Raw genomic sequence first — 57,311 nt, 5'->3', positions numbered from 1 at the left:
GCTGCTCGCGAAGGAGGGTCTGGTCGGGCTGTTGAACGGCAGCGCCTTCTTCGTCATCGCCGTGGCGACCGCCTTTTTGTGGTTCTGGCAGGGCGAGCTCGCCCTGGTGTTCGGCATCGCCATGTTCCTGAACCTGGTGGTGGCGGGCGTGGTCGGTGCCGCCATCCCGATCGGCCTGAACCGGCTGAAGCTGGACCCGGCCATCGCCTCCACCGCCTTCGTCACCACCACCACCGACGTGGTAGGCTTCCTGACCTTTCTCGGCCTTGCCACCATCCTGCTCCTCTGAAGGAGTTCACCCGGAGGTCGCCGATGCTCGATCATGCCCTGCCCGAGGAGATCCAGGCGCTGCGCGACCTGGTCCGGCGCTTCGCGAAGGAACGGATCGAGCCGCTGGCAGCATCCATCGACCGCGACGACCGCTTCCCGCGGGAACTCTGGCCGGAGCTGGGCAGGCTGGGCCTGCTCGGGATGACCGTGCCGGAAACCGAAGGCGGTACCGGTCTCGGCTATCTCGCCCATGTCGTCGCCATGGAGGAGATTTCCCATGCCAGCGCGTCGCTGGGCCTGTCCTACGGCGCCCATGCCAATCTCTGCGTGAACCAGCTTCGCCTGAACGGCACGCCCAAGCAGAAGGCAAGGTTCCTGCCGGGCCTGATCGACGGCAGCCAAGTGGGTGCGCTCGCCATGTCCGAGCCGGATGCGGGCTCCGACGTGGTGGCGATGCGCACGCGCGCCGAGCGGGTGGAGGGCGGCTTCCGCCTGACCGGGCAGAAGATGTGGATCACCAACGCGCCCGAGGCCGACGTGCTGATCGTCTATGCCCGGACGTCGCCCGGGCCCGGTCCCAAGGGCATCACCGCCTTCATCGTCACTCGCGACACGGACCGCTTCAGCGTCGGCGCCAAGCTGGACAAGCTCGGCATGCGCGGCTCGCCCACCGCACCTTTGCATTTCGAGGATGCCTTCGTCCCGGACGAACAGGTGCTGGGCGAGGTCGACCGCGGCGTGCGCGTGCTGATGTCCGGCCTGGACTATGAGCGGATCGTGCTGGCGGGCGGGCCGCTCGGCATCCATCAGGCGGCCTATGACCTGGCGCTGGACTATGCCCGCAGCCGCAAGCAGTTCGGCCAGCCGATCGGCGCCTTCCAGCTGATCCAGGGCAAGCTCGCCGACCTCTACACCCGGCTGCAGGCATCCCGCGCCCTGGTCTATGCGGTGGCCCGCGCTGCCGATGCCGGAAGGACCAGCCGCGAGGATGCCGCCGGCTGCCTGATGTTCGCTGCGGAAGCGGCCACCGCTGCGGCACTGGACGGCATCCAGATCCTGGGCGGAAACGGCTATACACGTGACTACCCGGCCGAGCGCCTGCTGCGGGATGCCAAGCTCTACGAGATTGGCGCCGGCACCTCGGAGATCCGCCGCTGGCTGATCGGCCGCTGCCTGACCGGGCTGGATGGCTGATGAAAGCACCGATCGACTTCTTCTTCGAGTTCGCGAGCCCGTACGGCTATCTGGCCTCCTTGCGGATCGACTCCATCGCCGCCGCCTATGAGCGTGAGGTCGTGTGGCGGCCGATCATGCTGGGTGCGGCGTTCAAGGCGTCCGGCTCGGTGCCCAATGCCCAGGCACCCTTGCGCGGCCCCTATTTCTTCCACGACGTGCCGCGCAGCGCCCGGCTGATGGACGCGCCACTGGTCATGCCGCCCACCGTGCCGATGAACTCGCTGGCGGCCTCCAGGACCTATTGGTGGCTGTTCGACTCCGATCAGGACATCGCCCGCGGCTTCGCCCAGGCTCTGTTCCAGGCGCACTGGGGCGAGGGCCGCGATATGTCGACCGTCGACCAGGTGCTGGAGGTCGCCGGCACGTTCGGGATCAGCGCCGACGAGCTTCGCGCGACCCTGGCCGATCCCGGCGTCAAGCAGCGCCTCAAGGACGAGACCGACCGGGCGATCGGTGCCGGCGTGTTCGGCTCGCCCTTCGTCATCGTCGACGGCGAACCCTTCTGGGGCGCCGACCGCCTGGACCAGGTCGAGCGCTGGCTGGCCACCGGCGGCTGGTAGCCCCTGGCCCATCGCTTCGTATAAGGGAGAGGCACGGGGAGACGGGCGATGCAGGTCACGATCGATCAGCTGGAGCCGGAGGTGGTGGCGGCGCTGCAGCGACGTGCGCAGGCGGCGGGCCGCTCCCTCGAGCAGGAGCTGCGAGAGATCCTTCTAAGCGCCGCCAGGGACGCACCCGCCGACGAGCCCGGCCGCGAGAAGGTCGATGCCGAAAAGGCGGAAGCCTGGGTCGAGCGGCTGCGTGCCGTGCGCCGGGAGTTGTGGGGCGAGCGGGTCTTGCCGGACAGCGCAGAGCTCATTCGCCAGATGAGGGATGAGCGCACGGCATGGCTTGCGGGCGGCTATCGTGATTGACCGCCTGGTCGTCAAAACGAGTATCGCGTTCAACTCGGTCCATCCGGAAGAGGATAGCGAAGCAGCGCAAGGGCTCGGGCATCACTGTCGGCTGCATGCTGATCCACGCTTCAGCCGAATGTTCGCCACTTCGCATCATGCCGGCCAGGTCGAGGCGCTGGCGGAACTGGCCCCGTGACCATCCTCCGCTCCACCCTCGACCCGCACTCCCCCACCTTCCAGGCCCGCACCCGGCACAACCAGGTCCTGGGCGCTACCCTGCGCGCCCGTGCGGCCGAGGCGGCAGCAGGCGGTGGCCGAGCCGCCCGTGCCCGCCACGAATCCCGCGGCAAGCTGTTCGTCCGCGAGCGGATCGACCGGCTGCTCGACCCGGGCTCGGCCTTCCTGGAGATCGGCCAGCTCGCAGCGCGGGACGTCTACGACGATCCCGTCCCGTCGGCCGGGCTGGTCGCCGGGATCGGCCGGATCGAGGGCCGCATCTGCATGGTGGTGGCCAACGACGCCACGGTGAAGGGCGGCACCTACTACCCGCTCACCGTGAAGAAGCACCTGCGTGCCCAGCGGATCGCACGGGAGAACCGGCTGCCCTGCGTCTATCTGGTCGACAGCGGCGGCGCGTTCCTGCCCGCCCAGGACGAGGTCTTTCCCGACCGCGAGCATTTCGGCCGGATCTTCTACCACCAGGCCCGCATGTCCGCGGAAAACATCCCGCAGATCGCGGTGGTGATGGGCTCCTGCACCGCGGGCGGCGCCTATGTCCCGGCCATGGCCGACCTCGCCGTGATCGTCCGCAACCAGGGCACCATCTTCCTGGGCGGCCCGCCTTTGGTGAAGGCCGCCACCGGCGAGGTGGTGAGTGCTGAGGAACTGGGCGGGGCCGAGATGCACACCCGTGTTTCCGGCGTGGCCGACCAGCTGGCCGACAACGACCTCCATGCGCTGGACCTCGCCCGCGCCGCGGTGGCGGCCCTGGCCCCGCCACCACCGCCGTCACCCGCGGCCGTGCCGGAGCCGCCGCTCTACCCGGCGGACGAGCTGTACGGCCTGATCCCGGAGGACGTGCGCGAGCCCTGGCCGGTCCGGGAGCTGCTGGCGCGCATCCTGGACGGCTCGCGGCTGGACGAGTTCAAGCCGCGCTTCGGCCCGACCCTGGTGACGGGCTTCGCCCATCTGTGGGGCATGCCGGTCGGCATCCTCGCCAATGACGGCATCCTGTTCGCGGAGAGTGCCGCCAAGGGCGCCCATTTCATCGAGCTGTGCTGCCGGCGCCGCCTCCCGCTCCTGTTCGTCCAGAACATCTCCGGCTTCATGGTCGGGCGCAGCTACGAGGAGGGCGGCATTGCGAAGGAGGGGGCGAAGCTGGTGCATGCCGTGGCCTGCGCCGAGGTGCCGAAGATCACCCTCATGGTCGGCGGCAGCTTCGGCGCCGGCAACTACGCCATGGCCGGCCGGGCCTACGACCCGCGCTTCCTCTGGGCCTGGCCGAACGCGCGAATCTCGGTGATGGGCGGCGAGCAGGCGGCCACCGTGCTGTCCACCGTGCGCCGCGACGCCATCGAGGCCAAGGGCGGCAGCTGGACCGCGGAGGAGCAGGCCGAATTCGAGGCGCCGATCCGCGCCCAGTACACCCGGCAGGGCGACCCCTACCATGCCACCGCGAGGCTCTGGGACGACGGCATCATCGACCCCGCCGACACCCGCCTTGTCCTGGCCCTGTCCCTCGCCGCCACCCTGGCCGCACCGGTCCCCGAGACCAGGTTCGGCGTGTTCCGGATGTAGGCCCATGACGCTGCGCTGCGAACGTGACGGCCCGGTCGTCACCCTGACCCTCGACCGAACGGAGCGGCGCAACGCCCTGGACGAGGCGCTGATCGCGGCACTGCACGAGCGCTTCGCCGAGCTGGCCTTCGACGATTCCGCCAGGGTGGTGGTGCTGCAAGGCGAAGGCCCGGCTTTTTGCAGCGGCGCCGACCTCGACTGGATGCGCCGTGCCGCCGCCTTCTCGCCCGAGGAGAACCAGGCCGACGCCACCCGGCTGTGCGAGATGCTGGTGGCCTTCGACCAGCTGCCCCAGGCGACGATCTGCCTGGCCCATGGCGCCGCCATGGCCGGGGCGCTGGGCCTGGTCTGCGCCGCCGACATCGCCCTTGCCGCCGAGGGCACGAGGTTCGGCCTGACCGAGGTGCGCCTGGGCCTGGTGCCGGCGATCGTGGCGCCGTTCGTCCTGCGGGCCATGGGCCCCCGCCAGGCCCGGCGCTGGTTCCTCACCGCCGAGCGGTTCGATGCGGCTGCAGCACGCGAGCTCGGCATCGTCCACGAGGTCGTCCCGCCCGACCGGCTACAGGCCCGTGCCGCCGAGCTTGTCGCCGAACTCCTCCAGGGTGCTCCCGGTGCGATCGCCGAGGCCAAGCGGGTGGTGGGCCTGGTCGCGGCCAGCCCCCAGGGCGGCAGCCTGCTGGCCGGCGCCACCGTCCAGGCAATCGCCGCCCGCCGCGCCACCGCCGAGGCGCGCCAGGGCATCGAGGCCTTCTTCGCCAAGCGCCCCCCCTCCTGGACACCCGGCGGATGAGGAAGCTGCTGGTCGCCAACCGGGGCGAGATCGCCTGCCGGATCTTCCGGACGGCCACCGCCATGGGGATTCGCACGGTGGCGGTGTTCGGCACGCCCGACCGCGACGCCCGCCACGTGGCCCTGGCCGACGAGGCGATCGACCTCGGCGGCGAGAGTGCTGCCGACACCTATCTCTCGATCGACCGGCTGCTCGCCGCCGCCCGCCGCAGCGGCGCCGACGCGATCCACCCCGGCTACGGCTTCCTGTCCGAGAGCCCGGCCTTCGCCGAAGCCGTCGCCACGGCTGGCCTGACCTTCGTCGGCCCCTCGGCCGTTGCCATGGCGAAACTCGGCTCCAAGGCCGCCGCCCGCAGCCTCGCCGCCTCCCTGGGCATCCCGGTCGTGCCGGGTGACGACGGCGCCGACCAGACCCGCCTGGCCGAGGCGGCAGAGCGGGTCGGCTTCCCCCTGCTGGTCAAGGCCGCGGCCGGCGGCGGCGGGCGCGGGATGCGGGTGGTGCGGGAGGCCGGTGAGCTGACGGAGCTGCTGGCTTCTGCCCGGGCCGAAGCCGCGGCCGCATTCGGCGATGGCACGCTGATCCTGGAGCGGCTGGTCGAGCGGCCGCGCCATGTCGAGGTCCAGGTCCTGGCCGACCGGCACGGAAGCGTGGTCTCCCTGGGCGAGCGCGACTGCACCCTGCAGCGCCGGCACCAGAAGGTGATCGAGGAAGCCCCGGCCAGCTTCCTGGACGAGGCGACGCGCACGGCCCTGGGCGAGGCCGCCGTCCGCCTGGTCGCGGCCACCGACTATGCCGGTGCTGCCACCGTCGAGTTCCTCCTGGACCCCACGGGCTCCTGGCATCTGATCGAGGTCAACACCCGCCTGCAGGTGGAGCACCCGGTCACCGAGCTGGTCACCGGCCTGGACCTGGTCGCCTGGCAGCTGCGCATCGCCAGCGGCGAACCGCTCCCCGCCGACTGGCCCCCGCCGGCTGTCGGCCATGCCGTGGAGCTGCGCATCTGCGCCGAGGACCCCGCCCACGATCTGCGCCCGACCACCGGCCGGGTCAGCCGGCTGGAGCTGCCGGCCGATGCGCGGGTCGACCATGGCCTCGCCCTGGGCATGACGGTCGGCGCCGAGTTCGACAGCCTGCTCGCCAAGCTGGTCGTGCACGGCCGGGACCGCACCGATGCGCTGGCCAGGGCCACCGCCGCGCTCGGCTCGGTGGGCATCGGCGGCATCGTCACCAACATCCCGCTGCTGGACGCCATCCTGCGCCACCCCGACTTCCAGGCGCAGCGGATCGACACACGCTGGCTGGAGCGGGTCCTGCCGGATCTGGAGCGCGACCCGGAGCCCACGGCGGAGGAACTGGCCATCGCCGCGGCAGCCCGGGTAACCGCCAGGCAGCACGGTGCTGCCGACCCCTGGTTCCAAGGCGCGCCCTGGCGCCTGAACCTCGTGGCCGAGGAAACGGTGCGCTTCCGGGCCGGCACGGTCCGGGTCCGGCACCTGCGGGACGACGTCGAGGTGCAGACCGGTGACACGATCCGGCGGTTCCGGCTATCCTGGACGGATCTGCCCGGCGAGGTCGCGATCGAGGCGGACGGTTATCGCCGCCGCATGAAAATACGAAACGAACCCGAGAGCGTGGTGCTGGTGGAACGAGGCGTGCGGCTGCGCCTTGAGGACAATGCCGGCGCGACGTCGGAAACGATCGACGAGTCGGTGGTCCGTGCCCCCCTGCCGGGCCGGGTGGTGCAGGTGCGAGCCGAGGTCGGGATGGAAGTCGAGAAGGGCCAGCTGCTGGCGGTGCTGGACGCCATGAAGATGGAGCACCGGCTCCTGGCCCCCTGCGCCGGCCGGGTGGCCCAGGTGGCGGTCGCCGAGGGCGACCGGGTGGTGTCCGGGCAGATCCTGGTGGAGCTGGCGCCGTGAGCCTCGACCCGCTGGCAGGCGTGCCGCCGGAGGTCCGGATCGTCGAGGTCGGCCCGCGCGACGGGCTGCAGAACGAAACTCGCCTGCTGGGCGTCGAGCAGCGCATCGCCATGATCCGCGGCCTGGCCGGTGCGGGCCTCTCCACGATCGAGGCCGGCGCCTTCGTCCGCTTCGACCTGGTCCCCGCCATGGCCGGCAGCGATGCGGTGCTGGAAGGGCTGCGCGACCTGGAGGACGTGCGGCTGCCGGTCCTGGTGCCGAACCGGCGCGGCCTGCGCACCGCGATCGATGCCGGTGCCCGCGAGGTGGCAGTGTTCGCCGCGGCCAGCGAGACCTTCTCGCAGCGCAATGGCGGGGCGGGGATCGAGGCGACGCTCGCCCGGATCGACGAGGTCGCCGCCAAGGCCAAGGGTGCGGGCCTGGGCCTGCGCGGCTACCTGTCCTGCGTGGCCGGCTGCCCGTTCGAGGGCGAGGTGCCGGTCGCCCGCGTGGTCGAGATCGCCGAGGCGCTGGCCGGCATGGGCTGCGGGGAGATCTCGCTGGGCGACACGATCGGCATCGGCACGCCCGCCCGGATCGCCGAGGTGGTCCGGGCCTGTGCTGCCAGTGTCGGGATCGACCGCCTCGCGATCCACGCCCACGACACGATGGGCCAGGCCCTCGCCAACGTGCTGATCGCCCTGGAACTCGGCGTGCGGACGGTGGACAGCAGCGTAGCGGGCCTGGGCGGCTGCCCGTTCGCCCCGGGTGCCGCCGGCAACCTCGCGACCGAGGACCTGGTCTATCTGCTGGAAGGGCTGGGCGTGCGCCACGGCGTCGAGTTCGACCGGCTGGTGGCGGTAGGGGAAACGGTCACGGCCCTGCTCGGCCGCGAGGGCAGCAGCCGCGCGGCCGCCGGCCATCGTCGCCGCAACGCCAGGGCCGCCTGACACCGGGCCGCCATTGTGCACAGGCCCCGACTGGCGTCCAATCGCTGCGGAACCTGCCTGCGGAGATGCCGTGATGGCGCTGACGCCGATCCTGACCGAGCTGCCGCCGATCGACCCGTCGCTGCTGCGCGAGGCGATCCGGGCCAGCTATCACGAGGACGAGGACGCGGCCGCCGCCCGCCTCCTTTCCCGGGTCTCGTTCACGCCCGAGCGCCGCCAGCGCATCACCGCCCAGGCCCGCGCCATGGCCGAGAAGCTGCGCAAGGATGCGGTGGCGGCCGGCGGGGTCGAGGCGTTCATGCACGCCTATGCGCTGGACACCGAGGAGGGCGTGGCCCTGATGTGCCTGGCCGAGGCGCTGCTGCGCGTCCCCGACGTCGAGACCGCCGACCTTTTGATCCGCGACAAGATCGGCGACACTGACTGGCAGAAGAAGGTCGCCGCGTCGGACAGCTTCCTGATCAATGCCTCGACCTATGGCCTGATGCTGACCGGCCGGCTGCTCAGCCTGGAGGACAGCGGCCAGGGCTTCGTCCACCGGATCTCCCGCATGGTCGGGCGGCTGGGCGAGCCGGTGATCCGCGAGGCGCTGAAGCAGGCCATGAAGGTGCTGGGTCACCAGTTCGTGCTGGGCCAGACCATCGACCAGGCGGTCGGCCGGGCGAAGTCCGCCGAGCGCCAGGGCTATCTCTATTCCTACGACATGCTGGGCGAGGCCGCGCGCACCGACGAGGACGCCCAACGCTACCTCGCCAGCTATCTCCACGCGCTGGAGCGCGTGGCCGCGGGTGCCGCACCCCAGCCCGACCTGTTCCGCCGCCCCTCCCTCTCGATCAAGCTCTCCGCCCTCCATCCGCGCTACGAGTACGCCCAGCACGGAAGGATCATGGCCGAGCTCCTGCCGCGCCTGGCCCGCCTCCTCCAGCGCGCCCGCGAGCTCGACGTGGCCGTCACCATCGATGCCGAGGAAAGCGACCGGCTGGAACCCTCCCTCGACCTGCTGGAGCAGCTCGCCGCCTCGGAGCCCATGCGCGGCTGGAACGGGCTGGGCCTGGCGGTGCAGGCCTACCAGAAGCGCGCCATCCACGTGATCCCGTGGCTGGCCGACCTCGCCAGCCGCACCTCGCGGCGGATCCCGGTACGCCTGGTCAAGGGCGCCTACTGGGACGGCGAGGTGAAGAAGGCCCAGACCATGGGCTATGCCGACTATCCGGTGTTCACCCGCAAGGTTACGACCGACGTCTCCTATCTCGCCTGCGCGAAGGAGCTGTTCGCCGGCGGCGATGCCTTCTACCCGATGTTCGCCACCCACAACGCGCAGACACTCGCCGCCATCCTGGATCTCGCCGGCAACAATCGCGGCTTCGAGTTCCAGAAACTGCACGGCATGGGCGACACGCTCTATGGTGATCTGGTGAAGGCCGAGCGCCTGCCGGTACCTTGCCGGGTCTATGCCCCGGTCGGTAGCCACAAGGACCTCTTGCCCTACCTGGTCCGCCGCCTCCTGGAGAACGGCGCCAATTCCAGCTTCGTCCATCAGGTCGTCGACCGCCGGGCATCGCTGGAGGCGCTGATCGCCGACCCGGTCGAGCGGCTGCGCGGCTTCGCCAGCAAGCGCCACCCGGCCATCCCGCGCCCCGCCGACATCTATGGGCATGAGCGGCGCAACAGCGAGGGCATCGACCTCTCCGACCCGAAGGCGCTGGCCGAGCTGGCACGCCGGCTGGCGAGCCTGCCGGCCGGCCGTGCAGCCCCGGGCGTCGAGAGCCGCGAGCCGCCCCGCCCGGTCTGCGACCCGGCCGACCGGCGCCGCGAGGTCGGCAGCGTGGTGTTCGCTGATGCTGAGGCCGCCGAACGCGCCATGGCGCTGGCCCATCGCGGCCAGCCTGCCTGGGAGCGCCGCCCGGTCGAGGAGCGCGCCGCCCTGCTGGACCGCGGCGCCGACCTGTTCGAGCGGCACCTGGCTGAACTCGTGGCTTTATGCGTCCGCGAAGCCGGCAAGACCGTGCTGGACGCGATCGCTGACGTGCGCGAGGCGGTGGACTTCCTGCGCTACTACGCGGCCGAGGCCCGCCGCCTGCTGGGCCGGCCGACGGAGCTGCCGGGCCCCACCGGCGAGCGCAACCTTCTGTCCCTGCACCCCCGCGGCGTGTTCGTGACCATCGCCCCCTGGAACTTCCCGGTCGCGATCTTCGTGGGCCAGCTCGCTGCCGCCCTGGCCGCCGGCAACAGCGTGGTCGCCAAGCCCGCCGAGGCGACCTCGCTCACCGGCCAGCTCTGCTGCGACCTCCTGCACCGGGCCGGCATCCCGGCCGATGCACTGGTGTTCCTGCCGGGCGAGGGCGGGGTGGTCGGCAAGGTACTGGTGACCGACCCGCGCTGTGCCGGCGTGGCGTTCACCGGCTCCACCGCCACCGCGTTTGCGATCAACCGCGCCATGGCCGCGACCGACCAGCCGCTGCGCCCGCTGATCGCCGAGACCGGCGGGATGAACGCCGTGGTGGTGGACAGTTCCGCCCTGCTGGAGGCGGTGGTCCAGGACACGCTGGACGGCGCCTTCCGCTCGGCCGGCCAGCGCTGCTCCGCGCAGCGCGTCCTGTTCGTCCAGGACGAGATCGCCGATCGCGCCATCGAGATGCTGACGGGGGCCATGGCCGAGCTCACCGTGGGCGACCCCGGCCAGCTCGCCACCGATGTCGGCCCGGTGATCAACGGCAAGGCGCAGGACAAGCTCATGACCCACGCCCGGCGCATGGAACAGGAAGGCCGGCTCTTGTACCGCGCCAGGCTGGACGAAGCCTGCGCCCACGGCACCTTCGTCCCGCCCATGGCCTTCGAGATCGACCGGATGTCGCGGCTGACCGAGGAGGTGTTCGGCCCGATCCTCCATGTGGTGCGCTGGCAGGCCGGCCACCTCGACCGCGTGGTCGATGCCGTGGCCGCCACCGGCTACGGCCTGACCTTCGGCGTTCATTCCCGGATCGACGAGACCGTCGAGACCCTGACCTCGCGGGTCAAGGCCGGCAACATCTACGTCAACCGCAACATCATCGGTGCCGTGGTCGGCACCCAGCCCTTCGGCGGCGAGGGCCTGTCCGGCACCGGCTTCAAGGCCGGCGGCCCCCACTACCTCCTGCGCTTCCTCACCGAGCGGACGCTCACGGTGAACACCGCCGCAGTCGGTGGTAATCTCCAGCTCATGGGCGCCCTGAAGGACGAAGCCTGATCCGATGTCGCATCCGACCCTGCTCCCGCCGATCCGCATGACCCGCCAGGAATTCGACGCCTGGGCGCCGAACCAGGCGATCCCCTACGAGCTGATCGACGGCCGCGTGGAGCCGAAATACCTGAGCGACGACGGCCTGGAGGCGATGGCTGGTGGCAAGGTCGTGCACCACTTGGTCATTGGCAACGTGAGTGCTGCGCTACGGGCGCGGGCGCCGCAAGCCTGTCATGTCTTGCCCGATGCCAGGGTCCGCGTCGGTGACAGCATGATCTTCCTTCCCGACGTCACCCTGACCTGCGAGCCAATACGCGACGACAGCCTGGACCTGCTGGCGCCCCGTCTCATCGTGGAAGTTCTGTCGCCCTCGACCCAGCGGCAGGACCGGACGGCCAAGCTGGACACGTACCGGCTGATCCCGTCTCTGGAGGAGATCTGGCTCGTCCGGACCAGGCCCCGCCACGTGGAAGTCTGGCAGCGCCGTCCCGACGGGTGGCACGTGGCCGACGTGATCGGCACCGGCACCATCCAGTCCCGCGTCCTCCAGTCGCCCGTCCCGCTCGACGAGCTCTACGAGGGCCTGCCCGCCTAGCCGATCTCCGCCCGGAACGGGTGCGCCGGATAGACGCCCAGGATCTCGACCGAATGGCTGAAGAAGCGCAGCTCCTCCAGCGCCAGCCGGACGCCCTCGTGCCGCGGATGGCCCATCACGTCGGCATAGAACTGCGCCTGGGTGAACGAGCCGTCGATATAGCTCTCCAGCTTCACCATGTTCACCCCGCAGGTCGCGAACCCGCCGAGCGCCTTGTAGAGGGCGGCCGGCCGGTTGCGAACGGTGAAGGTGAGGGTGGTCATCACGCCCGGCGCGGCCTCGCCCGGATCCTCGGGCGTGCGCGAGAGCACCAGGAAGCGGGTGGTGTTGTGCTCGGCGTCCTCGATGTTCTGCGCCAGCGAGACCAGGCCGTAGAGCTTGCCCGCCAGCTTCGAGGCGATCGCGGCGCGCGTGGGGTCGCCGGCCTCGGCCACGTCCTGCGCGGCGCCGGCCGTATCCGCCACCACCACTGCCTGGAGCCCGTGGCGGCGCAGGAACTGGCGGCACTGGCCGACCGCGTGGACATGGCTCTCGACCGAGCGCAAGGCCTCGATCGAAGCACCCGGCAGGCCCAGCAGGTGATGGTTCACCCGCACGAAATGCTCGCCCACGATGTGCAGCCCGCCGCGCGGCAGGAGGTGGTGCACGTCGGCGACGCGCCCGGCCACGGTATTGTCGACCGGGATCATCGCCAGGCGTGCCGCACCCTCGCGCACCGCGCCGAACGCGTCCTCGAACGAGTGGCAGGGCAGGGCCACCAGCTCGGGAAAGGCCTCGCGGCAGGCCAGGTGCGAATAGGCGCCGGGGCGCCCCTGGAACGCGATGGTGCGCTCGGGGCTGACGCCGGTAGGATCGTGCGGCTCGGTCATCGGTCTTCGGTTCAGGGTCTGGCGAGGCTCAGGATCTGCCGCGCGCGGTCGAGGTCATAGGGCGTGTCCACGCCGAACGGAACCGTGTCCACGAGGCGCACGCCGATGGCCATGCCGTTCTCCAGCGCGCGCAGCTGCTCCAGCCTCTCCCTTCGCTCCAGGGGCGAGGGCGGCAGGTCGGCAAAGCGCTCCAGCGCAGTGCGCTCGAACGCATAGATGCCGATATGGTGCAGGATCGGCCCGTCGCCGGACGGGCAGGTGGCGCGGGTGAAGTAGAGGGCCCGGCCGACCGTGGGCTCCGCCGGGTCGACCGACACCACCGCCTTGACCACGTTCGGGTCGACCTTCTCGCGCGGGTCGTCGGTGGCACAGGCCAGCGTCGCCATGGGCACGCCCAGCCGGTCCAGCGGCTCCAGCACCTGGGCCAGCACGCGCGGATCCAGGGTCGGCAGGTCGCCCTGCAGGTTGACGATGCGCTCGGCGCGCCGCTCCGGGTCGATGTCGGCTAAGGCCTGGCGGATCCGGTCGGTGCCGGACGGCAGGTCCGGATCGGTCAGCACCGCCTCGCCGCCGGCAGCCCGCACCACCTCCGCGATCACCGGCTCGGCGCAGGCGACCACCACCCGGCCGATCACCGCCTCGGTGGCGCGGCGCAGCACATGGACGATCATCGGCGTACCCGCGATGTCGGCGAGCGGCTTGTCCGGCAGGCGCGACGCCTTCATCCGCGCCGGGATCAGGACGAGGGTCTGGCTCAAGGACGGCTCCATCGATGGATTTGGGCGATCGGCCCGGGCGGCTGGCGGGAACGACACTGGATCGATCCGAAACTTGCCGGCAACGGCTTGCGACCAAGCGGCGCGCCCGCTGGCCAACTTGACGGACGCCCGCCATGGTCGCTAGAGCCGCACGCGATCGGCGCGGCAGTTCGCATCGCCGACGGCCGTCGTCAGGACGGCGACCGATCGGAACGGAAAGGCTGGCTTCCTGATGGCATCCTCGCTCGAAAGCAACAAGCTCATGGCGGGCATTCTCACCGCCGGGATCATCGCCATGGGCGCGGGAGTCGTCTCGCGGATGATCTACAGTCCCGAGATGCCCGAAGAGAATGCCTATCACGTGGCGGTGGAGGAGACGGGCGCCACGGCCGCGACCGAGACCGCCGAGGAGCCGATCGAGGTCCGCCTCGCCTCGGCCAGCGTGGAAGCGGGTGAGGCGGCGGCCAAGAAGTGCGCGGCCTGCCACACCTTCGATCCCGGCAACGAGAACAAGATCGGCCCCGGCCTCTATGACGTGTATGGCCGTCCCGGCGGGACCCATGCCGGATTCTCCTATTCGCAGGCGGCGCTTGAGCACAACGCGCCCTGGGATGCCGCCGAACTGGACAAGTTCCTGACCTCGCCGCGCACCTACATGCCCGGCACCAAGATGGCGTTCGCCGGCATCTCCAAGCCGGACGAGCGCGCCGACGTGATCGCCTATCTCCACTCGCTCAACCCGGACGCCCCGGCCCTGCCGGTCGCCGAGGCGGCACCCACGGCCGACGCACCGGCCACCCCGGACGAGGCTCCGCCGGACCCGGACGCGGCCATCGAGCAGGCCCCGGAGCAGACGCCCGAGCAGGGCGGCTGACCCCTTACCTCATGACGTGAGGGCAGCCCCTTTGAGGGGCCGCCCGGCCATCCTGCCTTTCCCTTGGAGATCCGCGTGACCGGCGCGTCCACCAACGAGCTTCTGGATTTCGCCCACCAGCTCGCGGACGCCGCCGCCGAGGTCCAGCGCCGCTGGTTCCGCGCGGAGCTGAAGATCGAGAGCAAGCTCGACGAGAGCCCGGTCACCATCGCCGACCGGGAAACCGAGCTCCTGATGCGCGAGATGATCCAGGCCCGGTTCCCGGACCATGGCATCTTCGGCGAGGAATACGGCAAGCAGGCGGTCGATGCCGAATATGTCTGGGTGCTGGACCCGATCGACGGCACCAAGTCCTTCATCTGCGGCCGCCCGCAGTTCGGTACGCTGATCGGCCTGGTCCGCAACGGCCAGCCGCTGCTCGGCATCATCGATCAGTCGATCCTGCGCGAGCGCTGGGTGGGCGTGCAGGGCGAGCCCGCCACCTTCAACGGCAAGCCGATCCGCACTCGCGCCTGCGCCGACCTGTCCGAGGCGGTGCTGGCCTCCTATTCCCGCCGGATGTTCCCCAAGGGCCCGCAACGCGACGCGTTCGACGCGCTGGAGGAGCGGGTCTATCTCTCCCAGTTCAACACCGATTGCTACGGCTACGGCCTGCTGGCGGCGGGCTTCGTCGACCTGGTGGTGGAGCAGGACCTGTTCCCCTACGACTACCTGCCGATCCTGCCGATCCTCCAGGGGGCGGGTGCGGTCGTCACCGACTGGAAGGGCCGCCCCGTCGGCATGGGCTCGCTTGGCCGGGTGATCGTCGCAGGCGACGCCCGGGTGCATGGGCAGGCCCTGGCCATGTTCGAGTCCCTGCCGGACTGACGGCCCCGGCGCTGGTCCTTCGCCGGCAGCCGCACTAACCTTCCTCCCGTGGCCGCTACGGCAGCTTGCCAAGAGGGAGAATGGACGGATGATGGATCGGCGGGGCTTCTCGAAGGCCGGCCTTGGCTTCCTGGGCGCATCGCTGGTTCCGCCGTTCAGGTTCGCCCGTGCCGCGGACGCGGTGCCCGCCCACGGCCTCTCCATGTATGGCGAGCTGCACTACCCGCCGGGCTTCACCCATTTCGACTACGTCAACCCCGACGCCCCCAAGGGCGGCAACCTGGTCCTGTCCGCGGTCGGGACGACCTTCGACACGCTGAACCCGTTCGTGCTGCGCGGCGTGCCGGCATCCGGGGTGGGCCTCGTCTACCAGACCCTGGCCGAGAACTCGCAGGACGAGCCGTTCGCCGAGTACGGCCTGATCGCCGAGACCATCGCCACGCCCGAGGACCGCAGCTTCGTCGAGTACCGCCTGCGTGAGAACGCGCGCTGGCATGACGGCCGGCCGGTCACCGTCGACGACGTGGTGTTCAGCTTCGACATCCTGCGCAGCAAGGGTGCGCCGCTCTACCGGGTCTATTATGCGGATGTGGAGCGCACCGAGAAGATCGACGAGCGGCATGTCCGCTTCCTGTTCAAGGGCAGCTTCAACCGCGAGCTGCCGCTGATCATGGGCCAGCTCCCGGTCCTGCCGGCGCATTGGTGGCAGGAGCGCGACTTCGAGGCGCCGTCGCTCGAGCCGCCGCTGGGCAGCGGCCCCTATCGGGTCGACCGCGTCGAGTCCGGCCGCTCGGTGAGCTACGCCCTGGTCGAGGACTGGTGGGCCAAGGACGTCCCGGTGATGAAGGGCCGCTTCAATTACGGCCGGATCCGCTACGACTATTACCGCGACGCCAACATCGCGTTCGAGGCCTTCAAGGCCGGCGCGTTCGACTGGCAGATCGAGAGCTCGGCCCAGCGCTGGGTCACCGGCTACGACATCCCGGCCGTGCGCCAGGGCCTCCTGATCAAGGAGGAGATCAAGCGCGAGAGCGGCGGGGTCATCCAGGGCTTCTGGCTCAATCAGCGCCGCGACCAGTTCAAGGACCGGCGGGTGCGCGAGGCGCTGGGCTATGCCTTCGACTTCGAGTGGTCGAACCGGACACTGTTCTACGACCAGTACACCCGCTGCAACAGCTACTTCTCCGGCTCCTCGGTGTTCGCCGCCACTGGCCTGCCCGAAGGCGCCGAACTCGCTTTGCTCGAGCCCTACCGCGATCAGCTCCCGCCGGAACTGTTCTCGCAGGAATTCACCCTGCCGGTCACCGACGGCAGCGGCAACAACCGGCCGCAATTGCGCCGGGCGCTGGAGCTCCTGAAGGAGGCCGGCTGGGAGGTCCAGAACCGGCGCATGGTCGAGGTGGCGACCGGCAGGCCGATGCAGTTCGAGATCCTGCTGGACAGCCCGCTGTTCGAGCGGATCGCCGGGCCGTTCGTGAAGAACCTGGAGCGGCTGGGCATCGCGGCCACCGTGCGCACCGTCGATTCGGCGCAGTACCAGAACCGGGTCACGGCGTTCGACTATGACGTGATCGCCCAGATCATCGGCCAGAGCCTGTCGCCCGGCAACGAGCAACGCGAGTACTGGGGCAGCCAGGCGGCCACCCAGGAAGGCAGCCGCAACTATGCCGGCATCAGCGACCCGGTCGTGGACGCGATGATCGAGAAGGTGATCTACGCGAACAGCCGCGAGGAGCTGGAGACCGCCTGCCGGGCGATGGATCGCGTGCTGCTCTGGGGCTACCACCTGATCCCGCACTGGTACGCGATGTACGATCGCCTGGCCCGCTGGGACAAGTTCGGCCGGCCGGAGCAGATGCCCCGCTACAGCATCGACCTGTTCTCCTGGTGGATCGAGAACCAGCGCGCGACAAAAGTAGAGCAGGCCAAGTCCGAGCTGCCGGCGGACTGATCGCCCGGTGCTCGGCTACATCCTGCGGCGGCTCCTGCTGATCATCCCGACCCTGCTCGGGATCATGCTGATCAACTTCGCCATCATCCAGGCGGCACCCGGCGGGCCGATCGACCTGATCGTCGCCCAGCTCCAGGGCCAGAACGTCGACCCCACCGCCCGCTTCTCCGGGGGCGGGCAGGGCGAGACCAGCTCGCAGCAAGCCGGCAACGACCAGTCGCGCTCCGCGCGCGGCATCGACCCAGCCCTGCTGGCCGACCTCAACCGCCAGTTCGGCTTCGATCGGCCGGCGCACGAGCGCTTCCTCAAGATGCTGGGCGACTATCTGCGCTTCGACTTCGGCAACAGCTTCTTCCGCGGCCGCCCGGTCACCGAGCTGATCATCGAGAAGATGCCGGTCTCGATCTCGCTGGGCGTGTGGACCACGCTGATCACCTATCTGGTCTCGATCCCCTTGGGCATCCGCAAGGCGGTGAAGGACGGGACACCCTTCGACGTCTGGTCGAGCACCCTGGTCTCGATCGGCTACGCAATCCCGAGCTTTCTGTTCGCGGTGCTGCTGATCGTCCTGTTCGCCGGCGGCAGCTATTTCCAGTGGTTCCCACTGCGCGGCCTGACCTCCGACGACTTCTACCGCATGACCTGGTGGCAGCAGATCCTGGATTATCTGTGGCATCTGGTCCTGCCGGTGACCGCCATGGTGATCGGCAGCTTCGCCTCGCTCACCCTGCTCACCAAGAACGGCTTCGTCGAGGAACTGGGCAAGCAGTACGTGCTCACCGCCAGGGCCAAGGGCCTGGCGGAACGCCGCGTCCTCTACGGCCACGTGTTCCGCAACGCCATGCTGATCGTGATCGCGGGCTTTCCGGCAGCCCTGCTCTCGATGCTGTTCACCGGCGCCTTGCTGATCGAGATCATCTTCTCGCTCGATGGGCTGGGCCTGCTCAGCTACGAGGCGGCGATCAACCGCGACTACCCGATCATCTTCGCGACCCTCTACATCTTCACCCTGGTGGGCCTGCTGCTGCGCCTGTTCTCCGATCTGACCTATGTCATGGTCGACCCGCGCATCGACTTCGCCAAGGTGCGGGTGTGACCGCCCCACCCGAACGCCGCTGGCTGTCGCCCCTGAACCGGCGCCGGCTCGCCCAGTTCCGGGCGAACCGGCGCGGCTATATTTCCTTCTGGCTGTTCCTCGTGGTGTTCGCGATCTCGCTGGGCGCTGACCTGATCGCCAACGACCGCCCGCTCCTGGTCCGCTATGACGGCCGGTTCTACTTCCCGACCGTGGTGTCCTACCCCGAGACCGAGTTCGGCGGCCTGTTCGAGACCGAGGCCGACTACAACGACCCGGTCGTGATCGAGCTGATCGAGGAGAAGGGCTGGATCCTGCAGGCCCCGGTCCCCTATCGCTACGACACCACCGTGCTGGGCGTGGAGCGCGCACCCTCGCCGCCGTCCCGGCAGAACTGGCTGGGCACCGACGACCAGTCCCGCGACGTGTTCGCCCGCGTGCTCTACGGCCTGCGCCTGTCGATCCTGTTCGGCCTGACGCTCACCTTGTTCTCCTCCGTGATCGGCATCGCGGCCGGTGCACTCCAGGGCTATTACGGCGGTGCCGTCGACCTGATCGGCCAGCGCCTGATCGAGATCTGGAGTGGGCTGCCGCTGCTCTACCTGCTGATCATCCTGGCGAGCTTCATCGTCCCGGGCTTCTGGACGCTCCTGATCATCATGCTGATGTTCTCCTGGATGACGCTGGTCGACATCGTCCGCGCCGAGTTCTACCGCGCCCGCACCCTCGACTATGTCCGCGCCGCCCGGGCACTCGGCGCCACCGACCTCACCGTGATGCGCCGGCACATCCTGCCCAACGCCATGGTCAGCTCGCTGGCGCTCCTGCCCTTCGTCCTGTCCGGCGCGCTGACCACGCTCACCGCCCTGGACTTCCTGGGCTTCGGCCTGCCGCCCGGCTCGCCGTCGCTGGGCGAGCTCCTGGCGCAGGGCAAGAACAACCTCCAGGCGCCCTGGCTCGGCATCACCGGCTTCCTGGTCACCGCGGTGATCCTCACCCTGCTGATCTTCACCGGCGAGGCGGTGCGCGACGCCTTCGACCCGCGCAAGACGCTGGGGGACGGTGCCTGATGCCGCTTTTGGAGGTGCAGGACTTAGGGGTGCGCTTTCGCGGCAGCGAGGGCGAGGTGATCGCCGTGGACGGGGTCTCGTTCACCCTGGACCGGGGCGAGACCCTGGCGCTGGTCGGCGAGAGCGGCTCGGGCAAGTCGGTGACCGCCCTCTCGATCCCGCAGCTCCTGCCCTATCCCAAGGCGTTCCACCCGGCGGGCTCGATCGTCCTGGACGGCCGGCAGATGGTGGGGGCACCCGAGCCCGTGCTGCGCGAGCTGCGCGGCAAGCGGATCGGCATGATCTTCCAGGAACCGCTGACCTCGCTCAATCCCCTGCACACGGTCGAGCGGCAGATCGGCGAGGTCCTCCAGCTCCACGAGGGCCTGCGCGGCGACACCCTGCGCCAACGCATCCTGGAGCTGCTCCACCAGGTGCGCATCCGCGACCCGGAATCCCGCCTGGGCAGCTACCCCCACCAGCTCTCCGGCGGTCAGCGCCAGCGCGTGATGATCGCGATCGCGATCGCCTGCCGGCCGGACCTGCTGATCGCCGACGAGCCCACCACCGCGCTCGACGTCACCGTCCAGGCCGCCATCCTGAAGCTGCTGCGCGAGCTGCAGGCCGAGATGGGCATGGCGATCCTGCTGGTCAGCCACGACCTCGCTGTGGTGCGCAAGGTGGCGCAGCGGGTGGCCGTGATGCGCCATGGCCGGATCGTGGAGCAGGGGGCGCTGGAGCAGGTCATGGAGCGGCCGCAGCATCCCTACACCCAGGAACTGATGGCAGCCGAGCCCAAGGGCCCACCGGCCAGCCGCGACCCCGCCGCCCCGATCCTGATCGAGACGCCCGGCCTGAACGTGGACTTCCCGCTGGGCGGCGGCTGGCTGCGCAAGCCGCGCGAGGTCATCCACGCCGTGCGAGACGTCACCCTGCGCATCCAGGCAGGCTCGACGCTGGGCGTGGTCGGCGAGAGCGGCTCGGGCAAGTCGACGCTGGGCCTGGCCCTGCTCCGGCTGGTCGGCTCCACCGGCCGGATCGTGGTGCAGGGGGAGGCGATCGACCGCCTGCCGCGCGACGAGGTGCGCCGGCTGCGCCAGAAGCTCCAGATCGTGTTCCAGGACCCGTTCGGCTCGCTCAGCCCCAGGCTCAGCGTGGGCGAGATCGTGGGCGAGGGGCTGGACATCCACAAGCTCTGCCCGTCTGGCGACGCAAGGCGCGCCCGGGTCGCCCAGGCCCTGGAGGAAGTCGGCTTGGACCCCGCCACCATGGACCGCTACCCGCACGAATTCTCCGGCGGCCAGCGCCAGCGCATCGGCATCGCCCGCGCCCTCGTGCTGGATCCGGCCTTCATCGTCCTGGACGAGCCGACCTCGGCCCTCGACGTGTCGATTCAGGTCCAGATCATCCAGCTCCTGAAAGGCCTCCAGGAGCGCCGCGGCCTGACCTTCATGTTCATCAGCCACGACCTGCGCGTGGTCCGCGCCATCGCACACGAGGTCGTGGTGATGAAGGACGGGCGGATCGTGGAGGCCGGCCCCACCGAGCAGGTCATGACCCGGCCGACGCAGCCCTACACCCAGGCCCTGCTGCGGGCCGCGGTCGACCTGGAGCCGGTCGACTAGCAGCCCGTCCGGGGCGTCCCACAGAACGGCCAGGACAACGGCTCAGGACGCGCTGCCGACTGGCCATGTGACCAGCGCCTGCTCGGCGACAGTCTCCAGCTTGTCGCGGCTGAAGCCGGCCTTGGCCTGCACCGCCATGCCATGCAGGACCGCCATCACGAACGCTGCAAGGGCGTCGGGTCTGGCCGTCGCCGGCAGGTCGCCCTCAGCCCTGGCCCGTTCGAACCGTTCCCGAAGCTGCGCCTCGCCGGCTGCACGGGCATCGATCAGCGCCTGGCGCACCGGCTCGGCGTCCTCCGAGCCGGCCAGGACCCCGTTGATGCCGAGGCACCCCGTATGGGCGGGATAGCGGGTGTTGAGGTCGATCGCGCTGTACAGGATGTGCGCGGCGACCTCCCGCGCCGTCGGCAGCTGCAGCGCCTCCGGAATGTAGCTCAGGTATCGCTCATAATAGCGGGCGAGGGCCCGGCGGAAGAGCGCTTCCTTGTTGCCGAACGCGGCATAAAGGGCCGGCCGTTCGACGCCCGCCGCCTCGGTCAGGTCGGTGTAGGAAGCACCCTCGTATCCCTTGCGCCAGAACACGCACAGCACCGCGTCCAGCGCCTTCTCCACGTCGAACTCGCGACGGCGGCCCATCAGTCCAGCTCACCCTTTTTCATAACGACCATTACTAATCCGCTTGACGGCACACGTCCATCTTCCATACCAATCGTTATCGTAATGATTGGTACGATATCGGCCCGGCGACCTGCCGCAGCCGGAAACGGCGCCCCGCGCGCCCATGGAAGGGGATCCCCATGTCGAACGCGCTGAAGGGCAAGGTTGCCCTGGTGACCGGGGGCTCCCGGGGCCTCGGCGCTGCCATCGCTGCGGCGCTGGCCGCCGAGGGCGCCGATGTCGCGATCAGCTATGTCGCGTCCGCGGAGAAGGCGGGGGCGGTCGTCCAGGAGCTGCAGAAGGCCGGCGTGCGCGCGGTCGCGATCCGGAGCGACCAAGCGGAGCCGTCGTCCGCCCGGTCCCTGGTCGATGCCGTCGTCTCGGAGTTCGGCAGGCTCGACATCCTCGTGAACAACGCGGCCATCGCCGTCCAGGGCACCAGTGTCGGCGACCCCGACGCCGATACGGACCAGCTCGACCGCCAGTGGCAGGTCAACGTGCTGGGGGTGGTGGCGACCACGCGCGCCGCTGCCGCGAAGCTTTCCGACGGCGGCCGGATCATCTTCATCGGTTCCGCGATCGCCACCCGGACCGCGTTCCCGGGTGCTGCGGACTATACGGGCACCAAGGCGGCCATCGCCGGCTACGCCAAGGGCGTCGGCCGTGACCTCGGCCCCCGCAACATCACCGTGAACGTCGTGCAGCCAGGCATCATGCCGACCGACATGGCGGCGGCCGCGGCCCACAACGTGCCGGAAACGGTGATGGACCTCCACGCGATCCGCCGGATCGCGACGGTGGAGGAGGTGGCGGCGACGGTCTGTTTCCTCGCCGGCCCGAACGCCGGCTACATCAGCGGTGCCGTCCTGGACGTCGCCGGCGGCTACCAGATCTGAGCGCCGAAGACCGAAGTTCTGCCTGAGCAGCGAGAGGACATGAGATGACTGGCAAGTTCGGTGCAAAGTCGACCGCCGACCAGGTGCTTTCCGGCGTCGACCTCACGGGGAAGCGAGTTCTCGTCACCGGCGCATCGGCGGGCATCGGACGGGAAACCGCCCGCTCCCTGGTGGCGCATGGTGCCAGCGTCGTCGGTGCGGTCAGGAACCTCGCCAAGGCCGAGCCGGCCACCGCAGCGGTCCGTGAGGCCGCGTCGCAGGGCGGCGGCAGCCTGGAGCTGATCGAGCTCGATCTGGCATCCCTGCAGAGCACTCGCGCCGGTGCGGATCGGCTGCTGGCCGATGGCCGGAGGTTCGACGCCGTCATCGCCAATGCCGGCGTCATGGCGACGCCCTTCGGCCGGACGGTGGACGGTTTCGAAGTCCAGTTCGGGACCAACCATCTCGGCCATTTTGCCCTGGTCGACCGGATGGGACCGCTCTTCGCCCCCAACGGCCGCCTGGTCGTGCTGTCGTCCCAGGCCCATGGCGTCGCCGATGTGGACCTGGACGATCCGAACTTCCAGGGGCAGGCCTATGACCCATGGGTCGCCTATGGCCGGTCCAAGACAGCCAACATTCTCTTCGCCGTCGAGTTCGACCGGCGGCATCGCGAGCGCGGCATCCGGGCTGCCGCGGTGATGCCCGGAAACAGCTTCACCGATCTCCCGCGCCATCTCTCGCAGGACGAACTGCAGGGCCTGCTGGAGACCGTCGGCAAGGCACGCGCCGAAGCGGGCCTTCCGCCGGCGGAGCTGAAGGAAGTCCCGCAGGCCGCGGCGACCTCGGTCTGGGCCGCGGTCGTGACCGACCGGGACGAGATCGGCGGGCGCTATCTCGAGGATTGCGCGGTGGCGCCGATCGACGACACGCCCAATCCGTTCGCCGACGGCGTCAGGTCGTATGCGCTCGATCCCGCCAGGGCCGGGCGGCTTTGGGCGAAGAGCGACGAACTGATCCGCGCCAGGTCGTGAACGAGGTCCGGACGCAGAGGCGGCAGGGCAGCGCCGAATGGCGTCGCTGCCGACTCCGCCTCGTGCTATCCTGCCTGATCGTTCCCGGCTCCCGGCCTGGTGCAGCCGGGGGAATCGTGTTTTGCACGAACGAACCCGAGAGCCAGGAAAAACCCTGGAACATCAACTACGTGAAGTAGCGCAAGGCTTGCGGATCAGCGTGGATCTGCAAGCCTTGGCTCCATCAGTGGTTGCGGCGCGGCGTGCCGTAGGTCTCGATGACCTTGAGGTAGAGGGTCGCCGGCTCCATGCAGGCACCGGTCGAGAGCTGGCCGACCGTCTGCCGGTACAGCTCCTGCCAGGGCGTCTGCGACGGCGGCTGCTTGGGCGGGTTCGCCTCCCACGCCTTGCGCCGCTCGGCCATCTCCTCAGGCGAGATCAGGACGTCGAGGCGGCTCTTGTTCATGTCCAGCCGCACCTTGTCGTTGGTCCGGATGAGCGCGAGATTGCCGCCCACCGCCGCTTCCGGCGAGGCGTTCAGGATGGAGGGGCTGTCCGCGGTGCCGGACTGCCGGCCGTCGCCGATGGTCGGCAGGGCGCGGATGCCCTTCTTCATCAGCTTGGTCGGCGGCCGCATGTTCACCACCTCGGCGGCACCCGGGTAGCCCACCGGGCCGCAGTTGCGGATGAACAGGAAGCAGTCCTCGTCGATGTCGAGGCTCTCGTCGTCGATCCGGTCGTGATAGTCCTCCGGCCCTTCGAACACGATCGCCCGGCCCTCGAACACGCCGGGGCTGGCCGGGTTCTCCAGGTACTTGGCGCGGAACTCGGGGCTGACCACCGAGGTCTTCATCACCGCCGAATCGAAGATGTTGCCCGACATGATGACGAAGCCCGCCTCCGGCATCAGCGGCTCCTCATACGCCCTGATCACCCGGCGGTCCTGCGAGAACGGCACCTTCTCGTGGTTCTCGCCCATGGTCTTGCCGGTGACGGTGATGACGTCGGTGTGGAAGCGGCCGACCTTGATCAGCTCCTTGATCACTGCCGGCACGCCGCCCGCCCGGAAGAACTCCTCGCCCAGGAATTCGCCGGCCGGCTGCATGTTGACCAGCAGCGGCACGTCCTTGGACAGTTCCCAGTCCTTGATGTCGAGCTCGACCCCCATGTGCCGCGCCACCGCGATCACATGCGGCGGGCAGTTGGTCGAGCAGCCGGCGGCGGCCGCCACCATCACGGCATTCTCGAAGGCCTTGCGGGTCAGCACCTTGGAGGGCTTCAGGTCCTCGTGGACCATGCCCACGATCCGGTAGCCGGTCTCGTAGGCCATCTGGCCGCGCTCGCGGTAGGGGCCCGGGATCGCGGAGCAGCCGGTGAGCGACATGCCGAGTGCCTCGGCCATGGCGTTCATCGAGGACGCGGTGCCCATGGTGTTGCAGTGGCCGACCGAGGGCGCGGACGCGCAGGTCATGTCCATGAACTCGTCGACGCCGATCTCGCCCTTGGCCAGCATCTGCCGGGCGTGCCAGACGACCATGCCCGACCCGGCGAGCTTGCCATCGTACCAGCCGTTCAGCATCGGCCCGCCGGAGAGCACGATCGCCGGCAGGTCCACCGTGGCGGCACCCATCAGCATGGAACCCACGGTCTTGTCGCAACCCGTGGTCAGCACCACGCCGTCCAGCGGGTAGCCGTAGAGCACCTCGACCAGGGTCAGGTACTGGAGGTTGCGGTCGAGCATCGCGGTCGGCCGCTTGCCGGTCTCCTGGACCGGATGGACCGGGAACTCGAGCGGGATGCCGCCGGCATCGCGGATGCCGTCGCGCACCCGCGAGGCAAGCTCGACATGGTGGCGGTTGCAGGGTGCTATGTCGGAGCCGGTCTGGGCGATGCCGATGATCGGCTTGCCGGACTGCAGCTCGCGGCGGGTCAGGCCGAAGTTCAGATAGCGCTCCAGGTAGAGCGCGGTCATGTCCGGCTCTTTGTAGTCGTCCCACCAGTCCTGGCTGCGCAGTCGCCGCTTGGGACCACTCATTTCGACCATCTCCCGGCTCGAAGTGTACCGGCCGGGGTTTTGGCCGATGGGCGGCGGGTGTGCAACGGAAAGTACGATCATTCCAGACTGCGGGGTCCCGATCCGGGACCGGCTGTGTAGGAAGTGCTGCCATGCACGCGCTGCATTCCTTCGCCGGTCCTTTGCCGCTGTTCGCGATCGGCCGGACCCGTTATATCGCCGCAACTTCAGATCACGGCCGGAGAATGGGCATGTCCAGCGGCACCTCGCTGCGCCTGCGCGAAGCGCTCACCTTCGACGACGTGCTGCTGGAGCCGGGCCTGTCCGAGGTCCTGCCGAACATGGTCGACGTGCGCACCAAGATCGCCCCGGACATCGAGCTGGGCATCCCGCTGCTTTCGGCAGCGATGGACACGGTGACCGAGGCGCCCATGGCGATCACCATGGCGCAGCTGGGCGGGCTCGGCATCATCCACAAGAACCTCGAGATCGAGGACCAGGCCAACCAGGTCCGCCAGGTCAAGAAGTTCGAGGCCGGCATGGTGGTCAACCCGATGACGGTGACACCGCAGACCATGCTGTCCGAGGCGCTGGCCATCATGGAGCGTCACGGCATCTCCGGCCTGCCGGTGGTGGACGGCCCGGCCGGGCGGCTGGTCGGCATCCTGACCAACCGCGACGTCCGCTTCGCCAAGATGACCGACAAGCCGGTCTCCGAGCTGATGACGGCGAAGGACCTGGTGACCGTGCACGAGGGCTTCGAGCGCGCCGAGGCGCTGGAGCTCCTGCACCGCTTCCGGATCGAGAAGCTGCTCGTGGTCGACGAGGCCTACCGGCTGAAGGGCCTGATCACCGTCAAGGACATCGAGAAGGCGCAGAAATACCCGAACGCCACCAAGGATGCGCAGGGCCGGCTGCGGGTCGGCGCCGCTACCGGGGTGGGCGAGGCCGGGCTCGCCCGGGCCGAGGCGCTGATCGAGGCCGGCGTCGACGTGCTGGTGGTGGACACGGCACACGGCCATTCCCGCGGCGTACTCGACGGGGTGAGCGCCATCCGCAAGCTGTCCAACGCCGTCCGCGTGATCGCCGGCAACATCGCCACGGCCGACGGCGCCAAGGCGCTGATGGACGCCGGCGCGGATGCGGTGAAGGTCGGCATCGGGCCGGGCTCGATCTGCACGACCCGGGTGGTGGCCGGGGTGGGCGTGCCGCAGCTCACCGCGGTGCTGGATGCCGCCGAGGCCTGCGCCGCCAGGGGCGTGCCGGTGATCGCCGATGGCGGCATCCGCGCCTCGGGCGATCTGGCCAAGGCGGTGGCGGCCGGTGCCGACGCCGCGATGATCGGGTCGATGTTCGCCGGCACCGACGAGAGCCCGGGCGAGGTCCTGCTCTACCAGGGCCGCTCCTACAAGGCTTATCGCGGTATGGGCTCGCTGGGTGCGATGGCGCGCGGCTCGGCCGACCGCTACTTCCAGGCCGAGGTCCGCGAAACGCTGAAGCTGGTGCCTGAAGGCATCGAGGGCCGGGTGCCGTACCGGGGCCCGGTCGGCAACGTGATCCACCAGCTGGTGGGCGGCCTGCGCGCCGCGATGGGCTATACCGGCCAGGCGGATCTGCCGTCGCTGCGCCGCAATGCCCGGTTCGTGCGCATCACCAATGCGGGCCTGCGCGAAAGCCACGTGCACGACGTGTCGATCACCCGGGAGGCGCCGAACTACCGGCAGGAGTGGTGACGCTGCCGGGTATGCCCGGCGCAACCTTTTCTTTACGGATGAGCGGCTAGGGTTCCTCCCGAGGCCGCGATGCATGGGCGGCCGCCGGGATGATCCGTGTGCCGCTCGATACTGCGATCTCGCTCATGCTGCTGGCAGCCTTCGTCGCCGTGATCGGCGGCAGCTGCCTGCTCGCCGCCCTGATCGTCAGGGTGCCACCCGAGGTGCCGGCCACGGCGACAGGTGTGGTTCTGGCATCGCTCGAGCCGCAGCAGTCCCCGCAGCTCCCCTCCGTGGTGCCGGACGATGCGGACAGCGGCCGGGCAGCCGGGCTGGTGGCGACCGATGCGGATGGGCGGATCATTGACACCGACCAGATGGCTAGGCGCATGCTGGGCTGCTCCGCCCATGGCGAGCTTCTGGCGAGCTTCCTGCCGGACCTTGTCGATGCCGACGGCACGTTGCGCGCCCATGCCCACGAGGGCCAGCTCCTGAGTGCGGACGGCGGAGCCTGCCATGTCGACCTGATGGTGGTGCCCAGGCCAGACTCGGGCTGGCTGGTCGCGATCCGCGACGGCGGCCCGCGCCGCCAGCGCCTGAACCGCCTGGAGCAGATGGCACTGCACGACCCGCTGACCGGCCTGCCCAACCGCGTGCTGTTCGCCGACCGGGCGGAGCAGGCAATGGCGCTGGCCGAGCGCCGCGACGAAGCCTGCGCGATCCTCATGCTCGACCTCGACCGGTTCAAGCAGGTCAACGACACGCTCGGCCACGACATCGGCGACCTCCTGCTGCGCGCGGTGGCGCCCAGGCTCACCGAGGCGCTGCGCCGCACCGACACGCTGGCGCGCCTGGGCGGTGATGAGTTCGCCGTGCTGCTGCCGCCGCCCACCAGTGCGGACGAGGCGGTCGAGGTGGCACGCCGGCTGGTGCAGGCGATGCGCCCCCAGTTCCTGATCGAGGGCTTCTCCCTGGGCCTGGGGGTGAGCATCGGCATCGCGCTCCGGCCGCGCCACGGCAACGAGCTCGATGCGCTGCTGCGCTCGGCGGACGAGGCCATGTACGCGGCCAAGCGCGACGTGCTGGGCTATGTGCTGGCCGGCCAGCCCCAGGACCTGGGCGTGATCCGGCGCCCGGCGCTGCGCACCGACCTGGAGCGCGCGATCGAGGCGGAGGGGCTCACCATCCATTTCCAACCGAAGATCGAGGCCGCGACCCGCAGCGTGGCCGGGTTCGAGGGGCTCTTGCGCTGGGATCACCCGGTCTATGGCCGGCTGCAGCCGGACATGTTCCTGCCCGTGGCGGAGCGGGCCCGGCTCATGGGGCCGCTCACCCGGTTCGTGCTGGACGAATGCCTGAAGCGTCAGCGCGAATGGCGCGCGCATGGCTACCGGCTGGAGGTGGCGGTCAACCTCGCCAATTTCTGGCTGCGCGACGAGCAGTTGATCGACCATGTCCGCCAGGCCCTGGCGAGCTGGGGCACCGCACCGGCCGAGCTCACGCTCGACGTCACCGAGGGCTCGATCATGGCCGACCCGGAGCGCAGCCGGCAGCAGTTGCAGCGGCTGCGCGAGCTGGGCTGCCGCGTGGCGATGGACGATTTCGGCACGGGCTATTCCTCGCTCACCCATCTGCAGCGCCTGCCGCTCGACGAGATCAAGGTCCACCGCAGCTTCGTCGCGCCGCTCGAGGAGGCCGACGGGCCGGCCCGGGTGGTCCTGCGTTCGATCGTCGGCATCGCGCACGGGCTGGGCCTGGTGACCACGGCGGAAGGCGTGGAGAGCGAGCAGGTCGCCCGCTCGGTGGCGGAGCTCGGCTGCGAGCGGCTCCAGGGCTTCCTGATCGCGGCACCCATGGGCGCAGACGAGGCGCTGGCCTGGCTGCATCGCTGGGCGCCTGGGGTGAGCCGGGCGGCAGCGTGAGGGGAGACCGGTGTGGAGCCGATGCGCCTGGTCAGGCCGCCAGCGCCGGATGGTTCGCCAGCGCCTCGCGGACGAACGGGTCGGCGCTGTCGGGCTCCGGGCAGCCGGTCATCCATTCCGGGCACTGGGCCAGGCAGGAAGCCTTATGATCGCGGCGCCAGGTGAGCGGGCACCAGTCGCTGCTGCCGGCCGGCAGGATCGAATCGAACGCGCTGAAGTAGCTGGCCGGCACGTTCCGGCCATCCAGGAGCTGGATCCTGGCCGTGGCGGCGCCGTACTCGCCTTCCTCGAACCAGTGCAGGCGCACGAGATCGCGCGGCGAAGGCCGGTGCAGCGCCAGGCCCGCCGCGAGATGGCCCGGCGCGTCGACCAGGCGCGGATAGGTGAAGCCCGGGACGGCGACCCGGCGGACGCCATGGAGGATCGCCGGGAACAGCTCGTCGTCGGCGACCTCGCGGTCGACCACATGAGCGAGCACGTCGCGGTCCATCAGCGTGCCGTAGAAGAAGAACCAGTCCGGCAATATCCCAACCCTCGTCTGCCGACGGCAACCGACCCCTGGCACAACGTGCCGGCCCCAGGAGCTAGGGATGCCGGTCCCGCATGTCCAGACCCGCGCCGGTGCTGGTGCCGCAAGGCCGTCATGACCAGCAGGTAGCCAACCGGCTTTCTAAGGGACCATGCGCTTCTGGCAGCAGCTTTTGGCTTCATCCGCTCCTCATGCCCGTTCGAGCCGCACGGCTATCCGGTTGGCGGGTGAAAGCACCAGGCTTCACTGCAGCTCCGGTACCTGGGCGGCGGATCGCTATGGCCATCGATCAATCCGCTCGACCACCTCGGCGAGGTGCAGCCGATGGAACCGCCAGTTGGTGCCGGCTGGGACGTGGAGCAGTTCGGGCAAGAGGCGGGTCACGATGGCAGTGGCGACCTGTAGGTGCACTGCGTGCTCCGGACCGCCGACGAAGTGACCGATGTGCGGATGCTGCTTCAACCGGTGGAGAACAGTTCAATCCGCCAGCCGATGCAGCAGGTGCCGGCTCCATTTCTGCAAGGGCAGCCGTCAGGAGATGGCTTGGGGCGGCGTTGCCGCAGGGGCGGAAGGGTCGGATCGAGCAGTCCCAACTCTTCTTTGGTCATGCGCACCTGAGACGGCGAGAGGTTGTCCAACAAGGCCGGGACCAACGCCTGACCGGAGCCGATGAGCGCAGGGCATTGGCATCGGCCAAAGTGGAACGTCGCGCCGGCATGCAACTAGGTCATCCGGGCGCCTCGGCATGAGCGACAGTAAGCGCCTCGACGTCACGCCAGCCACGCGCCGGCGGGAGGCGTGTCAGAAGCAGCGCCAGAAGCGTGCGCTCAAGGTGCGGTGGCTCTTGGCCCTCCGGCCGCACGAGCGAAGACGCCCCCCTGAAACCCGCTGCGACAGGATCGCGGACAACGTAGCCCGTACCCGCAGGACATCAATCCACGCGCGACCAGAACGCCTGATCCTGCGTGGAATCGATGCCATACACTCTGGCAGGCTTCCGCGGACCAGATGGCCGTGGTCGAGCCTCGGCCATGACGCGAGAAGCAAGAACGGCCGGTCGGCCGATCGCCTTCAGCCTCTGGCAGCCTGGCCCGCCGGCCGCCCTGGACAGGGGCGGCCTCCCGCCCGTGTCAGTCCAGTGCCAGCAGGGTAGCGACTCGGTCGGCTATGGCTGGGCTGGCGGTGAGGCCCGGGCTCTCGATCCCCAGCAGGTTGACCAAGCCCGGGATGCCGTGATCGTCCGGCCCCTGGATCAGGAAGTCCTCGGCCACCGAGCCGGCCGGCGATAGCTTGGGCCGGATGCCGGCATAGCCCGGCTCCAGGGCGCCTGCGGGCAGGCCCGGCCAGTAGCGGCGGATCGCGTCGTAGAACACGTCGGCACGGCGCGGGTCGACCGTATAGTCGATCGACTCGACCCATTCCGTGTCCGGCCCGAACCGGGCCCGGCCGCCCAGGTCGAGCGTGACATGGACGCCCAGCCCGGCCCTTTCCGGCATCGGGTAGATCAGCGTAGAAAAGGGCGAACGGCCGGTCAGGACGTAGTAGCTGCCCTTGCACAGATAGCCCTGGCGCTGGCTGTTGGCGGGCAGGCCCGCCGTCTGGCGGGTCAGGCCCGGGGCGTCCAGTCCGGCGCTGTTCACCACGATCTTGGCCTGCAGCGCCATCGGCTCCTGCCCGCCGGTCTCGACCACGATCCCGTCTGGCGTCGCCTCCAGCCGGGTCACCGGGGTCTCGAAGCACAGGACCGCGCCGTGGTTCTCGGCGTCGCCCTGATAGGCCAGCATCAGGCCGTGGCTGTCGATGATCCCGGTGGTGGGCGACCAGAGGGCGGCGGTGGCCTTGAGCTGCGGCTCCTGGTCCACCGCCTGGCGGCCGGTCCGCCATTCCAGCGCCACGCCGTTGGCGGCCGCCTTGGCGTGGAGCTCGTGCAGCTTGGCTTCTTCCGCGGCGTTGGTCGCCACGATCAGCTTGCCGCAGCGGCGATGGGGTACACCGCGCTCCTCGCAGTAGCGGTACAGAAACTGGTTGCCCGCCACACAGGTGGCGGCCTTCAGGCTGCCGGTCGGATAGTAGATGCCGGCATGGATGACCTCGCTGTTGCGCGAGCTGGTCTCGGTGCCGATCGCATCGGCCTTCTCCAGCACCAAGACCTCGCGGCCGGCCATGGCGAGCCTGCGGGCGACCGCGAGGCCGACCACGCCGGCACCGATGACGACGGCATCCACCTGTTCCATGGCGTTCAGTCCTCGACGATCCGGCGCAGCTCCGCCGGATCCAGCCCGAGCGAGGCGCCCGCGGCCAGGATGTCACCCAGCGACTTCGGGTCGATCGGCACGCCCTCGGCCGCCCGCTTCGTGCGGGCCAGGTTCTCCGGGTCGCCCGGCATCAGCACCGCCTCGAAGCCCGGCGCTGCCGGCGAAGCCTTGACCCAGTCGATCACCGCCTGCACCTCGGCGCGCATCGATTCGAGGTCGCCGAACACGGCCGGGTCGACCAGCAGCGAGAGCATCGAGTTGACGATGCCGTCCAGCCGCTCGTGATGCGGGGCGATGGTCTGCCCGCCGATCAGTGCGGCCCCTAGGATCTCGCAGAAGATCGCGAGGCCCGAGCCCTTGTGCAGACCGAAGGAGAGCAAGGCGCCCTTGCGGGTGTCGACATAGGTGGTGGGATCAGTGGTCGGGCGGCCCTCGGCGTCGATCAGCACGCCGTCCGGCACCGGCACGCCCTTGTTGCGGGCGACCCGCGCCTTGCCGAACGCGATGGCCGAGGTGGCCATGTCCAGCAGCAGCATGGGCTTGCCGTCGGCACCGGGTACGGCCACGCAGAACGGGTTGGTGCCGAGCCTGGCATCCGAGCAGCCGAACGGCGCCTGGAGCGGGTCGTGATCGGCGACGTTGACGAAATGGAGCGAGACCAGCCCTTCGGCAGCACACTGCTCGGCCCAGAAGCCGATCCGGCCGACATGGCTGGCATTGCGCAGGCCGACCACGGCGCAGCCCAGCTTCTTCGCCCGCTCGGCACCCAGCCGCATCGCGTCACGGGCCATGGTCTGGCCGAAGCCGCGCCCGCCATCGACCAGCAGCACCGCGCCCACGTCACGCAGCACCTTGAGCGACTGGTTGGGGACCAGGAGGCCGGCGCGGCAGTTCTTCACATAGTCCGGCAGCATGCCCACGCCGTGGCTGTCGTGGCCGGTCAGGTTGGACATGACCAGATGGTCGGCCACGGCCTTGGCCTCGTCCGGGCTGGAGCCGGTGGCCGCGACGATGGTGGAAGCTAGCCGGTGCAGCCGCTCGGCCGCGATGTTGGGCAAGGTCGGACACTCCTGGATCCGTCCGGTCTGGGCGGTGCCGGCCTGCGGCCAGCACGCCTTCCGGGCGCGGGGCCTGTGCCTAGCACGGCTGTCACCGGACGGGAAACGCCGCAGCGAGCCGGTCCAGCAGGATCCGCTGCAGGCCCGCCGGGGCGGCGACCAAGCCCTTGTGGGTGGGCTGCTCCCCGTCGTAGCGGACCGGTGTCCCGTCGGGCTCGGCCAAGCGGACCCCGACCTCGCGCAGGATCACGTCGGCTGCGGCGATGTCCCAGTCATTGGTGCGCCGGAGCGTGACATAGGCGTCGAACCGGCCGGCCGCGACGAAGGCCAGCTTCAGCGCCAGCGAGCCCAGCATGGTCCAGACGGCATCCGGCGCCAGCCAGGCGAGCGGCCGCTTGCGCACCTCGGTCCGGCTGGCGGCGATGCGCGGCTGCGCGATCGGCCCGTCGGGCAGGCGGGGCAGGGGCTGGCCGTTGAGGGTGGCGCCCTGGCCCGCCACCGCCTCGAACGTCTCGCCGGTCGCGGGGTTGGCGACGATGCCGACCACCGGCTGTCCGTCGACCAGATAGCCGATGCAGATCGAGAACTCCGGCTTGCCCTCGGCGAACGAGCGGGTGCCGTCGATCGGGTCCACCACCCAGCAGCCCCGCCCGGTCAGCCGCGAGCGGTCGTCCGCGGTCTCCTCCGAAAGCCAAGCCTCGCCCGGCCGGCGCAGCCGCTCGTGCAGGAGCCGGTCGATGGCGACATCGGCCTCGGTCACGATCTGGCCGGGCCCCTTCTCCCAGCTCCCGACCGCTGCCCGGAAGTTGCGCATCGCGATGGCGCTGGCCTCGGGCAGGACGGCACGCGCACGACCCAGGATCTCCGTGAGGTCGATCTCGGTGGTCATCCGCATTCCTTCCGCGCACGAGGTCCTGCCCAGCAGAACCCGCGAGCACGGCGCCGGCTCCGCGCCCGGGCGGCCAGCCTCACTTCCAGATCGGCTTGCCGCTGCCGGGCAGGCCGTAGCTGGCCCATTTGCGCGAGACTTCCTCGATCACGTCCTGGTCCATCCGGATCTCCTCGCCCCACTCGCGCTTGGTTTCCGGCGGCCACTTGTCGGTTGCGTCGATCCCGAGCTTGCCCCCTAAGCCCGATTCCGGCGAGGCGAAGTCCAGATAGTCGATCGGGGTATGCTCCAGGATGGTGAGGTCGCGGGACGGGTCGGACTTGGTCGAGATCGCCCAGATCACGTCCTTCCAGTCGCGCGCGTTGATGTCGTCGCCGACCACGATCACGTATTTGGTGTACATGAACTGGCGCAGATAGGACCAGACGCCCAGCATGATCCGCTTGGCATGGCCGGGATAGGCCTTGCGGATCGACACGACCGCCACGCGGTAGGAGCAGCCCTCCGGCGGCAGCCAGAAGTCGACGATCTCGGGGAACTGGAGCTGCAGGAGCGGCAGGAACACGTCGTTCAGTGCCTCGCCCAGCACGGACGGCTCGTCCGGTGGCCGGCCAGTGAAGGTCGAAAGATAGATCGGGTCGCGCCGCATGGTGATGGCGCTGACATGGAAGACCGGGAAGCGCTCCACCGAGTTGTAGTAGCCGGTATGGTCGCCGTACGGCCCCTCGTCGGCCAGCTCGTCCAGCGAGACATGGCCCTCGATCACGATCTCCGCGCTGGCCGGCACCTTCAGCGGCACGCTCACGCAGTCGACCAGCTCGACCCGCCGGCCGCGCAGGAGGCCGGCGAACTGGTATTCGGACACAGTGTCGGGGACCGGGGTGACGGCGGCGAGCGTGGTGCCGGGATCGGCGCCGATCACCGCTGCGGCGGGCAGGGGCTCGCGCCTGGCCTGCTTCCAGCGCTGGTGGTGCTGGGCACCGCCCCGGTGCTTCAGCCAGCGCATGATCGTGCTGTTCCGCCCCGTCACCTGCATCCGGTAGATGCCGAGGTTGAAGCTGTCCTCCCGCGCGTCGGAGGGGCCCTTGGTGACCACGAGCGGCCAGGTGATCAGGGGGGCGGGCTCGCCCGGCCAGCAGGTCTGGATCGGCAGCCGGCCGAGATCGATGCGCTCGCCTTGGAGCACCACCTCCTGGCAGGGCGCATGGCGGACCGTCTTGGGCCGCATTGCCAGCGCCGCCTTGGCCAGCGGCATCAGCTCCATCGCCTCGCGCAGGCCTTTGGGCGGCTCCGGCTGCTTGAAGAAGGCGAGGGTCTTGCCGAGCTCGGTCAGCTCGTGCGGCTCCTTGCCCATGCCCCAGGCGACCCGCTCGACCGTGCCGAACAGGTTGACCAGCACCGGCATCGAGGAATCGACCACGTTCTCGAACAGGACGGCCGGGCCGCCCTCGGCGAGCAGGCGGGTCTGGATCTCGGTCATCTCCAGGACCGGCGAGACCGGCGTCTTGACCCGGACCAGGCGCCCGCGCGCTTCCAGATGCGCGATGAAGTCGCGCAGGCTGTCGAAGGCCAAGGGGCTCAGGCCTCCTTCCACTTGATCGAGCAGCCCATGGACGGGACCTGCTCGGCCGGAGCCTGGCCCGTCTCCGCCACCTGCTGCATGGCGAGGAACAGTTCGCGCTTGGCATCGGGCGCACCCGCCTGGCGGCCGGAACTGTCCAGGCGGCCGCGGTAGCGGAGCTTCAGCTCCTTGTCGAAGCCGAAGAAGTCTGGCGTGCAGACGGCGCCATAGGCCCGGGCGACGTCCTGGCTCTCGTCATGGAGGTAGGGAAAGCCCAGGCGGTGCTGCTCGGCGAAGCGCTGCATGCTGGGAAAGTCGTCGTCCGGATAATGCACGGCGTCGTTGCTGCAGATCGCGACCGTGTTCACGCCCAGCCCCTTCAGCTCGGCGGCGTCCCGGACCAGCCGGTCGATGATCGCCTTCACATAGGGGCAGTGGTTGCAGATGAAGGCCACCAGCGTCCCGTTCGGACCGGCGAGGTCCGCCAGGCTCTTCATGCCGCCATCGACGTCCTTCAGGGTGAAGGACGGGGCGATAAAGCCGAGCTCGCCCGGTGGGGTGGTCAGGGATGGCATGCCGGTTCCTCCACTGCATCGTCGGCGCGACCCTGATATGGATGCCGCACACCGGACAGGGCAACGGGGAACGGGATGGCGCCGCCTGGGAAAACGCGGACGCGCGAGCTTTACGCCTGGGCGCTGTTCGACTGGGCGACCTCGCCCTTCGCCGCGATCGTGGTGACCTTCGTAGTCGCGACCTATGTCGCCAAGGCGGTGGCACCCTCCGAGGTCGAGGGCCAGGCGGCCTGGGGCTGGGCGATGAGCGCGTCGGCTCTGGCAGCGGCAGTGCTGGGCGTGGTGGTGGGGGCAATCACCGATGCCGGCGGCCCGCGCAAGCCGTGGCTGCTCGCCTGCGTGGTGCTCCAGGCGGCGGGCACCGCGGCGATCTGGTTCATCCTGCCCGACCCGTCCATGCTGCTGCTGGCGCTCGTGGTGGTGGGACTGGCCAATCTCGGCAGCGAGCTCGGCAACGTGTTCAACAACGCGATCCTGGCCGACTTGGCGCCGCCGGACCGGATCGGCGGCTGGTCCGGGTTCGGCTGGGGCCTGGGCTATGCCGGCGGCCTCCTTTGCCTCGTGCTGGCGCTGGTCCTGTTTCTTCAGCCCGAGATCCCGGCGTTCGGCCTGGACAAGGCGACCATGGCCCATGTCCGGATCGTGGGGCCGCTGGTGGCGCTGTGGCTGGTCCTGTTCTCGCTGCCGCTGTTCCTGACCGTCCGGGACCGCCCGGGTGCTGCGCTGCCCGACCGGCGCATCGTCCGTGCCAGCCTGCGCAACCTGCGCATGTCGCTGCACGACCTGCTGCGCGACCGGACGCTGGCCCTGTTCCTCCTGGCCGCCATGCTCTGGGCGGACGGGCTCGCCACCCTGTTCGCGCTGGGCGGGATCTATGCGGCCGGCACGTTCGGCATGAGCTTGGCCGAGGTGCTGCGCTTCGGCATCGTGCTGAACGTGACCGCCGGGATCGGTGCCTGGGCATTCGCCCGGATGGACGACCGGCTGGGCGGCAGGCGCACCATCCTGGCGGGCCTCGCCGGGCTGATCGCCTGCGGGCTGGGCGCACTGCTGGCGCCGAGCCAGCTCGTGTTCGAGATCGCCGGTGGGGCGCTCGGTCTGTTCGTGGGGCCGGTGCAGAGTGCGACCCGCTCGACGGTGGCGCGCCTGGCCCATCCGGAGCGCCGGGCCGAGCTGTTCGGCATCCTGGCGCTCACCGGGCGGGCGACTGCGTTCCTGGGGCCGATGCTGGTGGCGATCCTGACCACGCTGAGCGGCAGCCAGCGGATCGGGATGATCCCGATCCTGCTGTTCTGGGTGGCCGGCGCGATCCTGCTGGCCCGCCTGCCGCTCGCGCACCTGCCCATCAGTGGCGGAAGTGGCGCATCCCGGTCGTGACCATGGCGATGCCGGCCCCATCGGCGGCCGCGATCACCTCGGCATCCTTGACCGAGCCGCCCGGCTGGATCGCGGCGACGGCACCGCCCTCGATCGCGATCAGCAGGCCGTCGGGGAAGGGGAAGAACGCATCCGAGGCGACGACGCAGCCATGGGCATTGCCGCCGGCGCGGGCGCGCTCGACCGCGATCTTCGCTGCGTCCACCCGGGAGGTCTGGCCGCCGCCGATGCCGACCGTGGCCCGGTCCTTGGCCAGCACGATCGCGTTGGACTTGACGTGCTTGGCGATGGTGAAGGCGAACAGGAGATCGGCCCGCTCCGCCTCGGTCGGCGCCCGCCGGGTGGCCTGGGTGAGCGTGGTCGAGGCGATCGGGCTGATGTCCTCGTCCTGGATCAGGAAGCCGCCATCCACCGAGCGGAAGGTCCGGCGCGGCCGGTCCGGCGCCGGCATGCCGGGGGTAAGGAGCAGGCGCAGGTTCTTCTTGCGGGCGAACACGGCCTTGGCGGCATCGTCGGCGCCGGGTGCGATCACGACCTCGGTGAAGATCTCGGTCACCGCCTCGGCGGCAGCGGCATCGATCGGCCGGTTGAAGGCGACGATCCCGCCGAACGCGCTGGTGGGATCGGACGCCAGGGCCTTGCGGTAGGCGTCCAGCGGGCTCTTGCCCAGGGCGGCACCGCAGGGGTTGGCGTGCTTGACGATCACGCAGGCGGGCTCGGGGAACTCGGCCACGCAGTTCCAGGCGGCATCGGTGTCGGCGATGTTGTTGTAGCCGAGTTCCTTGCCCTGGACCTGGACCGCGGCACCTACGCCCGGCACGGTGGGGTCGCTGACATAGAAGGCCGCCTGCTGGTGCGGGTTCTCGCCATAGCGCAGGGCCTGCCTGAGGCGGCCGCCGAGCGGGAGCTGCGGCAAGGGTGCTGTGTCCTCAACCTGGGAGGACAGCCAGGCGGTGATCGCGGCGTCGTAGGCGCCGGTCGAGGCATAGGCTTCCAGGGCGAGGCGCCGGCGGGTGGCGAGTGTGGTGCCGCCATGGGTAGCCAGCTCGGCGGTCACCCGCTCGTACTGGGCAGGGTCCGTGACGACCGTGACCGCCTCGTGGTTCTTGCAGGCGGCGCGCACCATGGCCGGGCCGCCGATGTCGATGTTCTCGATGCATTCGGCAAAGCCGGCGCCCGAGGCGACCCTGGCCTCGAACGGGTAGAGGTTCACGACCAGGAGGTCGATCGGCTCGATGCCGTGGGCCGCCATCTGCCGGCGATGCTCGTCATCCTCGCGCAGGCCCAGGAGGCCGCCATGGATCTTCGGGTGCAGGGTCTTGACCCGGCCGTCCAGGATCTCGGGATGGCCGGTGACCTCGGAAACATCGGTCACGTCGAGGCCTGCCTCGCGCAGCGCCCGGGCGGTGCCGCCGGTCGAGAGCAGGCGCACGCCCCTGCCGGCCAGGGCGGTGGCGAAGGTGACGAGACCGGTCTTGTCGCTCACCGAGAGCAGGGCGGAGCGGATCGGCACGACGTCCATGAGGCGGATGTCCAGTAGCGGCAAAAAGTTCAGGAAAGACGGCGCAGGCGCGCCGCATAGAAGCCGTCCATGCCGCCGTCCTCGGCGAGATGGCAGGGAAGGGTGCGCAAATTGCCCTGGCCGTCGATGCACGGCTCCAGGCCGGGCAGCTCGGCGAGTTCCAGCGGGACGCGCTCGAAGCCCTGATTGCGCTCCAGGAAGCGCTCGACCTGGACCGGGCCTTCCTCGGGCTGGAGCGAGCAGACCGCATAGACCAGCAGCCCGCCCGGCTCGGTCACCCGGGCGGCACCGTCCAGGAGGCGCGCCTGCAGGTCCATGGTCCGGGTGACGTCGAAGGCGCGCTTGTGCCAGGCGACGTCGGGGTGGCGCCGGATCGTGCCGGTCGCGGTGCAGGGCGCATCCAGCAGGACGCGTGGCCAGCGCCGGCTCTCGGGCAGCAGCGCGGCATCGCCCACCACGATCTCGGCTTCCAGCCGCAGGCGGCGCAGGTTCAGGCGCAGGCGCTCGGCCCGGTTCGGATCCTGCTCGACCGCGGTGACCTGGGCATGGGCGGCCGCGAGCTGGGCGGTCTTGCCGCCCGGTGCCGCGCACATGTCGAGGACGTCCAGACCCTTCACCTGGCCCAGCAGGCGGGCGGGCAGGCTGGCCGCCAGGTCCTGGACCCAGAAGCGCCCCTCGCCATAGCCCTTCAGCCGCTCGATCTGGCCGCTGTTGGGCATGCGCACCGTGCCGCCGGGCATCGGCTTGCCGCCCAGGATCTCGGCGAGCGAGGCGGCATCATCGCGGGCCGACAGGTCCAGCGGCGGCTCCTGCATGTGCGCTGTCGCGATCGCCGACGCGGTCGGCTCGCCATAGGCCTCCACCCAGGAGTACCAGAGCCATTCCGGCGTGTTGAGCCGCCCGGCGTCCTGCTCGGCCAGGATCGCCTGACCCTCCTCGGCCACCTTGCGCAGGATCGCATTGATCATGCCGCGCTCGCGGTCCAGCGGGCCGTAGGCGAGCTGGACGGTGGCGGACAAAGCGGCGTGCGCGGGGGTGCCCAGGAACAGGAGCTGAGCGGCCCCTATGCGCAGCAGGTGGAGGGCCCGCGACTTCTGCGGCGGGAAGCGCCAGAAGCGCGCCAGCACGTCGTCGATCTGGCCACGATGGCGCAGGACGGTCGTCACCAGGATCCGGGTGAACGCACGGTCGCGCGGATCCAGGTGGTTCAGGCCGCGATGCAGCGCCAGCGCGTCATCCATGGTCCGCCAGCTCTGGCCGAGCATGGCTTCCAGGATGTCGAGGGCGATCATCCGGGCGTCCGGCCCGCCGCTGCGCGAGCGGCCGGCGGTCGAGCGGTCGTCCGGCCGGACCCAGGCGTTGCGGTGCGAAGGGGCGACGTAGTGGGGTCGATCAGCCACGGGGCAGGCCTGCCAGGGATTGGGTGATCAGGGAGCGCGTGGCAGCAACGCCGTAGAGGGCGGCGAAGTTGCCGAAGCGCGGCCCCTGGCTCTGGCCGAGCAGCACTTCGTAGAGGGCCGAGAACCAGGCGCGCAGCGGCTCGAACCCGTGGTTCTTGCCGATCGCATAGACCTCGTTCTGGATCGCCTCGCCGTCCGTCCCCTCGGGCAGGGAGGCCAGCACGTCGTGCAGTTCCTGGAGGGCGGCGCGCTCCTGCTCGGTGGGCTGGCGGTACTTCTTCGCGGGCTTCACGAAGTCCTGGTAGTAGGCGACCGCATGCTCGACGAGCTTCGCCAGCTCCGGGGCACTCTCGGGCGTGGTGCCCGGCGCGTACTGGCTGATATAGCCCCAGATCACCTGCGGCTCCTCGGCATTCACCACCGAGGCCAGGTTCAAGAGCATGGCAAAGCTGATCGGCAGTTTCGTCACCACCGGGTCGCCGGCATGGATGTGCCAGACCGGATTGCCGAGCTTCGCCTTGTCGTCCTGGTCGGGATAGGCCTCCAGGAGCTGCTGGTACTCGTCGACATGCTTGGGGATCACGTCGAAGTACAGGCGCTTGGCGGCCTTGGGGTCGCGGTAGAGGAAGAGCTGCAGGCTTTCCGGGGTGGCGTAGCGCAGCCACTCGTCGATGGTGAGCCCGTTGCCCTTGGACTTGCTGATCTTCTGGCCCTGCTCGTCCAGGAACAGCTCGTAGGTCAGGTTCTCCGGCGGGTTGCCGCCCATCGCCCGGCAGATCTGCGAGCCGAGCTTGACCGAATCGATCAGGTCCTTGCCCGACATCTCGTAGTCGACATCCAAGGCGTACCAGCGCATCGCCCAGTCGGCGCGCCACTGGAGCTTGCAGTTGCCACCGGTGACGGGGACCTCGGTGAGCGTGCCGTCCTCGTCGCGGAACACGACCGTGCCGGCGTCCTGCTTCACCTCCTCGATCTTCACCTGGAGGATCTTCCCGGACTTGGGCGAGCGGGGCAGGAACGGGCTGTAGGTGGCGGCACGCTCGGCACCCAGGATCGGGGTGACGATCCGGACCAGCTCGTCATGGACCTCCAGGGCGCGCAGCAGTGCTGCGTCGAACCGGCCGGAGCGGTAGAGCTCGGTGGCGGACTGGAAGCTGTAGGCGAAGCCGAACCGGTCCAGGAACGCGCGCAGCCGGGCGTTCATGTGGTGGCCGAAGCTCTCGTGCGTGCCGAACGGGTCGGGGATGTCGGTGAGCGGCTTGCCCAGCTGCTCCGCCACCATCTCGCCGTTCGGGATGTTGTCCGGGACCTTGCGCAGCCCGTCCATGTCGTCGGAGAAGGCGTAGAGCTCGGTCGGCATGTCCGGGCGCATCAGCCGGAAGGCGTTGCGCACCAGCGTGGTGCGGAACACCTCGCCGAACGTGCCGATATGCGGCAGGCCGGAGGGGCCATATCCGGTCTCGAACAGGACGAAGCCCTTCTGCGGCGGGCGCTTCGTGATCCGCTCGACGATGCGGCGTGCCTCGACGAACGGCCAGGCCTTGGCCGACTGATAGAGCTCCTGCATGAGACCGACCTGCGCTTCCAATGGGACAGGCGCCCGTTCCTCGTCCCGGAACGGCGCGCGCGGCGACCTCTAGCAGAGTTGACGGGGGAAGGTCACACCCCTCGCACGCAGGCCAGCCCTGCCCGCCAGCCTCGCCTCATCGTCAGCCGATCCGGCCGAACAGTTTGCCGCTGCCGAGCCCGACCGGATAGTCCAGCACCTCGGCCAGGGTCCGCTCGTCGCCGATCCCGGTCACCAGCACGGTGACGCCCGCGCGCTCCAGGCTCTGGAGGTCGCGGATCAGGTCGGTGTCGTAGGCTTCCAGTGCCGCGGCGCGCACCAGCCCGGTCGACAGGGCCACCGTGCCGATCCGCCGGCCGGTGATCGTGTCGGGCGACAGATAGGGCCGCTCAGACAGTTCCAGCCCGATCGTGACGCCGGCACCGCGCAGGAGGGCCACCAGTTCCAGCCCGGGGCGCTCGGTCGGCCACTGGTCGAGCACGACCTGGAGCGGGGTCGCACCCTGGCGGTGCCGCTCCAGCAGGACACGCAGTGCCGCCAGCGCCTCGTCGGCCGCGAACGACGCGATCGAGAGCCAGGCCAGGACCGGCAGGTTCTCGCTGCCGGGCCTGGGCCTGGCACACGCCTTTACCGCGGCATGGAGCAGTTCCAGGTCCAGGGCGGCGCGCAGGGAACCGGGGCCCGGCGGCAGCAGGTCGTGCGGGTCGCAGGCGGCATCCAGGTGGCGGCATTCCAGCCGGATCCGCACCATCCGGCGCCGGCGCTGCGGCAGGCTCACCACCGGCAGCAGCACCGGGTCCAACTCGCCACGCTCGACCGCCCGGGCGACCGAATGGGTCCGGCTGTCCGCGTTGTCGAGCAGATCCACGCCAGCGTCGACTTCCGCCAGCAGGCGTGGCGAGGGCGGGGGCAGGATGAAGCCGTCCGGCTCGGGTTTGCTTTGCAGGAGCGGGAACGGTTCAGCAGCCCGGGCCGGCTCGGCCGGGGGCGGCTGGTCGCGCGGCTGCGGCTGGCGCCGGAACAGGCTGAAGCCGCCAAAGCGCGGTGCCTTGCCCGGTGCCGGCGCGGTCGGCTCGGGTTCGTTCGTGCAAAACGTGGTCCCGGCTTCGGAGGTGCGAGCACCGGTCTCGGGTTCGTTCGTGCAAAACGCGTCGTCGGGTTTGGTACGGCGTACTGCCGGGTCCGGCCCGAGCGGCTCGGTCAGCACCAGCAGGGGCTCCTTGGGCCCGCCCGCCGGCAATTCCGGTGCCGGCCCTGGTGGCGGCTGATGTTGCACCTCATCTTCCGGTGCGGCCGGCCGCCGGTTCGCCCTGACGATCGGGGCGGCCAGGCGCCGCTCGCGGTGCAGGAGCAGAAGGCCGCCCGAGGCCAGCAGGAGCAGGGTCACGCCCACCGGTGCTGCCGTCGCCCGCAGCATCGGGTCGGGGATCGCCAGGAGCGCGCCGGTGCCGGCGACCAGCGCGCCGAGGCCCAGCAGGAGGTAGAACAGACCGACCACCAGCATGCTTTCAGGAGCGGTATCTACCGGAGGTTGTTAAACGATCGGCATGATGAATTGAAGCGGGAGTTTGCGGCTGAACCGGCAGGAGAAGGCGACGCAGCGGTGGGCGGCCTCCTGCCGCCGGCGCTGCAGGCCTGGCTGGACCGGCAGGGCTGGACCCTGCGCAGCCACCAGATCGGCATGATCGAGGCGGCGGTGGCCGGAAAGGACGCGCTGCTGATCGCCCCCACGGGCGGCGGCAAGACGCTGGGCGGCTTCCTGCCAAGCCTGATGGCACTCACAAGCCGCGGTGCCGCTCCGGTGCCGCGGCTGCACACGCTCTACATCTCGCCGCTCAAGGCGCTCACCGCCGACGTGGCGCGCAACCTGATCCGCCCGATCGAGGAGGCGGAACTGCCGGTCACGGTCGAGACCCGCACCGGCGATACGCCGCAGAACCGCCGCGCCCGGCAAAAGCGCCGGCCGCCCGACATCCTGCTGACCACGCCGGAATCTCTGGCGCTGATGCTGTCCTGGACCGATGCCGCCGAGCGCTTCGCCCATCTGGACGCGGTGATCGTCGACGAACTGCATGCGCTGGCCGAGACCAAGCGCGGCCAGATGCTGGCACTCTGCCTGGCGCGGCTGCGCGGCCTGGCACCGCAGGCGCGCTTTTCCGGCCTCTCGGCGACCGTGGCCGATCCGCCGAGCCTGCTCCGCTTCCTCTCGCCCGACCCGGAGCGGGCGGTGGTCGTGCACGGCGAGCCCGGGGCCGAGCCGGAAGTGACCATGCTGGTGCCGGATGCCTACGTGCCCTGGTCCGGCCATCTCGGCCTGTTCGCGGTGGACGCGATCTACCGGCTGATCCGGACCGCGCGCACCAGCCTCCTGTTCACCAACACCCGTTCCTCGGCCGAGGTGCTGTTCGCGGCCCTGTGGCGGGCCAACGAGGACGGGCTGCCGATCGCCCTGCACCACGGCTCGCTGTCGGTCGAGCAGCGCAAGCGGGTCGAGGCGGCGATGACGTCCGGCAGGCTGCGCGCGGTGGTCTGCACCAGCTCGCTGGACCTCGGCATCGACTGGGGCGATGTCGACCTGGTGCTGCAGATCGGGGCGCCCAAGGGGGTGGCACGGCTGGTGCAGCGGATCGGCCGGGCCAACCACCGGATGGACGAGCCGTCGCGCGCCGTGCTGGTGCCGGCCAACCGGTTCGAGTTCCTGGAATGCGTGGCCGCCCAGGAGGCGGTGCGCGAGGGCGACCTCGACACGGGCGTGACCCTGCTGCCCGGCCTGGACGTGCTGGCCCAGCACGTGCTGGGCGTGGCCTGTTCCGGGCCGTTCCTGCCGGATCAGCTTTATGCCGAGGTGACCCGGGCGGAGCCCTATCGCCAGCTCACCCGCAAGGATTTCGACGACGTCGTGCAGTTCTGCACCGATGGCGGCTACGCGCTGGGCGGCTACGAGCGCTACCGGCGGCTGGTGCCGCTGCCGGACGGGAGCCTGAAGCTCGCCGACCCGCGGATCGCCCGGCAGTGGCGGATGAATGTCGGCGTGATCGTCGAGGCGCCGGTGCTGCGGGTGAAGCTGGGCCGCCGCACGCTGGGCGAGGTCGAGGAGTTCTTCATCCGCACGCTGACGCCGGGCGACACCTTCATCTTCGCCGGCCAGGTGCTGGAGTTCCTGGGCATCCGCGAGCACGACGTGCAGACCAGGGTCGTCAAGGACGCGGGCAAGGCCGAGATCCCGCTCTATGGCGGCAGCAAGTTCCCGGTCAGCACCTATCTCGCCGCGCGGGTCCGCCGGATGCTGGGCGAGCCGGAGAGCTGGCACCGCTTTCCCGATCCGGTGCGCGAATGGCTCCATCATCAGGTGCGCCGCTCGGCGCTGCCGCCCGATGATGGGCTGCTGGTCGAGACCTTCAGCTACCGCAAGCGCTGGTTCCTGGTCGCCTATGCGTTCGCCGGCCGCAACGCGCACCAGACGCTGGGCATGCTGCTCACGCGCAGGATGCAGCGGGGCGGCCTGGAACCGCACGGCTTCGTCGCGTCGGACTATGCGATCTCGATCTGGTCGGGACACGAGGCCACCGATCTGGCGGCGCTGTTCGACGTCGACATGCTGGGCGACGACCTGGAAGCCTGGATGGCGGAAAGCTCCATGCTGCGCCGGACCTTCCGCAACGTCGCGGTGGTGGCGGGCCTGATCGAGCGGCGCCATCCCGGCCAGGAGAAGACCGGCCGGCAGGTGACGTTCAACGCCGACCTGATCTACGACGTGCTGCGCAAGTACGAGCCCGGCCATGTGCTGCTGCGCGCCACCCGCAACGAGGCGGCGGCCGGCCTCACCGACATCCGCCGCCTGGCCGACATGCTGGTGGCGGTCCAGGGCAGGATCATGCACAAGCGCCTGCCGCGGGTGAGCCCGCTGGCGGTCCCGGTGATGCTCCAGATCGGGCGCGAGCGGGTGGGCGAGGCCGATATCGACATGCTGCTGGACCGGCATGCCGAGGAACTGATCGACGAGGCGATGGCGCCTGAGGAAGAGGTTGAGTTGCAGGGCGATGCGGATGTCGCTTGAGCGGATGGATGAGCCGGGGGCGGTGCGTGCGGCCGGCTGAGCTGGTCCTGGCCGGCGAGCTTCTGCTGCTGGACCCGGCCGGCGTCCTGTTCTGGCCGAAGCGCCGCATGCTGGTGGTGGCCGACCTTCATCTGGAGAAGGGGGCGGCGTTCGCACGGCGCGGCGTCCTGCTGCCGCCCCACGACACGCTCGCCACGATCGAGCGGCTGGAACTTGCGCTGGACCGGCTGGCGCCCGCGACCGTGGTGAGCCTGGGCGACGGCTTCCATGACCGCGAGGGGCCACGGCGGCTGCCGACCGGGCTGGCGGAGCGCCTGCGCCGGATGACCTGCGTGCGGGAATGGCTCTGGGTCCGCGGCAACCATGACCCGGAGCCGCCCGCGGACCTGGGCGGCACCGGCGTGGCCGAAGTGGCGCTCGGGGAACTGGTCCTGCGCCACGAGCCGGAAGAAGTCAGCAATTCTATTGAGATCGTCGGGCATCTTCACCCGCGGGCCAAGCTGCGGCTGGGCCGGCGCACCGCCCGGCTCGGCTGCTTCGTCACCGACGGCCGTCGGCTGGTGCTGCCGGCCTTCGGGGCGTTCACCGGCGGGCTGAACGTGCTGGACGAGGCGTTCGGCCGGATCCTGGCCCGGGACTTCCGGACCTATGTGCTGGGCCAGACGACCTGCCGGCGGGTGGCGCGCGACCTGCTGCTGCACGAGCCGAGCCTGTCCCGCCAACCCATGGAAACCATGGGCGCCTGACCCGTCCGTTCGCCCGACCTGCCTGTTTCCCAAATCCGGAGTTGCGATGCTGGAACGCTCGCTCGAGCGCCTGATGTTCGCCAGCCGCTGGCTGATGGCGCCCTTCTATCTGGGCCTGATCGTGGCCCTGCTGATGCTGCTCTACACCTTCCTGCTGGAGACGGCCCATTTCGTGGCCGGCATCCACCAGATGAAGGAGACCGACGTCATCCTGATGGTGCTGACGCTGATCGACCTGTCGCTGGCCGGCAATCTCGTGCTGATCGTGATTTTCAGCGGCTACGAGAACTTCGTGAGCCGGATCGACGTGGTCGACGAGGACCGGCCGCCATGGATGGGCACGGTCGACTTCGGCGGGCTGAAGCTGAAGCTGATCGCGTCCATCGTCGCGATCTCGGGCATCCACCTGCTCAAGTCGTTCATGAACGTGTCGACCATGTCGCCCACCAACCTGCGCTGGATGGTGACCATCCACATGGTCTTCGTGCTCTCGGGCGTGCTGCTGGCGGTGATGGACTGGGTGGCCGGCCTGGCGAAGAGCAAGACCGGCAAGCCGCCGGCGCTGTAGAGGGCCGTCATCCGGCCATGACGATGAAAGGGTAACGTCTACTCAACGGAAGACGAATGGCACCTTCCGAAAGTAAGCCTTGGCCCGTCAGTTCCTGACGGCTGTCAGGCCGCCTGGCGGCGCCGGCGGGCGCCCGCCAGGATCTCCTCGGCGAACCGGGTGGCGATCATCCGGGCGGCGCGGTCGGCCTCGGGCAGGTGGCGGTCGGAGGCGGCGCGCAGCAGGAGCGGGGCCTGCGGGTCGCCGGTGAGCTTCTGGCGGATCAGGCCCCAGGCGACCAGGATGGAGGGGGTCACCTCGATATGGGCCTGGAAGGCCCAGGTGGCGTTGCCGGCGCACCAGATCTGGTTCCGGCAGGTGGCGCTCTGCATCAGGAGGGTGGCATCGGGCGGCAGGTCGTAGGTGTCGTCGTGCCACTGCATGAAATGCGTGCCGGGCGGCACGTCGGACAGGAGCGGGTCATGGGTGGCGGCTTCGGTCGGCTCCAGGGGCACGAAGCCATATTCCGGCGCGCCGCCGATCCGGGGCGTGCCGCCCCAGGCGCGGGCCAGGAGCTGGGCGCCCAGGCAGATGCCCATGACCGGGCGGCCTTCCGCGTCCATGCGGCGCGCCAGCTCGATCAGGGGCGGGAAATAGGGACACTGGTCGTCGGCCAGGCAGTTCATGGTGCCGCCCAGGATCAGGAGCCCATCGTGCCAGGCGGCATCCGCCGGCAGGACGAGGTCGGGCGAGCCCATGAGCAGGGTCGATTCGATGCCGCAACGGGCGGCCTCTTCCTGGACGATCCCGGCCGGGCTCTCCAGATTGTTCTGGACGATCAGAAGACGTGGGGGCATCGACACGGGTCCGCGCATGGTCCGCCGCTGGACATGCCGCCTGCGGGGCGCCACGGGAAGAGGAGTTGTGCAGCAATCGTGACGAGTTTTGCCGAACGTGCCCAGGAGCTGCGCGACGAGTTCGCCCTGTTCGACGACTGGCGCGACAAGCTCGAGAACGTCATGGACCTGGGCAAGGCGCTGCCGCCCATGGAGCCGGCGCTGAAGACCGACGCTTCGCGCGTCCAGGGCTGCCAGAGCCAGGTCTGGATGGTCGGCACCATGGAGGGTGACCGCCTGCACTTCCACGCGGAAAGCGACGCGATCCTGGTCAAGGGGCTGATCGCCTTGCTGCTCCGGCTCTATGACCGGCTGACCCCGGCCGAGATCCTGGCGAACCCGCCCGAGGTGCTGAAGGAGATCGGGCTGGAGCGCTACCTGACCCCGTCGCGCTCCAACGGGCTCTACGCCATGATCGGGCGCATCCAGGCGGTCGCGCAGGCGCAGGCGGAACGTACCGCCTGAGCGGCTTCGGCCTGCTTCGTCCACGCCAGCTCCCGGGGCTCGCCGGCCACATGAAGATCCTCTGCCAGGTTGCTGCCGCCGGCCTGTTCGCCTTCGCCCTCTGCCTCCTGCCGGCGATCGCCGTACATGCCCCCAATGCCGGCCAGTTCGCGGCACCGGCATGGGCGGTGCTGGCGCCGTTCGCTTTTGCCTTCCTGCTGGTCTGGGCGGTCGTGGCCCTGCTGGGCCTCCTCACCTTCTGGTCGCGCCATGTCCTGGTCGCCTGCCTCGCGGGCACGGTGGTGCTGCTCCTGCTGAGCCAGATCTTCGGCCAGGGTGAGGGCATGGTGCTGGACGGCGCGCAGCACACGCTGTCGGTGCCGCCGGTACGTGCCGCGATCGAGCTGGCCGTGATCGCCCTGGTGCTGGTGGCGGCCTGGTTCGGCCGGCGCCGGATCGCGGAGCATGCCGGCAGCGTCGTGGCGATCCTTGCCTTGTGGGTGGCGGCCTCGGCCCTGCTGCCGGCGCAGGCCTACTGGGCCAAGGCGGGCGAAAAGGCGGGCGGCCGCGTGCCGATCACCGAACTCTCCAGCGATTTCAACGTGATCCACGTGATGTTCGATTCGCTGCGTTCGGATGCGCTGGCCGAGGTGCTGGAAGCCCATCCGGAGCTGCGCCGCCATTTTGACGGGTTCACCGTCTATCCCGAGCACATGGGCTACTCGAACTGGACCACGATTTCGCTGGGCGGCCTGCTGGCTCAGCATTTCTATTTCAACGAGGCGGTACCGCCGGACGAGCCGGCCAACGCGCTGTTCGGCCGCTGGCTGGCACAGGAAAGCCTGCCGGCCCGCCTGCATGATGCCGGCTTCCAGGCCAGCGCCATGCCGCCCGGCGGCGTGTTCTGTGAGGCTGCGCCTCATGCCTGCGCCACGCTGGACCAGGTGGCGGCGGACGAGGGGGTGGCGATCGGCACTGGCGATCCTGCGGCACTCCTGGCCTCGGAGCGGATCCTGCTGGGCAACCTGGCACTCCTGCGCCTGGCGCCGGCCGTGCTGAAGCCCGCGGTCTACCGGGAGGGTGCCCTGCTGATCCCGGCGCGTGCCGGCGAGGACCTGCCGGAGCTGACGCCGATCCAGCGCGACGTCGTCCTGTCCCGCGAGCTCGCCCGGCACCTGGCGGGCAGCTACCGGGTCGCGACGGAGCGGCCGGTCTATCAGTTCCTGCACTTCTACCCGCCGCACCGCCCGTTCCTGTTCGACGCCGACTGCCGGCTCCGGCAGGAGGCAGCCGACGGTTGGCAGAGCTATCTGGACCAGGCCACCTGCGCAGTCAGGCTGTTCGGCGGACTGGTGGAGCGGCTGCGGGAGCTGGGCGTGCTGGAGCGCAGCGTGGTGGTGCTGCAGTCGGACACCGGGCTGAACGTCGTGCCGGACGGGGAGGCCGGGCCCATGGTCACCCGCACGGAGGCCTACGGGCAGAACGAGCTGATGGGCTATGCCCGCCCGGCCCTGGCGATCAAGCCGCTGGGCGCCAGCGGGGCGATGGCGGTCAACGAGACCCACACCCACCACCGGGACAGCTTCGCGTTGCTGGAGGCGGCGGCCAGGGAGCCGGACGGCCGGAGCCGGCTGGACCTGCCCGACCCGCCGCCGGCCCTGGGCGGGAGCCGGCCGTTCGTCGTGAGCGGACCGGTGCGCCCACATACGCGGCGCCTGGCACCCTATGAGCGGTTCGCGGTGGACGGCCCGGTCGGCGATTGGGCGAGCTGGCGGGTGGAGGGCAGCTTCACCGCGCCCGGCGAGCCTCTGGCGGAGACCCGGCCGATCACCGCGGTGGCGCTGCGGGTCGAGCCTGCGGGACCGATCGCGCCCGGCCAAACGGTGCGGCTCCAGGCCGAGGTCACCGGCGGCAGCGGCCAGCCGGTCTTCACCTTCTTCCGCCGGGCAGCGGAGGGGAAGTTCGCCATGATCGCACCGGCCGATCTCCGCGCGGAGGTGGCGTGGGTGGTGGCCGAGGACCATCGCCGGCCCTGCCAGGCGGAGCTGCTGGTGGCCGCGCGCAACGAGCTCGACCCGGAGGACCAGCGGGTGGTGGGCGAGCTGGCGGTGCCGCTGGCCAGGCCCGGCTGCTGAGCCCGGCAGAAAGTTCACCTGACGAGATAATAGAGCCTATTCAAGAACTCTATGGAAGTTTCCGAAGGTGCGTCTGAGCGTTCAAGAAGAACTTCTTGAACGTGCAGGAACTTGTCCGGCATATGCAGGTCGACTGCACGAGGTTGGGCGGACAGGCCATGGAAACGGCAATCGGGGTGCTCTGGTATCGCCGCGAGCATTACGACGAGCTGCGCCGGCTGTTCCCGGATGGGCGGCAGTTGCCCGACACGTTCGACCAGTGGCTGAGCGAGGCCAACGAGGGCGTCGCGCGCATCGAGGAGATGGGTGCGGTCCCGGTGAAGGCCACGCTCGACCTGTTCGACTTTCCGCGCTGGTGCGCCATGCGGGGCATGTCCTGCGACTACCGGGCACGGCAGTTGTTCGTCGCCGAGTTCGTCCGCCACCACCGGCCCGAGGCCCCGCCCGCGGGTGAGCCGGCGGCCGTGGCGTCGGCGGTGCGGACCGCTGCCTCCGCGCGCCGGCGCGCCCGGCGGGCGGGGCAGTGGCGCTGAGCGGCCCGGGCGGTATCACTCTTCAGCATAGGCCATCCGATGTCGGATCGGAGCGCCGGGCCGGGCCGATCCCGCTCGACAAGGGCAGGGCCGCCTGCGAGAAACCGGCACGCGCTCTTGGGCAGGGGATCCGGCAGGATGGAGATGGCGACGCTGGTCACGCCGATCGGGCCGGTGCGGCTGATCGGGGATGGCGAGGTGCTGGTCGGCCTGTTCACCGGGGACGAGCAGGGGTTCGCGGCCGAGCCGCGCGCGACCCCGCTCCTGCAGGAGGCCAGCCGGCAGGTCCAGGCCTATTTCACGGGCGGCCTCGCCGCCTTCGACCTGCCGCTGCGGCTGGACGGCACGCCGTTCCAGCGCCGGGTCTGGGACGCGCTCATGACGATTCCCTACGGCGCCACGATCTCCTACAAGCAGCTCGCCGCCCTGGTGGCGAGCCAGGCGGGCTTCCGTGCGGTCGGTGCCGCCAATGGCCGGAACCCGATCTCGATCATCGTGCCCTGCCACCGGGTGATCGCCCATGACGGCAAGCTCGGCGGCTATGGTGGCGGCCTGCCGCGCAAACGGTGGCTGCTCGACCACGAGGCGGCCCACGCGGGCGGCCGCCTGATCTGACCTACGGATTGCTGGATCTCTCGACGATGAGCACGCAGACGCGCAACCGCGCGATCATCCTGGCGATGGTGGTGGTGGCGATCGTGATCGGCCTGATCTGGCCGTTCGCCCTGGACAACACCAAGCGGATGAAGGACGCGGAGAAGGCGGTGGAGCAGGGGACGGAGATGCCGGCGGATCGGTGACGATCGTCAGGGGGTTGCGTAGAGGTTGCGCAGGCTCCCCTCGATCGCCGCTATCCTGGCGTCGAGTTGCGGAGCGCGGTGGATCTGCCTTGCTTCATTCACGTACACCGCGCGTGCATTGCTGACGCACACCAAGGCCTGCTCCAGCATCTTGCGGTCACTCCGACGCTCGCCAAGCACGTGAAGGACAATGCCGAGATTGTTCTGGGTCGCCGCCCAATCCAGCAGCGGCACGCGTTCACGACTATATTCCAGAAGGGCGTTACGGTAGGCGGCCACCGCCTCTTCTAGGCGTATGGTGTTGCCTTCTCGCTCACCAAGCGCTGCGAGGACATTGCCGAGATTGCTCTGGGTCGTAGCCCAGTCCAGTGGCACGCGCTCATGGCTACGCTCCAAGAGCGCGGCCTGGAAAGCGGCCACTGCCTCTTCGAGACAGTCGGTGCCGCTTCCCAGTTCGCCGTCCGAGAATCGATATGTCTACTTTGGCGTCCAGATCTCCGCATCGATCTGGCCGGCCAGCTCCGGCATCTGGCTCGCCAGGAAGACGGGCTTCTTTCCGGCCCGGCGCTGCTGGGTGTAGTCCCGGAGCAGCCGGACCACGATGCCGGACAGGAGGACGATCGCGATCAGGTTGATGGTCGCCATCAGCCCCATCGAGGCGTCCGCGGCGTTGAACACGGTGGCGACGCTCTCATAGGCGCCCCAGAGCACCATGAGCAGCACGGCTAGGCGCAGCACGGTCACCGGCCCCTTGTGGCCCAGGCCCAGGAAGGTCATCGCGTTCTCGGAATAGGCGTAGTTGCCGATGATCGAGGTGAAGGCGAAGAAGAAGATCGCGATCGCGATGAAGGTGTGGCCGAACCCGCCGATGTGATGGCTGACCGCCTCCTGGGTGAGCTGGGTGCCGGTCAGATCGGAGGTCGGGTCGAGCGCGCCGGACAGGAGGATCAGCAGTGCGGTGGCGGTGCAGATGACGATCGTGTCGATGAACACGCCCAGCGACTGGACCAGGCCCTGGCTGACCGGGTGGTGCGGGTCGGGTGTGGCGACCGCAGCGATGTTGGGGGCGCTGCCCATCCCGGCCTCGTTGGAGAACAGGCCGCGCCGCACCCCGTTCATCAGGGCCGCCATCATGCCGCCCGTGACCCCGCCGGCCACCTCCTCCAGGCCGAACGCGCTGCGCACGATCAGGGCGAGCATCGATGGCACCTCGGCGATGTTGATCGCCAGTGCGTAGGCCGCGACCGCCACGTAGGCCGCGGCCATGAACGGCACGGTATATTCGGCGACCCGGGCGATCGTCTTGATGCCGCCGAAGATGATCAGCGCGGTGAGCGCTGCCACGAACACGCCGGTGACGAGCTTGGGCAGGCCGAACGCGCCCTGGGCCGCATCCGCGATCGAGTTGGCCTGGACAGCGTTGAACACCAGGCCGAACGACAGGATCAGGCAGACGGAGAAGATCAGGCCGGCCCAGGGGGCCCGGAGGCCGCGGGCCAGGTAGAAGGCTGGGCCACCGCGGTAGCGGCCCTCGTCGTCGCGGATCTTGTAGAGCTGGGCCAGCGTGCTCTCGGCGAACGCCGTGGCCATGCCGACCAGCGCCACCATCCACATCCAGAAGATGGCGCCCGGGCCGCCCAGATAGAGCGCCACCGCCACGCCCGCGATGTTGCCGGTGCCCACCCGCGACGCCAGGCTGGTGCACAGCGCCTGGAACGGGGTGATCCCGGACTGGTCCCCTTCCTTCACGCCGATCACCGACCGGATCATCTCCGGGAACATCCGGATCTGCACGAAGCCCAGCCGCAGGGTGAAAAAGATGCCCACGGCGAGCAGGCCGTAGACCAGGACATAGCCCCAGAAGATCTCATTCAGGAAGTCGATGACGAGGTCCATCGGTGTCATCCCGGCCGCCGCACATGGTCATCATCCAGAGGATGACGTTGAGGAACTGGTTGCTTCCTCCCGGCCCGGCAAGCCGGGTTTTCCCGATGCCGGTCGCGGCATCGGCGGAGCGTATTGCCGGAAGATGAAGATGCCTCCACCATGCCGGACGGCGGGCAGCTGAGGCAGGGGCGGGCAGCATGGCGGACCACACCAGCGGCATGAGATTCATCCGTGCCGGCGACGGCCGTGACCGGATCGACGGGCTGGCCGGCCGGGACTGGATCAAGGGCGAGGGCGGCAGTGACTGGATCAAGGGCCTGGACGGGGACGACCGGCTCGAGGGCAATCTCGACAACGACCTGCTGGTGGGCGGGAACGGCGACGACCTGCTGATCGGCGGGGGCGGTGACGACTCTCTGGCGGACGATGATTCGCCCTTCGACGAGGAACTGGTCGATGGCGACGACCAGTTGCTCGGCGGCGTGGGCAATGATCACCTGAGCGGGAGCATCGGCCGCAACCTGCTGGATGGCGGGCGGGGCGACGATGTCCTGGTGGTGGGCGAGGACGACCGGATCGACTCCGGGCCCGGTGACGACCTGGTCAAGGTCGACCCCCTGTTCCAGGCCGGCCGTTCCGAGATCACCTTCGGCGCCGGCAGCGACCGGCTCGAGGCCGTGTTCGGCACGGGTGTCGAGTATGTCGAGGGGCAGGTGCCCGCGGCGTGGCAGGGATTCGGCACGCACGTGATCCGCGACTTCACCCGCGGCGAGGACCGGATGATTTCCGTCGAGCTGGTGGATGCGCAGCTCTACGACCGGCCGCTTGGCTTTGCCGAGCTCGACACGAGTGGAGACGGACGGATCGACGGTGCCGATGCCGAGGTCGCGGTGACGGCGGAAGGCCTGTCGATCGATTACGCCGCGATGGCGGAACGGGTCTATGGCGTGGCCGTGGACGGGCCGGCCAGCCTGCGCCTGGACGGCATCGCCTTCCTCGACCAGGGAGATTTCCTGCCGCAGCCCACGGATGGGGACGACTTCATCACCGGCAGCACGGGTGCGGACCGCATCGACGGCGGTGGCGGCAACGACGTGCTCGATGGCGGCCCTGGCGACGACACCTTGTCCGGCGGTGTGGGCGATGACCGGATCCTGGGCGGTGCCGGTGACGACACGATCGCCGGCGGGGCGGGCGACGACGTCCTGGACGGCGGCACCGGGCTGGACGAGATCCGAGGCGACGAGGGCGATGACGCCCTGCGGGGAGTTGGCCGCCTCGTCGGCGGCAGCGGCGACGACGTCATCCGGCCAGGGGCGGGCCAGAGCCGGGTCGAGGCCGGGGCTGGCGACGACCGGATCGAGTTCGCGGCCGAAGCCGGCGTCGCCTCGGCCGTCGGCATCGAGCTGGGGGCGGGCCGGGATCGGGTGCTGGTCGTCGCCAGGGCCTATTACACTGACCCGGAGCGGTGGGAGAACTGGTCCGAGCCGTCGTCCTCGCCGCCGCCGCCGGAGAACTGGCACGCGATCGGCAGGCTCGTCGTCCACGACCTCGCCCGGGGCGAGGACACGCTGAGCGGCATCACCGACGGCTACGGGCGGACCATCAGCTTCGCCGAGCTCGACCGCAATGGCGACGGCCGGATCGATGCCGCCGATCCGGGGGTGGAGCTGGACGACGGCGCCCTGCTGATCGACCTCGCGGAGGTGGTCAAGGCGAGCTTCGGGCTGACGGAGGTGCAAGGTCCCTCGACCCTGCGCCTTTTGGACATCAGTGCACTGGATGTCGGCGACTTTGCCGACCATCCGAGTGCTGGGGCCGACGAGCTGACCGGCAGCTCGGGCAACGACCTGATCCATGGCCTGGACGGCGGCGACCAGATCACTGGCGGCCGGGGCGACGACCGACTGTTCGGTGATGCCGGCGACGATCTCCTGCATGGCGAAGACGGCGCCGATACGCTCGATGGCGGGACCGGGAACGACACGCTGCAGGGCGATGCGGGGGCCGACCGGTTGGTGGGCGGCGCTGGCGACGATGTGCTGGTCGCCGAAGGCAGTGACGTGCTGGAGGGCGGGGCGGGCGATGACGTGGCCCGGATCCGCAGCATCCGCGGTGCGCAGGACGTGGCCATCACGCTGGGTGCCGGTACCGACACGTTCGAGCTGCGGGGTGAGCCGGGCGGCGGGGAGGATCTCACCTTCCCCGGCTTCGGCAGCCTGGCCGTGCGCGACTTCACCCATGGCGAGGACCTGTTCGGCCGGATCTCGCTCGCGAACCACGTGCCGCTGGGCTTGGCCGAGCTGGACAATAACGGCGACGGGGTGATCGACGGGCGCGACCGGGGTGTGGAGTTGCAGGACGATGGGCTGCTGATCGACATCGCGGCGCTAGCGCGGTTCCACCAGGCCGACCAGTTCGACCCGCTGGGTCCTTCCACCCTGCTGCTGGAAGGGGTCCAGGAGCTGACCGTCGACGACTTTATGCGCCGCCCGACCGAGGGCGCCGACGAGATCGTGGCGACCACGGCGGCCGACACGCTCCGCCTGGGCGACGGCGACGACGTGGTCCGCGGTGCCGAGGGCAGCGACGTGCTGATGGGCGAGGCCGGCAATGACTGGCTGTTCGGTGAGGCCGGCAACGACGTGCTGGCTGGCGGTGCCGGCGACGATCTCCTGTCCGGCGGCAGCGGCGCCAACCGCCTGATGGGCGGGGATGGCAGCGACTTCCTGGAGGGCAGCGGACAGCCGGGTGCTTCGGGCGACTTCATGGCCGGCGGGGCCGGCAACGACCGGATCCAGGGCAGCCGCGGCAACGACGTGATCCAGGGCGGCGACGGCGACGATGCGCTGGCCGGCCGCCGCGGCAGCAACCAGGTGTGGGGCGGTGCCGGCGACGACCTGATCGAGATCGGCATGGACGACCGGATCCATGCCGGGACCGGCGACGACGTGGTGCAGGTGGCGAGCCGCCCGAGCTACGAGCATTTCCGCCGCTCGGAGATCACGCTCGGCAGCGGGCAGGACCGGTTCGAGATGACGGGCGACGCGGACAGAAGCTACGGGCGCGGCTTCCATACGCTGCTCGACTTCCGCTCCGGCGAGGACCTGCTGGGCGAGCTCGGCTTCGGCGCCGGCCGGACGATCGGCTTTGCGGAGCTGGACGGCAATGGCGACGGGGTGGTGGACCGGCGCGATCAGGGCGTCGGCTACAGCCAGGGCGGCCTGCTGATCGACCTGCTCCAGGTGGCGGAGCAGGTCCATGGCCCGTTCACGATGGGCGGGCCGTCGGCGCTGCGGCTGGTTGGGGTCGACGCGCTGCGGCCGGATGACTTCGTCCAGGGATGAAGGCAGCCACCAGTCGGCTCTCACGTTGCCGTTAGGCAACAACAACGTTACCGAACGTACATGATCGGGTTGACGCACCGTTCCTCCATCTGCATCCCTGCTGGAGATTTTCATCAGATGAGGATGGGCTGTGGCGAAACTCACCGGCACCAATGGCAACGACCGCATTACCGGCACCCGGTTCGATGACACGATCGATGGTCTGAAGGGCAACGACACCCTCTACGGCCGGGCCGGCAACGACCTGCTCTATGGCCGGCTCGGCAACGACCA

Annotated in this window: 49 protein-coding genes (1 of these 49 running past the window's edge); 32 read left to right on the top strand and 17 right to left on the bottom strand. The window is 69.9% G+C overall.

Going from position 1 to position 57,311, the window contains the following annotated elements:
• From mgtE to HLA95_RS04210, 11 genes are all read left to right on the top strand, one after another.
• Positions 1–289: the final stretch of a magnesium transporter gene (gene mgtE, locus HLA95_RS04260; RefSeq protein WP_222182558.1), read on the top strand. It extends 1,088 nt beyond the left edge of the window; the window shows 289 of its 1,377 coding nt (coding positions 1,089–1,377); its start codon lies beyond the left edge, outside the window; it ends in the stop codon at positions 287–289.
• 23 nt (positions 290–312) lie between these two features.
• Positions 313–1,464, top strand: coding sequence for an acyl-CoA dehydrogenase family protein (locus tag HLA95_RS04255; RefSeq protein WP_191061711.1), 1,152 nt, complete (start codon positions 313–315; stop codon positions 1,462–1,464).
• Positions 1,464–2,066 (top strand): 2-hydroxychromene-2-carboxylate isomerase, encoded by a 603-nt coding sequence (locus HLA95_RS04250; protein WP_222182556.1) that lies wholly within the window; start codon positions 1,464–1,466, stop codon positions 2,064–2,066. Before HLA95_RS04255 ends, HLA95_RS04250 begins: the two co-directional genes overlap by 1 nt.
• A 48-nt stretch (positions 2,067–2,114) precedes the next feature.
• On the top strand, positions 2,115–2,420 hold the full coding sequence (locus HLA95_RS04245) for a FitA-like ribbon-helix-helix domain-containing protein (RefSeq protein WP_191062128.1): 306 nt from the start codon (positions 2,115–2,117) through the stop codon (positions 2,418–2,420).
• A complete protein-coding gene (locus HLA95_RS04240; protein WP_191062127.1) occupies positions 2,413–2,598 on the top strand; it encodes a hypothetical protein in 186 nt (61 codons plus the stop codon). Before HLA95_RS04245 ends, HLA95_RS04240 begins: the two co-directional genes overlap by 8 nt.
• On the top strand, positions 2,595–4,199 hold the full coding sequence (locus HLA95_RS04235; protein ID WP_222182554.1) for a carboxyl transferase domain-containing protein: 1,605 nt from the start codon (positions 2,595–2,597) through the stop codon (positions 4,197–4,199). The genes HLA95_RS04240 and HLA95_RS04235 overlap by 4 nt, the downstream gene beginning before the upstream one ends.
• A gap of 4 nt (positions 4,200–4,203) precedes the next feature.
• Positions 4,204–4,989 carry an enoyl-CoA hydratase-related protein gene (locus HLA95_RS04230; protein ID WP_222182552.1) on the top strand — a complete coding sequence of 262 codons (786 nt, stop codon included), beginning with the start codon at positions 4,204–4,206 and terminating at the stop codon, positions 4,987–4,989.
• Positions 4,986–6,908 carry an acetyl/propionyl/methylcrotonyl-CoA carboxylase subunit alpha gene (locus HLA95_RS04225; RefSeq protein ID WP_222182550.1) on the top strand — a complete coding sequence of 641 codons (1,923 nt, stop codon included), beginning with the start codon at positions 4,986–4,988 and terminating at the stop codon, positions 6,906–6,908. The genes HLA95_RS04230 and HLA95_RS04225 overlap by 4 nt, the downstream gene beginning before the upstream one ends.
• Positions 6,905–7,837, top strand: coding sequence for a hydroxymethylglutaryl-CoA lyase (locus tag HLA95_RS04220; RefSeq protein WP_223861672.1), 933 nt, complete (start codon positions 6,905–6,907; stop codon positions 7,835–7,837). The genes HLA95_RS04225 and HLA95_RS04220 overlap by 4 nt, the downstream gene beginning before the upstream one ends.
• Before the next feature lie 73 nt (positions 7,838–7,910).
• Complete coding sequence (putA, locus tag HLA95_RS04215) at positions 7,911–11,063, top strand: bifunctional proline dehydrogenase/L-glutamate gamma-semialdehyde dehydrogenase PutA (protein WP_222182548.1); 3,153 nt, start codon at positions 7,911–7,913, stop codon at positions 11,061–11,063.
• 4 nt (positions 11,064–11,067) lie between these two features.
• Positions 11,068–11,652: a Uma2 family endonuclease gene (locus tag HLA95_RS04210; RefSeq protein WP_191059103.1), complete on the top strand. Its 585-nt coding sequence runs from the start codon at positions 11,068–11,070 to the stop codon at positions 11,650–11,652.
• Here the strand turns inward: HLA95_RS04210 and HLA95_RS04205 are convergent.
• Together HLA95_RS04205 and HLA95_RS04200 are read right to left on the bottom strand one after the other, a co-directional pair.
• The gene (locus HLA95_RS04205; protein WP_191059104.1) at positions 11,649–12,521 is read right to left on the bottom strand and encodes a prephenate dehydratase; all 873 of its coding nucleotides are present in this window, start codon (positions 12,519–12,521) and stop codon (positions 11,649–11,651) included. The two genes, HLA95_RS04210 and HLA95_RS04205, sit on opposite strands and share 4 nt — an antisense overlap.
• 11 nt (positions 12,522–12,532) lie before the next feature.
• A complete protein-coding gene (locus HLA95_RS04200) occupies positions 12,533–13,291 on the bottom strand; it encodes a 3-deoxy-manno-octulosonate cytidylyltransferase (RefSeq protein ID WP_191059105.1) in 759 nt (252 codons plus the stop codon).
• Positions 13,292–13,511: 220 nt separating this feature from the next.
• On the opposite strand from HLA95_RS04200, the gene HLA95_RS04195 reads away from it, so the two are divergent.
• The 6 genes from HLA95_RS04195 to HLA95_RS04170 all read left to right on the top strand — a co-directional run bounded on the left by HLA95_RS04195 (position 13,512) and on the right by HLA95_RS04170 (position 20,720).
• Positions 13,512–14,153, top strand: coding sequence for a c-type cytochrome (locus tag HLA95_RS04195; RefSeq protein WP_222182546.1), 642 nt, complete (start codon positions 13,512–13,514; stop codon positions 14,151–14,153).
• A 75-nt stretch (positions 14,154–14,228) separates the two neighbouring features.
• Positions 14,229–15,020, top strand: a complete 792-nt coding sequence (gene hisN / locus HLA95_RS04190) for a histidinol-phosphatase (RefSeq protein WP_191059106.1) — start codon at positions 14,229–14,231, stop codon at positions 15,018–15,020.
• 88 nt (positions 15,021–15,108) lie between these two features.
• A complete protein-coding gene (locus HLA95_RS04185) occupies positions 15,109–16,971 on the top strand; it encodes an extracellular solute-binding protein (protein ID WP_223861462.1) in 1,863 nt (620 codons plus the stop codon).
• Between the two features lie 7 nt (positions 16,972–16,978).
• Complete coding sequence (locus HLA95_RS04180) at positions 16,979–18,067, top strand: microcin C ABC transporter permease YejB (RefSeq protein ID WP_191059107.1); 1,089 nt, start codon at positions 16,979–16,981, stop codon at positions 18,065–18,067.
• Positions 18,064–19,116 (top strand): ABC transporter permease, encoded by a 1,053-nt coding sequence (locus HLA95_RS04175; RefSeq protein ID WP_223861463.1) that lies wholly within the window; start codon positions 18,064–18,066, stop codon positions 19,114–19,116. Before HLA95_RS04180 ends, HLA95_RS04175 begins: the two co-directional genes overlap by 4 nt.
• Positions 19,116–20,720 carry an ABC transporter ATP-binding protein gene (locus HLA95_RS04170; RefSeq protein WP_222182544.1) on the top strand — a complete coding sequence of 535 codons (1,605 nt, stop codon included), beginning with the start codon at positions 19,116–19,118 and terminating at the stop codon, positions 20,718–20,720. Before HLA95_RS04175 ends, HLA95_RS04170 begins: the two co-directional genes overlap by 1 nt.
• Before the next feature lie 42 nt (positions 20,721–20,762).
• Here HLA95_RS04170 and HLA95_RS04165 read toward each other — a convergent pair whose 3' ends face one another.
• Positions 20,763–21,356, bottom strand: a complete 594-nt coding sequence (locus HLA95_RS04165; protein WP_191060081.1) for a TetR/AcrR family transcriptional regulator — start codon at positions 21,354–21,356, stop codon at positions 20,763–20,765.
• Between the two features lie 161 nt (positions 21,357–21,517).
• On the opposite strand from HLA95_RS04165, the gene HLA95_RS04160 reads away from it, so the two are divergent.
• Both HLA95_RS04160 and HLA95_RS04155 read left to right on the top strand, forming a co-directional pair.
• On the top strand, positions 21,518–22,273 hold the full coding sequence (locus HLA95_RS04160) for an SDR family NAD(P)-dependent oxidoreductase (protein WP_191060082.1): 756 nt from the start codon (positions 21,518–21,520) through the stop codon (positions 22,271–22,273).
• A gap of 44 nt (positions 22,274–22,317) precedes the next feature.
• The gene (locus HLA95_RS04155) at positions 22,318–23,286 is read left to right on the top strand and encodes an SDR family NAD(P)-dependent oxidoreductase (RefSeq protein WP_191060083.1); all 969 of its coding nucleotides are present in this window, start codon (positions 22,318–22,320) and stop codon (positions 23,284–23,286) included.
• A 223-nt stretch (positions 23,287–23,509) separates the two neighbouring features.
• Here the strand turns inward: HLA95_RS04155 and HLA95_RS04150 are convergent, their stop codons facing one another.
• Positions 23,510–25,300 carry an IlvD/Edd family dehydratase gene (locus HLA95_RS04150; RefSeq protein WP_191060084.1) on the bottom strand — a complete coding sequence of 597 codons (1,791 nt, stop codon included), beginning with the start codon at positions 25,298–25,300 and terminating at the stop codon, positions 23,510–23,512.
• A gap of 224 nt (positions 25,301–25,524) precedes the next feature.
• Here HLA95_RS04150 and guaB point away from each other — a divergent pair, with 224 nt between their 5' ends.
• Positions 25,525–27,012 (top strand): IMP dehydrogenase, encoded by a 1,488-nt coding sequence (guaB, locus tag HLA95_RS04145; RefSeq protein ID WP_322100104.1) that lies wholly within the window; start codon positions 25,525–25,527, stop codon positions 27,010–27,012.
• 98 nt (positions 27,013–27,110) lie between these two features.
• Positions 27,111–28,913, top strand: coding sequence for a putative bifunctional diguanylate cyclase/phosphodiesterase (locus HLA95_RS04140; RefSeq protein WP_191060215.1), 1,803 nt, complete (start codon positions 27,111–27,113; stop codon positions 28,911–28,913).
• A gap of 31 nt (positions 28,914–28,944) precedes the next feature.
• On the opposite strand, the gene HLA95_RS04135 is transcribed toward HLA95_RS04140, so the two are convergent.
• From HLA95_RS04135 to HLA95_RS04110, 6 genes are all read right to left on the bottom strand, one after another.
• On the bottom strand, positions 28,945–29,436 hold the full coding sequence (locus HLA95_RS04135) for a gamma-glutamylcyclotransferase family protein (RefSeq protein ID WP_191060216.1): 492 nt from the start codon (positions 29,434–29,436) through the stop codon (positions 28,945–28,947).
• Between the two features lie 1,136 nt (positions 29,437–30,572).
• Positions 30,573–31,676 (bottom strand): NAD(P)/FAD-dependent oxidoreductase, encoded by a 1,104-nt coding sequence (locus HLA95_RS04130; protein WP_191060217.1) that lies wholly within the window; start codon positions 31,674–31,676, stop codon positions 30,573–30,575.
• A gap of 5 nt (positions 31,677–31,681) precedes the next feature.
• Complete coding sequence (locus tag HLA95_RS04125; protein ID WP_191060218.1) at positions 31,682–32,755, bottom strand: malate/lactate/ureidoglycolate dehydrogenase; 1,074 nt, start codon at positions 32,753–32,755, stop codon at positions 31,682–31,684.
• Between the two features lie 91 nt (positions 32,756–32,846).
• Positions 32,847–33,644 (bottom strand): inositol monophosphatase family protein, encoded by a 798-nt coding sequence (locus HLA95_RS04120; RefSeq protein ID WP_222182540.1) that lies wholly within the window; start codon positions 33,642–33,644, stop codon positions 32,847–32,849.
• A gap of 79 nt (positions 33,645–33,723) precedes the next feature.
• The gene (locus HLA95_RS04115) at positions 33,724–35,217 is read right to left on the bottom strand and encodes a UbiD family decarboxylase (RefSeq protein ID WP_191061587.1); all 1,494 of its coding nucleotides are present in this window, start codon (positions 35,215–35,217) and stop codon (positions 33,724–33,726) included.
• Positions 35,218–35,222: 5 nt separating this feature from the next.
• Complete coding sequence (locus tag HLA95_RS04110; RefSeq protein WP_191061588.1) at positions 35,223–35,780, bottom strand: thioredoxin family protein; 558 nt, start codon at positions 35,778–35,780, stop codon at positions 35,223–35,225.
• Positions 35,781–35,855: 75 nt separating this feature from the next.
• On the opposite strand from HLA95_RS04110, the gene HLA95_RS04105 reads away from it, so the two are divergent.
• Entirely contained in the window at positions 35,856–37,157 is a 1,302-nt protein-coding gene (locus HLA95_RS04105) for an MFS transporter (protein ID WP_222182538.1), read from the top strand.
• Here the strand turns inward: HLA95_RS04105 and purH are convergent.
• The 4 genes from purH to HLA95_RS04085 form a co-directional block, all read right to left on the bottom strand.
• Positions 37,126–38,679, bottom strand: a complete 1,554-nt coding sequence (gene purH, locus HLA95_RS04100) for a bifunctional phosphoribosylaminoimidazolecarboxamide formyltransferase/IMP cyclohydrolase (RefSeq protein WP_191060259.1) — start codon at positions 38,677–38,679, stop codon at positions 37,126–37,128. The two genes, HLA95_RS04105 and purH, sit on opposite strands and share 32 nt — an antisense overlap.
• 29 nt (positions 38,680–38,708) lie before the next feature.
• A complete protein-coding gene (locus HLA95_RS04095) occupies positions 38,709–40,079 on the bottom strand; it encodes an RsmB/NOP family class I SAM-dependent RNA methyltransferase (protein ID WP_223861569.1) in 1,371 nt (456 codons plus the stop codon).
• Positions 40,072–41,646 carry a lysine--tRNA ligase gene (locus HLA95_RS04090; RefSeq protein ID WP_191060260.1) on the bottom strand — a complete coding sequence of 525 codons (1,575 nt, stop codon included), beginning with the start codon at positions 41,644–41,646 and terminating at the stop codon, positions 40,072–40,074. Before HLA95_RS04090 ends, HLA95_RS04095 begins: the two co-directional genes overlap by 8 nt.
• A 142-nt stretch (positions 41,647–41,788) precedes the next feature.
• Positions 41,789–43,150 carry an EAL domain-containing protein gene (locus HLA95_RS04085; protein ID WP_255591470.1) on the bottom strand — a complete coding sequence of 454 codons (1,362 nt, stop codon included), beginning with the start codon at positions 43,148–43,150 and terminating at the stop codon, positions 41,789–41,791.
• Between the two features lie 51 nt (positions 43,151–43,201).
• On the opposite strand from HLA95_RS04085, the gene HLA95_RS04080 reads away from it, so the two are divergent.
• From HLA95_RS04080 to HLA95_RS04070, 3 genes are read left to right on the top strand one after another with little or no spacing between them, the layout of a single operon-like run.
• Positions 43,202–45,703: a ligase-associated DNA damage response DEXH box helicase gene (locus HLA95_RS04080; RefSeq protein WP_255591469.1), complete on the top strand. Its 2,502-nt coding sequence runs from the start codon at positions 43,202–43,204 to the stop codon at positions 45,701–45,703.
• An 8-nt stretch (positions 45,704–45,711) separates the two neighbouring features.
• Positions 45,712–46,449, top strand: a complete 738-nt coding sequence (gene pdeM, locus HLA95_RS04075; RefSeq protein ID WP_222182532.1) for a ligase-associated DNA damage response endonuclease PdeM — start codon at positions 45,712–45,714, stop codon at positions 46,447–46,449.
• 46 nt (positions 46,450–46,495) lie between these two features.
• Entirely contained in the window at positions 46,496–47,017 is a 522-nt protein-coding gene (locus tag HLA95_RS04070; protein ID WP_191062505.1) for a TIGR00645 family protein, read from the top strand.
• Between the two features lie 104 nt (positions 47,018–47,121).
• On the opposite strand, the gene HLA95_RS04065 is transcribed toward HLA95_RS04070, so the two are convergent.
• Positions 47,122–47,853: a type 1 glutamine amidotransferase gene (locus HLA95_RS04065; RefSeq protein WP_222182530.1), complete on the bottom strand. Its 732-nt coding sequence runs from the start codon at positions 47,851–47,853 to the stop codon at positions 47,122–47,124.
• Positions 47,854–47,931: 78 nt separating this feature from the next.
• On the opposite strand from HLA95_RS04065, the gene HLA95_RS04060 reads away from it, so the two are divergent.
• The 5 genes from HLA95_RS04060 (at position 47,932) to HLA95_RS04040 (ending at position 51,804) form a co-directional block, all read left to right on the top strand.
• Positions 47,932–48,357 carry a SufE family protein gene (locus HLA95_RS04060; protein ID WP_222182528.1) on the top strand — a complete coding sequence of 142 codons (426 nt, stop codon included), beginning with the start codon at positions 47,932–47,934 and terminating at the stop codon, positions 48,355–48,357.
• Positions 48,358–48,407: 50 nt separating this feature from the next.
• On the top strand, positions 48,408–50,471 hold the full coding sequence (locus HLA95_RS04055) for an alkaline phosphatase family protein (protein ID WP_222182526.1): 2,064 nt from the start codon (positions 48,408–48,410) through the stop codon (positions 50,469–50,471).
• Positions 50,472–50,629: 158 nt separating this feature from the next.
• Entirely contained in the window at positions 50,630–51,004 is a 375-nt protein-coding gene (locus HLA95_RS04050) for a hypothetical protein (protein WP_222182524.1), read from the top strand.
• A 144-nt stretch (positions 51,005–51,148) separates the two neighbouring features.
• Positions 51,149–51,619, top strand: a complete 471-nt coding sequence (locus tag HLA95_RS04045; protein ID WP_223861860.1) for a methylated-DNA--[protein]-cysteine S-methyltransferase — start codon at positions 51,149–51,151, stop codon at positions 51,617–51,619.
• Positions 51,620–51,645: 26 nt separating this feature from the next.
• Positions 51,646–51,804: a hypothetical protein gene (locus HLA95_RS04040; RefSeq protein WP_191062625.1), complete on the top strand. Its 159-nt coding sequence runs from the start codon at positions 51,646–51,648 to the stop codon at positions 51,802–51,804.
• Between the two features lie 6 nt (positions 51,805–51,810).
• On the opposite strand, the gene HLA95_RS04035 is transcribed toward HLA95_RS04040, so the two are convergent.
• Entirely contained in the window at positions 51,811–52,224 is a 414-nt protein-coding gene (locus HLA95_RS04035; protein WP_222182522.1) for a tetratricopeptide repeat protein, read from the bottom strand.
• Between the two features lie 57 nt (positions 52,225–52,281).
• Positions 52,282–53,700, bottom strand: coding sequence for an alanine/glycine:cation symporter family protein (locus tag HLA95_RS04030; protein WP_191061485.1), 1,419 nt, complete (start codon positions 53,698–53,700; stop codon positions 52,282–52,284).
• 188 nt (positions 53,701–53,888) lie between these two features.
• Between HLA95_RS04030 and HLA95_RS04025 the strand changes: the two genes are divergently transcribed.
• On the top strand, positions 53,889–57,038 hold the full coding sequence (locus HLA95_RS04025; RefSeq protein WP_222182520.1) for a calcium-binding protein: 3,150 nt from the start codon (positions 53,889–53,891) through the stop codon (positions 57,036–57,038).
• 130 nt (positions 57,039–57,168) lie between these two features.
• On the top strand, positions 57,169–57,311 hold a 143-nt coding region (locus HLA95_RS29050; protein ID WP_322100102.1), incomplete at its 3' end, for a calcium-binding protein.

It is taken from the genome of Geminicoccus harenae, from assembly GCF_019800005.1.
In the GTDB taxonomy this organism is placed as follows: Bacteria; Pseudomonadota; Alphaproteobacteria; order Geminicoccales; family Geminicoccaceae; genus Geminicoccus; species Geminicoccus harenae.
This window is presented reverse-complemented; position numbering and strand designations above follow the sequence as displayed.

Excerpts from the sequence above, each read along its gene's own strand:
- HLA95_RS04110 (WP_191061588.1), bottom strand. The coding sequence starts at position 35,780 with ATGCCATCCCTGACCACCCCACCGGGCGAGCTCGGCTTTATCGCCCCG.
- HLA95_RS04050 (WP_222182524.1), top strand. The coding sequence starts at position 50,630 with ATGGAAACGGCAATCGGGGTGCTCTGGTATCGCCGCGAGCATTACGAC.
- HLA95_RS04160 (WP_191060082.1), top strand. The coding sequence starts at position 21,518 with ATGTCGAACGCGCTGAAGGGCAAGGTTGCCCTGGTGACCGGGGGCTCC.
- HLA95_RS04025 (WP_222182520.1), top strand. The coding sequence starts at position 53,889 with ATGGCGGACCACACCAGCGGCATGAGATTCATCCGTGCCGGCGACGGC.
- HLA95_RS04185 (WP_223861462.1), top strand. The coding sequence starts at position 15,109 with ATGATGGATCGGCGGGGCTTCTCGAAGGCCGGCCTTGGCTTCCTGGGC.
- HLA95_RS04195 (WP_222182546.1), top strand. The coding sequence starts at position 13,512 with ATGGCATCCTCGCTCGAAAGCAACAAGCTCATGGCGGGCATTCTCACC.
- HLA95_RS04085 (WP_255591470.1), bottom strand. The coding sequence starts at position 43,150 with ATGCTGGTGGTCGGTCTGTTCTACCTCCTGCTGGGCCTCGGCGCGCTG.
- HLA95_RS04030 (WP_191061485.1), bottom strand. The coding sequence starts at position 53,700 with ATGGACCTCGTCATCGACTTCCTGAATGAGATCTTCTGGGGCTATGTC.
- HLA95_RS04245 (WP_191062128.1), top strand. The coding sequence starts at position 2,115 with ATGCAGGTCACGATCGATCAGCTGGAGCCGGAGGTGGTGGCGGCGCTG.
- HLA95_RS04120 (WP_222182540.1), bottom strand. The coding sequence starts at position 33,644 with ATGACCACCGAGATCGACCTCACGGAGATCCTGGGTCGTGCGCGTGCC.
- HLA95_RS04040 (WP_191062625.1), top strand. The coding sequence starts at position 51,646 with ATGAGCACGCAGACGCGCAACCGCGCGATCATCCTGGCGATGGTGGTG.
- pdeM (WP_222182532.1), top strand. The coding sequence starts at position 45,712 with ATGAGCCGGGGGCGGTGCGTGCGGCCGGCTGAGCTGGTCCTGGCCGGC.
- HLA95_RS04150 (WP_191060084.1), bottom strand. The coding sequence starts at position 25,300 with ATGAGTGGTCCCAAGCGGCGACTGCGCAGCCAGGACTGGTGGGACGAC.
- HLA95_RS04065 (WP_222182530.1), bottom strand. The coding sequence starts at position 47,853 with ATGCCCCCACGTCTTCTGATCGTCCAGAACAATCTGGAGAGCCCGGCC.
- HLA95_RS04055 (WP_222182526.1), top strand. The coding sequence starts at position 48,408 with ATGAAGATCCTCTGCCAGGTTGCTGCCGCCGGCCTGTTCGCCTTCGCC.
- HLA95_RS04165 (WP_191060081.1), bottom strand. The coding sequence starts at position 21,356 with ATGGGCCGCCGTCGCGAGTTCGACGTGGAGAAGGCGCTGGACGCGGTG.
- HLA95_RS04200 (WP_191059105.1), bottom strand. The coding sequence starts at position 13,291 with ATGGAGCCGTCCTTGAGCCAGACCCTCGTCCTGATCCCGGCGCGGATG.
- purH (WP_191060259.1), bottom strand. The coding sequence starts at position 38,679 with ATGGACGTCGTGCCGATCCGCTCCGCCCTGCTCTCGGTGAGCGACAAG.
- HLA95_RS04155 (WP_191060083.1), top strand. The coding sequence starts at position 22,318 with ATGACTGGCAAGTTCGGTGCAAAGTCGACCGCCGACCAGGTGCTTTCC.
- HLA95_RS04225 (WP_222182550.1), top strand. The coding sequence starts at position 4,986 with ATGAGGAAGCTGCTGGTCGCCAACCGGGGCGAGATCGCCTGCCGGATC.
- HLA95_RS04170 (WP_222182544.1), top strand. The coding sequence starts at position 19,116 with ATGCCGCTTTTGGAGGTGCAGGACTTAGGGGTGCGCTTTCGCGGCAGC.
- HLA95_RS04210 (WP_191059103.1), top strand. The coding sequence starts at position 11,068 with ATGTCGCATCCGACCCTGCTCCCGCCGATCCGCATGACCCGCCAGGAA.
- guaB (WP_322100104.1), top strand. The coding sequence starts at position 25,525 with ATGGGCATGTCCAGCGGCACCTCGCTGCGCCTGCGCGAAGCGCTCACC.
- HLA95_RS04250 (WP_222182556.1), top strand. The coding sequence starts at position 1,464 with ATGAAAGCACCGATCGACTTCTTCTTCGAGTTCGCGAGCCCGTACGGC.
- HLA95_RS04090 (WP_191060260.1), bottom strand. The coding sequence starts at position 41,646 with ATGCAGGAGCTCTATCAGTCGGCCAAGGCCTGGCCGTTCGTCGAGGCA.
- HLA95_RS04230 (WP_222182552.1), top strand. The coding sequence starts at position 4,204 with ATGACGCTGCGCTGCGAACGTGACGGCCCGGTCGTCACCCTGACCCTC.
- HLA95_RS04205 (WP_191059104.1), bottom strand. The coding sequence starts at position 12,521 with ATGACCGAGCCGCACGATCCTACCGGCGTCAGCCCCGAGCGCACCATC.
- HLA95_RS04070 (WP_191062505.1), top strand. The coding sequence starts at position 46,496 with ATGCTGGAACGCTCGCTCGAGCGCCTGATGTTCGCCAGCCGCTGGCTG.
- HLA95_RS04105 (WP_222182538.1), top strand. The coding sequence starts at position 35,856 with ATGGCGCCGCCTGGGAAAACGCGGACGCGCGAGCTTTACGCCTGGGCG.
- HLA95_RS04255 (WP_191061711.1), top strand. The coding sequence starts at position 313 with ATGCTCGATCATGCCCTGCCCGAGGAGATCCAGGCGCTGCGCGACCTG.
- HLA95_RS04045 (WP_223861860.1), top strand. The coding sequence starts at position 51,149 with ATGGCGACGCTGGTCACGCCGATCGGGCCGGTGCGGCTGATCGGGGAT.
- putA (WP_222182548.1), top strand. The coding sequence starts at position 7,911 with ATGGCGCTGACGCCGATCCTGACCGAGCTGCCGCCGATCGACCCGTCG.
- HLA95_RS04130 (WP_191060217.1), bottom strand. The coding sequence starts at position 31,676 with ATGGAACAGGTGGATGCCGTCGTCATCGGTGCCGGCGTGGTCGGCCTC.